The following is a 55,490-nucleotide window of genomic DNA, read 5'->3' as shown; positions in this document are numbered from 1 at the left end:
CATCGATCCGGCCAAGCCGGCCGAAATTCAAAAAATGCCGTTCAACGAGTTGAAGCCGGCAGAGCGCGTGTCGCTGGCGACGGAGAACTACACCGAGCTTTTCCAGCGCTTCAACTTCCCGCTCTACTTCTGGAACTCGGTCTTCATCACGGTAACGTCCACCGTCATCATGCTGATCGTCAATTCCATGGCGGCCTTTGCCCTGTCGAAATATCAGTTCAAGGGCAGGGGTGCCGTTCTCGCCATGGTCGTCGGCACTTTGATGATCCCGCAGACGGTCGTCCTCGTGCCGCTCTTTCTCATCACCAGCCAGCTTGGCATGATCAACAGTCTCTGGGGCGTGATCATTCCCGGTGCCGCCACGCCGACCGGCGTGTTCCTGCTGCGCCAATATATGCTGACGATCCCCGATGAGATCCTCGACGCGGCACGCATGGATAAGGCCAGCGAGTGGAAGATCTACTGGCGCATCATCTTGCCGCTCTCTGCACCGGCACTTGCGGTGCTTGCGATTCTCGCGGTCATGTGGCGCTGGAACGACTTCCTCTGGCCGCTGATCGTGCTGACCCGCAACGACAATTTCACCCTGCAACTGGCACTGAATTCCTTCCAGGGAGAGATGTCGACGGAGTGGAGCAACCTGCTCGCCATGACCGTGCTGACGCTCGCGCCCATCGCGCTGGTCTTCATGTTCCTACAAAAATACATCGCCACCGGCATTGCATCGACGGGCGGCAAATAATCCTTCGGGAGGAGACAAGACAATGGCAAGTATTGAGCTTCGTCAGGTCAAAAAGACATATGGCGCCCTCGATGTGATCAAGGGTATCGATCTCGATATCAAGCACGGCGAATTCTGCGTATTCGTCGGACCGTCCGGCTGTGGCAAGTCAACGCTTCTGCGCATGATTTCAGGCCTGGAAGCCCTGACCGATGGCGATATCGTCATCGGTGGCGATGTTGTCAACACGGTGCCAGCCGCCGACCGCGGTCTTGCCATGGTGTTCCAGTCCTACGCGCTTTACCCGCATATGACGGTGCGCGAGAACCTCTCCTTCGGCCTTGAAAACATCGGCACGCCGAAGAAGGCGATCGCCGAAAAGATCGCTCAGGTTTCCAAGATGCTACAGATCGATCAGCTTCTGGAGCGCCGCCCCAAGGATCTGTCGGGCGGCCAGCGCCAGCGCGTTGCCATCGGTCGTGCCGTCGTGCGTGAACCGCGCGTCTTCCTTTTCGATGAGCCGCTTTCCAACCTCGACGCGGAGCTGCGCGTCGATATGCGCGGCGAAATCTCCGCTCTGCACAAGCGTCTTGGCAATACGATGATCTACGTCACCCACGACCAGGTGGAAGCCATGACCATGGCCGACAAGATCGCCGTGCTTCGCGCTGGCAAGCTGGAGCAGTTCGGCGTCCCGCTCGATCTTTACAATCGGCCTGCCAATCTCTTCGTCGCAGGCTTCATCGGGTCGCCAAAGATGAACTTCTTCGCTGGCGAGGTGATCTCCGGACCGACACCTCTGCTGAAGATCGCCACGGGAGAACTGATCCCGCTGCCGCAGACCGGTTTTTCCTATGTGCCCGGCCAGAAGGTCACGCTCGGCATTCGCCCCAACCATGTGAAGCACGGCAGTGAGGGACCGCTCACCATGTCGGTGCGCACAGCCGAACAGCTCGGTGGAGAATCCTATCTCTACGGCAATATGGGCGATGGTACGCCCGTGACGCTGCATCTGTCCGGGCAAACCTCCACTGCAGCCGGTGAGGTGATCCGCATGGCCGCGCCGCTCGAGCACGTTCACCTTTTCGATACGACGAGCGGCTTGACGCTCAAGCAGGACGTTTGACATGACCGAGAAGAAGCTTCGCTCCGCCCGCTGGTTTGCCCCCGACGACCTGCGCAGTTTCGGCCACCGCTCGCGCATGATGCAGCTTGGCTATTCCGAAGAGGATTTTGCCGGCAAGCCGGTGATCGGCATCCTCAATACGTGGTCGGAGCTCAACACCTGTCACTCGCATTTTCCCGAACGAGTGAAGGACGTGAAGCGTGGCGTTCTTCAGGCTGGCGGCTTCCCCGTCGAGATGCCATCCCTCTCCGTCGATGAGAGCTTTACCAAGCCGACCTCCATGCTTTACCGCAACATGCTGGCGATGGAGACGGAAGAGATGATCCGTTCTCATCCGCTCGATGGCGTCGTGCTGATGGGCGGCTGTGACAAGACCACACCCGGTCTCGTCATGGGTGCGATCTCCGCTGGCGTTCCGATGATCTATTTGCCCGCTGGCCCGATGCTGAGCGGCAACTATGCCGGCAAGACACTCGGTTCCGGCTCTGACGCCTGGAAATACTGGGACGAACGCCGCGCAGGCAATGTCACCGATGAAGAGTGGAGCGGCGTCCAGGGCGGCATCGCGCGCTCCGCCGGCGTCTGCATGACCATGGGCACGGCCTCCACCATGACCGCGATCACCGATGCGCTTGGTCTGACGCTGCCGGGTGCATCTTCGATCCCTGCCGTGGACTCAGCTCATCTGCGCATGTCGGCGGCCTGCGGCCGTCGCATCGTGGAAATGGTGGCCGAGGATCTGACCCCAAACAAGATTTTGAGTGCGGCAGCCTTCCGCAATGCGGCGATCGTTGCCATGGCAACCGGCTGCTCCACCAACGCCGTCGTGCATCTGATCGCCATGGCTAGGCGCGCCGGCGTGCCGATGACGCTGGACGAATTGGATGCGCTCGGCCGCGTCACCCCGCTGATCGCCAATGTCCGTCCCTCGGGCAAAGACTATCTGATGGAGGACTTCTACTTTGCCGGTGGTCTGCGCGCTCTGATGAAGCAGATCGAAAGCCGCCTTGATTGTTCAGCCTTGACGGTGACCGGTCGCAGCATGGGTGAAAACCTGGAAGGCGCCAAGGTCTATAACGACGATGTCATTCGCTCGCTCGACAATCCCGTCTATGCAGAGGGTTCGCTTGCCGTCCTTCGTGGCAATCTCTGCCCGGATGGTGCCGTGATCAAGCCTGCGGCCAGCGATCCCAAGTTCCATGTCCATGAAGGTCCAGCGCTCGTCTTCGATAGCTATCCCGAAATGAAGGCGGCGATCGACGATGAAAATCTTGACGTCACCCCTGATCATGTTCTGGTGCTGCGCAATGCAGGACCACTGGGTGGCCCGGGCTTTCCGGAGTGGGGCATGTTGCCCATCCCCAAAGCGCTGATCAAGAAGGGCCACCGCGACATGGTGCGCATTTCCGACGCCCGCATGTCCGGCACGTCCTATGGCGCCTGCGTGCTGCATGTTGCGCCGGAAAGCTTTGTTGGCGGCCCGCTCGCGCTTCTGAAGACAGGTGATATCGTCCGCCTCGATCTGCCCGCACGTCGCCTCGATATGCTGGTCAGCGAAGAGGAGATCGAAAGCCGCCGTGCCGCCTGGCAGCCGCCAGCGCCGCGTTATGAGCGTGGCTACGGCTATCTCTTCTCCAAGCATGTGACCCAGGCGGATGAGGGTTGCGACTTCGACTTCCTCCAGACGGATTTCGGCCACAGCGCTGGCGAGCCGGACATCTACTAAAGGATTGGGTCGATGATGAAGCGTTTGCTGATCACAGGTGCCGGCGGCCAGCTTGGCAGAATGCTGCGCGGGCGTCTCGGCCAGGTTGCCGAAATCGTCCGCCTTTCGGATGTGGCGGAGATTGCCGCACCCGCCGGACCGCACGAGGAAGTGGTGCGTTGCGCGCTGGAGGATGCTGAGGCCGTCCACGATCTGGTGAAGGATTGCGATGGCATCGTTCATCTAGGCGGCATTTCGGTCGAGAAGGCATACGACCCGATCGAGGACGCCAATCTGCGCGGAGTCTACAATCTCTATGAAGCGGCGCGGGCGAACGGGAAGCCACGCATTCTCTTCGCTTCGACCAATCACACGATCGGCTACTATCCGCAAGGCGCTCAGCTCACTGCAGACATGCCCTTCCTGCCGGACGGGCTTTACGGCGTGTCGAAGATTTTCGGCGAGGCGATTGCGAGCCTCTATCATTCCAAGTTCGGCCAGGAGACGGCGATCGTCCGGATCGGTTCCTGCACCGAAAAGCCGATGGATTGGCGCATGCTCTCCACCTGGCTCAGCCATGACGATTTCGTCTCGCTGATCGAGGCCGTTTTCCTCGTGCCAAAGCTTGGCTGCCCGGTGATCTGGGGTGTGTCTGACAATGATGATGCCTGGTGGGACAATTCACATGTCGATTTTCTCGGCTGGCAGCGGCGTGACAATGCCGCGCGGTTCCGCGAGGAGATCGAACGGACCGTGCCGCGCCCCGATCCGGAAGCGGCCATCGCGAAATATCAGGGTGGCGTCTTCATCGACGAGCCCATTCACAAGGCGTGAAAAGCCTTCATCCGTCACGACGAGGAGAACACTATGAACAGCGAAACCCGCGAAAAATTATCGACGATTTCCGTCGCGACACTGGCAACGGCGCTTTACAAGCGCGGCCTGCGCAACCAGGTCATCCAGGGTGTGCGCCCGCTTGGTTACAAGGGCAAGAACATGGTGGGCCCGGCCTTCACACTGCGCTACATGCCGGCCCGTGAAGACCGCAATCAGCTCGTCGAATTCCGCAACCCTGCCCATCCGCAGCGCGTGGCGATCGAGACCTGCCCTCCAGGCCATGTGCTGGTCATGGATAGCCGCAAGGATGCAAGTGCTGCCTCTGCCGGCGATATTCTCGTCACCCGTTTGATGGTGCGCGGCGGTGCCGGTATCGTCTCCGACGGCGGCTTTCGCGATGCGGCAACCATTGCCGAGCTGGATATCCCGGCCTACCACACCCGCCCGTCCAGCCCGACGAACCTCACCAAGCATGAAGCAATCGAGATCAACGGCCCGATCGGCTGCGGCGACGCGCCGGTCTTCCCTGGCGACATCATCGTTGGCGATGCGGATTGCGTTATCGTCATCCCCGCCGGTATTGCCGATGAAATTGCGACCGAAGCCGTAGAAATGACCGCTTACGAGGACTTTGTCGTGGAACGGGTCAAGGCAGGCGAAACGATTATCGGCCTCTATCCCTGCACGAAGGACGAGCACCAGACCGCTTTTGCAGCATGGCGCAAGGAAAACGGTCGTTGACCTTCGGGCAAGGCCCTACAGCGTCGGCCCGAAAATCGAAGCCGATTTTCGGAAAGCACGGCGCTCTAAGCGAGATCATTCATAAAGAAAATGGCCGGGTTCGTCCCGGCCATTTGTCCATCGGCTAAACTCGTCGACGACCGCTATTAGTCGTAGAAGGAATCCACGAACTTGTGGCGACCGAGCAGAAACGCATCGGCGACGTGGGTCAGCGGTGCGAGATCGACGTCGGATGACTTGGCCTTGATGATCTCGGCAAAGCGCTCGTACAGGGCAGGGTATTCGCGCTCCGGCTCTGCAAATGTCAGTTCGCCATTGATCGAAAGCTTCGCGGCGCCTTCGGACAGAACCATCTGACCGGCTTCCGTTTCTGCGACGATATCCCAGCTCTGCTTGCCCGTCTGACGCCAGTCGAACTCGGCATGCACCGGCATCTTCGTCACGTCGGAGAAGTGGATATCGGCGGCAATCGGTGCGTCACGATTTTCCGGGAATTCCAGTGTCGCCTTGGTGATGAACAGCGCGCGCGGCAGGATATGGGTGATGATCGACAGCGCGTTGATGCCGGGGTCGAAGACACCGAGACCGCCAGCCTGCCAGATCCATTCCTGGTTCGGATGCCAGTGGCGCACATCTTCCTTCCAGATGACATGAACGCTGTTGATCTTGGTGGATGCCAGAAAGCTCTTTGCTGCTTCGACAGCCGGAGCGTAGCGCGAATGCCAGCTTGCAAACAGCGAAAGACCCTTTGAGTCCGCCAGGCGAACGAGATCCTGCACTTCCGAAAGGGTCGCACCGGGCGGCTTTTCAAGGAACACATGCTTACCAGCGTTGAGCGCGGTATAGGCAGCCTCGTAGCGATATTGCGGCGGCATGCAGAGCGACACGGCGGTCACGTCCGGCACGGCTCCGATCAGTTCCTCGATCGTGTGATAGCACGGGACGCCTTCGACGGTACCATGGCGGCTGGCCGTCGCGATAAGCTCGAAATCCGCATTGGCGGCAATGGCTGGAAGATGCTGGTCGCGAACGATTTTGCCGACGCCGACGATGGCAAGCTTGATGGCTGACATGCTTTTAAGACCCGTGTGATGCTCTAAAAATAATACTTTATGCCTTGTATCAGAAACGGGCGGGCGGGCAAGCCGTTGCTCGGTGCCGTCGCCGCAAAATCAGCTTGTGGATGCGACGAGCAGCGGCTTGCCGACCGGCTTCTTGTAGACAAGGTGCACCACCTTGTAGCCTTCGGCCTTCAACTGGGTCAGCAGAGCGGGTAGCATGGTTGCTGTTCGCTTGTGGATGTCATGCATCAGGATGATGCCGCTGCCACGATGTCGGAGGGCGGCAATCGTGCGGGACGCGACGACGGCAGGTGTATCGGAGAAATAATCCTTGGAATCGACCTGGACGTCCATGATGACGAGACCGCGCTCGGACACCATGTGCCGGAGGTTGCGATTGTCCGACAGGTAAGGGAAGCGGAAGAACATCGCATCCGTCTCCGTTGCCTTAGCGACGGCCTTTTCACCCTTCGCCACTTCCGCCAGCGCCCGGTCGAAGGTCAGGTTGCGCAGGTTCGGATGGCTGAAGGTGTGGCTGCCGATTGTATGCCCTTCCGCAACGACCTTCTTGGCGATGTCTGGATAGGTCTGTGCCATTTCGCCAACCATCAGGAAAGTGGCCTTCACGCCGAACTCGTCCAACGTTGCGAGAATCCGCTCTGTCTTGCCCGGCACCGGGCCATCGTCGAAACTCAGCACGACTTCCTTATTGGCAAGCGCGATGTCTTTCAGCGATGACACCTCGATGTCGCGACCGGCTAGGCCCATCGGATTGCGAGGACGCATCCATGCCGCTGGCGATAGCGCGATCGGATCATGTGCACCTGCCGCGGGATTGTCGGGCATGGTAGCGGCGAAGGAGCTTTTCAGCGACCCTTCGGCCTGCGGCTTACCTGCGCAACTGGAAAGGCACAGCGCAATGGCTGCGGACACGAAGAGTGGGGAGAAGCGCATGAAAAGCTCGGCAAATCAGGGGTGACGTTGTTGCCGAGCTTTCTATGATTATGGTTAACGGCGCGTTACTTCCCTTGCTGGAAAGTAACGTTTGATTTATCCAGCCATGGCTTCTTCATATTCGCTGGACAACAACAGCCACTGTTCTTCTGCCGCGGAAAGTTTGGCCGCCGCTTCACCGCGCTGCTTGACCTTTTCTGCTGCTTTGGCCGGCGCCTTTTCATACAGCGTCGGATCGGCAAGCTCCGTGTCGAGCGCTTGAATCTGTTTCTCAAGCTTTGCCGTCAAGGATTCGATTTCGTTGATCTTTTTCTTCAGCGGCGCAAGCTGCGCGCGCTTTTCGGCATTGGCTTTGCGCTGATCCGCCTTGGACGCCTGATCACTTGCGGTTTCGACCTTCTCATCCTTCTTCTTGCCGGAGGCGATGACGATGTCGCGATACTCTTCCATATCGCCTTCGAAGCTCGTCACCGTGCCGTTGTTGACCAGCCAGAGACGGTCTACGGTGGCTTCGATGAGATGCCTGTCGTGCGAAATCAGGATCACGGCACCATCGTAATCATTCAGGGCCTCGATCAGCGCGCGACGGCTGTCGATATCGAGATGGTTGGTCGGCTCGTCGAGGATCAGCAGGTTCGGCGCGTGGAAGGCCGCAAGCCCCATCAGCAGACGGGCTTTCTCACCACCCGACAAATCCTTGGCAGCGGTCGACATCTTTTCCGTCGCAAGGCCCATCTGCGCAACGCGTGAGCGCACCTGCGCTTCCGCCGCCTGCGGCATCAGCTTGCGCACATGCTCAACCGGCGTTTCGTTGGGCACCAGATCGTCCAGCTGGTGCTGGGCAAAGAAGCCGATCTTCAGGCCCGGCGCGATACGCAGATCTCCCGCCTGTGCTGGCAGGCGGCCGGAAATGAACTTGGCGAAGGTGGATTTGCCGTTACCGTTGGAGCCGAGCAGGGCGATACGGTCGTCATTGTCGATGCGCAAGTTCAGACCTTTGAGGATCGGCTTGCCCGGTTCGTAACCGACGACACCGCTCTGGATCGCGACAATCGGCGAGGCGGGCTGCTTTTCCGGCTCCGGAAAGGTGATGGGCTGAACGTGATCCTCGATAACGGCGGCAACCGTGCCCATCCGCTCCAGCGCCTTGATGCGGCTTTGCGCCTGCTTGGCCTTGGAGGCCTTGTAGCGGAAACGGTCAATATAGCTTTGCAGATGCTTGCGCGCGGCATCGCTCTTCACCTTCGCCTTCATCTGCAACTCGTCGGCTTCCGCCTTCTGCCGCTCGAAGGAATCATAGCCGCCGCGATAGAAGGTCAGCTTCTTCTGATCCAGATGGATGATCGAATTGACGGCATTGTTCAAAAGATCGCGGTCGTGGCTGATGATGATGACGGTGTGGGGATAGCGACGGATATAGTCTTCCAGCCACAGCGTGCCTTCAAGGTCGAGATAGTTGGTCGGTTCGTCGAGCAGCAGAAGATCGGGCTCGGCGAAGAGAACCGAGGCGAGTGCCACGCGCATGCGCCAGCCGCCGGAGAAGGAAGAGGCGGGGCGCAACTGCGCCTCCTGATCGAAACCGAGACCGGCAAGAATGGCCGATGCGCGCGCCTCTGCCGAATGGGCGTCGATATCGACAAGTCGCATCTGGATTTCCGCAATCCTGTTCGGATCCGTCGCCGTTTCGGATTCCTGCAGCAGCGCTGCGCGCTCCTTGTCGGCCGCAAGCACGATGGAGATCAGCGAATCTTCCGTCCCCGGTGCTTCCTGCGCCACCTGGCCGATGCGCGCATGCTTTGGAATGGTGACGCTGCCACTTTCAGAGCCGAGATCGCCGGTGATGACGCGAAACAGCGTCGATTTCCCAGCACCATTGCGCCCCACAAGACCGGCCTTCACGCCGTCCGGCAGCGAGACGCTGGCATTGTCGAGAAGCAGGCGGCCTGCAATACGGGCGGAAAGGTCGGTAATCGTGATCATGCCAGCCTTTTGGCCGAGTTTACTGGCGCTTGCAAGATGGGAGAGAGGCAAGCCCCGCGCCATCATGGCCTTCTAGACAGGGGAGGTTGCCATGCCGTCACGAAGAACCTATTCATGAGCCGAATTCTCCAGCCCATCTTGAACCTTGTCAGGCTCGTCCTGTCTCAGGCGATCGTGCTCGGTGGTTTCATTCTTGTGCAGCGCATGGGCTGGCGGCTGCCATTTGGGCTTTTCGAAATCCTGCTGATACAGGGCCTTCTGTCGGCGCTGATCGGGCGGCTTCTTGGCCTCTGGTGGTTCTGGCTGCCGGTGCAAATCCTTCTGCCCTTCGCCGTCGTCTACAATGACGTCGTCCCGGCCTGGGCCTATGGCCTCGCTTTCATCGCCTGCGTGCTGGTCTTCTGGAATGGTGCGAAGGAACAGGTGCCGTTCTACATGACCAATCGCCAGACCTGGAGGGCGATCGGCGATCTTGTGGCGCGGGAAAATGCCCGCCGCGTTGCCGATCTGGGCAGTGGTGCCGGCGGCATCGTTACCTTCTTGGCGAAGCATCATCCCACCGTTCAGGTGGACGGTTATGAGACGGCACCGCTCCTGACATTGGTCTCCAAGCTCTGGGTAGCGTTCATCCGCCGTCCCAATGCGGCGATCCTCTATGAGAGCCTGTGGGATGCGGATCTTTCCCAATATGATGTGGCCTACTGCTTCCTGTCGCCCGTACCGATGCCCGGCCTTTACGAAAAGGCAAAGGCGGCGATGCGTCCGGGAACGATCCTGGTCTCCAACAGTTTCGAGGTCCCGGGTGTGGCGCCAGTCACGATCCTGGAGGTCGATGATGCTCGTCGCACGAGGCTTTTCCTCTACAGGTTCTGACCTTCGCTTCATGAGAACAACGTCTCTTCAAACTCCGTGATGGCTGGCATGAAGACTCGTGGTTTGATTTTCGCCGCATCAGCCTGTTCAATGGCGTCAGAAAAACAGGAGTGACCATGTCGATTACGCTTTACACGCTATGCGGCCGTGACATCAGCCGTCCGTTCTCGCCCCATTGCTGGAAAACCGTTTTGTCGCTGGCGCATAAGGGGCTGGATTTCGAAGAGCGTCCGCTCGCCTTCACCGCCATACCCGGCATCGAAAACGGTTTTTCGAAAACCGTGCCTGTCCTGCGTGACGGAGACAGACTGGTAAAGGACAGCTTCGAAATCGCGGTCTATCTCGATGAGGCCTATCCCGACCAGCCATCGCTGTTCAACGGGGAGGGCGGCAAGGCATTGTCTCGGTTCGTCGAAAGCTGGTCGCAGACGCAGCTCCATCCGGCCATCGTCAGGATCGCACTTCTCGATATTCACGACATGCTGGACGACCAGGACCAGGCCTATTTCCGCGAGAGCCGGACCAAAGCGCTGGGTGCCGCGCTGGAAGAGGTGATTGCCGAACGCGATGCGGAGATTGCCGCTTTTCCTGCTCGCCTTGAACCCATTCGCAAGATGCTCGGCCGCCAGCCGTTCCTTGGTGGTGAGAGCCCGCTCTTTTCCGACTACATCGTCTTCGGCGCGCTTCAGTGGTCGAGGGTCGCGAGCGGTGTTGACCTCTTCGCCGCCAAGGATCCCGTTCGCGACTGGTTCGAGCGCTGCCTCGATCTGCACGGCGCGAAGGGGCGCAGTGTGACAGCGGCGTGAAATGTCGCGCGGCGCATGCCAATTGCGGAGAGCCCCCTTGTTTTCGGGCGTTTGGGCGGGTAAACACCGCCCACTTTCTTTCTATGACAAGGAACCGCAATAATGGCGATTGAACGCACATTCTCGATGATCAAGCCGGACGCAACCAAGCGTAACCTCACTGGCGCCATCACCAAGGTTTTTGAAGAAAACGGCCTGCGCGTTATCGCATCCAAGCGCGTCTGGATGAGCAAGCGCGAAGCAGAAGGCTTCTACGCTGTTCACAAGGAACGTCCTTTCTTCGGCGAACTGGTTGAAGGCATGACCTCCGGCCCGACCATCGTTCAGGTTCTGGAAGGCGAAAACGCCATCCTCAAGAACCGCGAAATCATGGGCGCAACCAACCCTGCGCAGGCTGCCGAAGGCACCATCCGCAAGACCTTCGCTCTCTCCATCGGCGAGAACTCGGTCCACGGTTCGGATGCTCCGGAAACCGCTGCCCAGGAAATCGCTTACTGGTTCGCTGAAACCGAAATCGTCGGCTGATCCTATCGGCTGCAAAGCTGAGTGTTTCTGAAAACGGGGCCCGCAACGGCCCCGTTTTTTTGTTTTCGTTCTCTGCCGCAGATGCTGATCGGGCCAATTCTAGGGCACCGGGCAGTTTTGAACTGGCTTCATGTCCGTCGTGCCGTCACTGCGAAACACCTCTGGGTTTGGGGTATAGAGGGGACCGACCACAAGCGGCTTTGCCGGAAGCTGCGATTGATCCGTGTCGGATGTCACCTTGGTTTCAAGTGTCTGCATCACATGCCGATCGGGCGCTCTCAAGCGGATCGTTACCGTGTAGGGCCGGTCCTGCCTGACGCATTCCACCGGTGGGCTCTGAAGAACAATCTTCGAATTCTTGGGAAAAAGTCGTTCGGAGACCGTCAGTGCATCGCCGCCACGCGGGTTCTCGAACTCCGCCTCTATCACGCTTCCTTCTTCTATCGGTACCTGTGCTTGAAGCGTGACGAGATAGGTTGCCACCGCGACGCGGTAGTTGAAGACGAACATGCGCCCGGAAATTTTTGCGACATCCCTTTGCTCTTCACGCTGGCATCCTGCAAGCGCAAGCAGAATGAAGGATAGGGTCAACCATCTCATTCTGGGGTCTCCTTCTTGCGCTTGTAATGGCGGCTCGCCTTGCGCCGGTTGCCGCAGACCGCCATGTCGCACCAGATCCGGCTGCGGTTCTTGCTGCGGTCGAGAAACAGCCAGCCGCAATTGGTGCAGATGCGCATGCGACTGCGATCAGAGCCGTGAATCAAGTACAGTACGGAGTGGGCCGTTGCCGCGGCCAGTTCGTCCGCTTTCGCCGTCCTCAGCGCCGCGGCGCAGGCACTGAGAAGATCGGCAAGCAGCGCGTTGTCTTCCTCCCCTGTGGCAATCGCAGTGCGAAAGTAGCGATCTGTCGCCTCCCTCAGATCGATCAGCACATCTTCCGATTCCACAGGCGGCGGTCGTAAGGCAGTGGGCATGCCTTCTCTTTCGGCACACATCGCAACGGCCGCCTCGCAAAAGCTTTCGATTTGCTCGCTGCTGGCGAAACGGTCGATCGAGCGGTCGGCATCACCGCGTAGAATAACGGTGTTGGCGACATCCAGAGCGAGCGCTCCGCCGGAAAATCGATGCGGTGTCCAAGTGAAGGTCATGACATAATTATAACTGGTAAAATCAGTTTTACCAGTTAGATTGGCGGTGGGGAGGGCTGAGATGGCCTATTTTCTGCAGCAGATTCTGAACGCGGTTCCGATTGCAGCTCTCTAAGCCGCGCTGGCCTTCGGCTATGCCATCGCCTTTGCCATCACCAAGCGTGCCGATGTCACCTTTGGGGGAATTTTTGCTTTTGCCGGACTGACCTGTCTGCTCTTTGCCGATTTTGGCTGGAACCGGCTTTGGTTGACCCTTGCTGCCACATTGGCCTTCGGGGCGGTCGCTGGTCTCTTCGGCGGACTATGGGCAGGCTTTCTGATTGGCCGCGCGGTGATGCGACCTCTTGCCCGAGCCACGCCCAACGCGGTCACGGTGGCGTCGATCGGGTCGCTGATTGCGCTGATGGAGAGTGCAAGACTTGCAGCCGACACCCGTTCGCTCTGGTTACCTCCGCTCTTCAACGATCCAGTCCGGCTCTGGCAACAGGGCGATTTCTTCGTCACGACGACGCCGATGCAGATTTTGAACTCCGCCTGCTTTTGCGCTCTGATCGCGGCTGGCTGGCTGTTCCTTCGCTCGTCTCAGTTCGGCAGGCAGTGGAGGGCCGTTTCCGAAGATGCCTTCGCAGCGAAAATGATGGGAGTGAATGCGGGCAGGGTGTTTCTGCTTTCATACTGTGCCGCAGCGCTCGTTGCCTCGGTTTGCGGGGTGCTCGCCACCTTTTATTACGGCAATATGGATTTCGGCGCGGGTCTCACGTTCGGCTTGAAAGTCGTCTTGATCTCTGCTGCCGGCGGATATTCGAGCCCGCTGAAATCCGCAGCAGGCGCTGCCGCCATTGGTGTCGCGGAGACGTTCTGGTCAGCCTACGGAGCCGTCACGTGGCGCGATGCCGGTGTCCTCCTCATGCTGATCCTGTGGCTGATCGCGGCGCGCAGCGAACGTCCTGTATTGTGACAGGGATTATGGCCGAACATAAAAAAGGCCGGCGTCCATTTGGCGCCGGCCTTTTCGAAACCATCGGTATGTCTCGCGTCAGAAGGCGCTGTTGTTGCCGCCGAGGATGCTCTTGGCGATGCCGGCACCGGCAGGGCCACCCGAAAGCAGCTGCTGCAGGAAGGTGAGGTCCTTGCCGCCCGTCGGCGTGGTGCGCGAGATGCTGTCGAAGACCTTGCCGTCCTGAAGCGTGTAGTTCGCCTTCTGGGCGACAACGCCGTTCTTGTCGAAATAGATCGCAAGAATGTTCTGCTCGACGAGCTGCGGCTTCATGAAAGCTGCTCTGCGAACGCGCTTTTGCGAGATGTAGTAGAACACCTCATTGCCGAACGTTGCCGTCGTCGACGGCGTACCCATGGTCAGCAGCACCTGTTCGCGGCTCGAGCCGACGGGGATCAGCTGCAGCGACTGTTCGTCCAGCACATAGCCGTTATGGAAAACGTCCGTGGTGCTGGAGCAGGCCGTCAGCAGGCTCGAGGCAACAACAACGGCGATGGCGGCTTTGCTCAGAAACTTGGTCTTTCCGGCCGACTTCTGCTTGTTCACCTGCGTTTCCCCGACTGCGATCATGAATGGCACCTTCCGGCATTGCGTGTCGTACCGCTTCTGTACACACGATTATGTCAATCCGGGGACAGGAATTCCCCGTTTCACCATGGAATGCAACATGTTTCAGAAACCGGCACCGCCTCCTGGCGCCTATCCTTGACTGTTTCAGCACGATGATGAACGTGACTGACACGGCATTGCAATTCTCGGATGCTTCGGTAAACCAGCTTTGACAATCATGCAACAAGTGCGATGGGCGAGACACGATTTCGTCGGTCGATATTCGGATTTTTCGATGGTTTTTGGGCTTTTCAGAAAGAAAAACAACAATCGCGCCATCGTTGATCGCCAATATTCTATATTGACGCAGGCCGCTCGCCAGCCGGGCTTCTATCTGCACATGGGCGTTCCGGACACGGTCATGGGCCGTTTTGAAATGCTGGCGGTTGTGATGATTCTGTATTTTCGCCGCACCAAAGGCGCATCGGTCAGCGGCCAGGAAATCGCCCAGGAGATCGTCGATGCCTTCTTCCAGGATCTCGACCATTCGATGCGGGAACTGGGGATCGGCGACCAGGGCGTGCCGAAGCGGATGAAGAAATTTGCAGGCATGTTTTATGGCAGGCTGGAATCCTATGCCGCTGCAATCGACAGTGCGGATGCCCATGCACTTGCGGCAGCGCTCCGTCGCAATATATATCCCCAGGCAGATGAGGCCGCGCCGGATATGCGCGCGCTTTCGAAATGGATGATGTCGGCGTCGGAGATGCTGTCTGCGCAGCCGGAAGACGCTGTGGCGACGGGAACTGTCACGCTGCCTTCACCGGATTTGTGAGGTTTTCAATGAAATCGCCCCATGCGGCCAATGATGACGCGCCCTTTTCCTATCCCGTCAAGGTAGGTCATATTTCTGCCAATCCGGTCAGGATTGGTCTCGAGGCAAGCCCGGAAGAGCTGAAGGCGCTGGCAAAATTCTGGGATGTCCTGTCAGTGGACTATCTCAAAAGCGAATTGCAGGTCACCCGTTGGAAAAGGGACGGCATCAGGATCAAGGGTCAGGTGCAGGCCGGTATCACGCAGGCTTGTGTGGTAACGCTTGAGCCCGTTCCGAGTGTGATCGATGAAAAGGTCGAGCAGATTTTCGTGCCGGAAGGTTCGAAACTCGCGCGCATGACGACGAATGATGACGGTGAGATCGTGCTCGATCCGGACGGTCCGGATATTCCCGATCAGTTTGTTGGTGACACGATCGATGTCGGCGTGGTCGTTGCGGAATTTGCCGCTCTGGCGATTGATCCCTATCCACGAAAAGACGGTATCGATTTCGACGGATACGGCGAGAAGACGCCGATGGAAGACAAAAAACCTTCGCCCTTCGCGGTGTTGAAAGATTGGAAAAAAGACTGAATGCCTTCGTAAGAAGCGAACAATTCAGTTGTAAGGCTGGGCGGAAACGGTATTTTCGCCCGAAAATTACCGCGCGGCGGTCAGAAGGATCAGGGACGAGTGATCAGAATAGCAATTGACGTCATGGGTGGGGACCACGGCCCTGATGTTGTCATACCCGGTGCTGCAAAGGCACTCGAGCGGCACAACGACGTGACATTCCTGCTCTATGGGCAGAAGAGCAAGTGCGATCCTATTCTGGCGCAATATCCTCGTCTGATGGAGAAGTCCGAGTTCTTTGACTGCGAAGTCTCGGTTGCCATGGATGAAAAGCCTAGCCAGGCGCTTCGTCGCGGTCGTTACGTCTCCAGCATGTGGCGCGCCATTGAAGCGGTCAAGGTGGGCGAGGCGGATGTGGCCGTTTCTGCTGGCAACACCGGTGCGCTGATGGCCATGGCGAAATTCTGTTTGCGCACCATGGCGCGGATCGAACGTCCCGCGATTGCCGGCATCTGGCCCACGCTGCGTGGCGAGAGCATCGTTCTCGATATTGGCGCGACCATTGGTGCGGACTCACAGCAGCTTCTGGATTTTGCCCTGATGGGCGGTGCCATGGCGCGTGCGCTGTTCGATGTCGATCGCCCGACGGTCGGCCTTCTCAATGTCGGTGTTGAAGAGGTCAAGGGACAGGAAGAGGTCCGCGAAGCCGGTCGCCTCATTCGTGAAGCCGATCTCGCCACCATCGACTACCGCGGTTTCGTCGAAGGCGACGATATCGGCAGGGGTACGGTCGATGTCGTCGTCACTGAAGGCTTCACTGGCAATATTGCGCTGAAGGCCGCAGAAGGCACCGCACGCCAGATCACCACTTTGCTGCGCGAAGCCATTTCCCGCAGCTTCATCGCGAAGATCGGCTATCTTCTGGCCAAGAGTGCATTCGATGTGCTGCGGGAGAAGATGGATCCGCGCAAGGTCAATGGCGGCGTGTTCCTGGGACTGAATGGTATCGTCATCAAGAGCCACGGCGGCACGGATGCGCTCGGCTTCGCCTCCGCCATCGATGTCGGCTACGACATGGTTCATAATGGCCTGACCGCCAAGATCGAAAATGATTTGAAAGCATACCACGCAAGAAGACTTCCGCCTCCGGCGCCTGAAGCTCTCGTGGTTGATGAGGAATAACCAATGATCCGCTCTATTGTACGTGGCTTCGGAGCGGCGCTGCCGAAGCGGGTTGTGACGAACCAGGAAATCGAAGGTATCGTCGAGACCTCGGACGAATGGATCGTTCAGCGCACCGGCATCAAGCAGCGCTACATTGCAGGCGAGGGTGAGACATCGGCTTCGCTCGGCGAGGCTGCAGCCCGCGCGGCATTGCAAAATGGCGGGTTGAAGCCCGAAGACATCGATCTCATCATTGTTGCCACATCCACACCCGACAACACGTTTCCCGCGACAGCGGTAAACATCCAGAACCGCCTCGGCATCACTGGCGGCTTTGCCTTTGACGTTCAGGCTGTTTGCTCCGGCTTCGTCTACGCGATGGCGACGGCCGATCTCTATATTCGTGGCGGCATGGCAAAGCGCGTGCTGGTCATTGGTGCGGAAACCTTCTCGCGCATTCTCGACTGGAAGGATCGCACCACCTGCGTTCTTTTCGGCGATGGCGCCGGTGCCGTCATCCTGGAAGCAGGCGAGGGCGAAGGCAAGACCTCCGACCGGGGAGTGCTGACCTCCCATCTGCGTTCGGATGGCGCGCACAAGGAAAAGCTTTACGTCGATGGCGGACCATCGACGACTGGCACTGTTGGTCATCTGCGCATGGAAGGCCGCGAAGTCTTTAAACACGCCGTCGGCATGATCACGGATGTGATCGAGGCAGCCTTTGAGGCCACCGGCACCACGGCAGAGGATCTGGATTGGCTCGTTCCACACCAGGCCAACCGCCGCATCATCGATGGCTCGGCGAAGAAGCTTGGCATTTCGCTGGAGAAGGTTGTCGTCACCGTCGATCTGCACGGGAACACCTCTGCGGCCTCCATTCCGCTGGCGCTCGCAACCGCTGCTGCCGACGGGCGCATCAAGCAGGGCGACCTCGTTATGCTGGAAGCGATGGGCGGCGGCTTTACCTGGGGCTCGGTGCTTCTGCGCTGGTAACGTTTCGGTGACGATCGACCGCATCGGCCCGAAAGTCGAAATCGATTTTCGGAAAAGCACGATGTGTCGATTCAAAAAGGTAAAGGCGTCCCTTGTTCGTCCAGTAGGACGCACGGCGCTTTAACGTAAACCCTTGCCATCATTGCCGTAAATCCCTAAACGATTCTGGAAACATTCCTTGACCGTTGCCGTCAACGGCAATAGTCTCAGGCGGTTTCCAGAACACAACAGAGATAAGCGCGGGGAAAAATGGCCGGTAAAACTGTGACACGTGCGGATTTGGCCGAGTCTGTGTTTCGCAAGGTGGGTTTGTCCCGAACTGAATCCGCCGAGCTGGTCGAAACCGTCATTGACGAGATCTGTAATGCCATCACCCGTGGCGAGGTGGTGAAGCTCTCCTCCTTCGCAACCTTCCAGATCCGTGAAAAGAACGAGCGTATCGGTCGAAATCCGAAGACCGGCGAAGAAGTGCCGATTTCGCCGCGTCGCGTCATGACCTTCAAGGCCTCCAACGTTCTGAAACAGCGCATCCTCAAGGCCCACGCATCGCGCAAGGCGAAGCAGAAGACCCAGAAGCCCGGCTCATAAAGCGGCTTCTTTCGACGCTATCCACGCCCATTCTGATACCTCACTGCTTTTCTTCCTGTGAACATACTTGAATTTCAACCGTCAAGCCGTTGAAATAAAGACGATTCGCATCATACCTTGTCGTGTGTTTTGCAAACCTGTCATTTCGTCGGGTGGGAGTTAAGCGTGGATAAGAGTCCAGACGCCTTTAGAACGATCAGTGAAGTTGCGGACGATCTCGATCTGCCGCAGCATGTGCTGCGTTTCTGGGAAACCCGCTTTCCCCAGATCAAGCCGATGAAGCGCGGCGGCGGGCGACGCTACTATCGCCCGGACGATGTCGATCTCCTGAAGGGCATCCGGCATCTGCTTTACGATCATGGATACACGATCAAGGGCGTGCAAAAACTCCTCAAGACCAATGGCAACCGCTTCGTCGCCGCGATCGCGTCTGGCGACATGGCGACCATGGAAGCCATCATGGCTGCCAGCGGAGAGAAGCAGACCGCGGAGCCGCGCGTCGTGCAGACGGACGAAGACGAAGTCGTGGGGCGTCCCAAGGCGAGGCCCAGCGGCCGCTTCTTCGGCTTCGGCGGTGGGTCATCCGACGACACGCCGGAAATTTCCATCGGCAAATCCAGCATCAGCAAGGATGATCGCGCCCTGCTGCAGGAGGCGCTCTTCGACCTTCTGGAGTGCAAACGCCTGCTCGACCAAGTGCGTTAAACGGCCAGCGGACGCATGGAGAGCAGTGCTCTCCGTAACAACCGCTGCCACAGACGTCTCAGTTTTGGCTTGTGAGAGAGTTGTGGATAACGCCGCGGCTTATGATCACAGATCGAATTTATCTCAAATGCCAACCTTTCGGAAACTCCTTCAGCGGATAATGCCCGCCTGAAAAGGAGTTGTTCTGTGAGCAAGAGAAAACCTTCAAGCCGCCGCGCCTCATCCAAGTCCAAGGGTGGAAGCGTCTGGTCCTGGTTGATCCTGTTTGGCGTGGCCGTCGGCGGGATTCAGGCCTATGAGCATCGCGACACCCTGTTGCCCAAGATGAAGAACGTCGTTGCCTCGACGTCCAAGAGCAGCGCACCCGCAACCCGCGAAACTGCTTCTGCCAAGCCTCAGTCCGCGCAGAAGCCGACGCAAACCGTTGCCCTGCCAACGTCTGGTGCACCCGTTCCACCACGCTCGATCGCCATGGTGGGTTCGCCGGCAGGTGCCGGTCAATTGCCTCCCGCAACATTGCCTTCGCCAAAGCCGCAGGTGGAAAATGTTTCGCTCGGCGCAAAGCCCGGCACCTTCGCCTTTTGCGGACGCTCCGGCCTCAACAACTGCGTCATGGATGGCAGCACCTTCTGGATGAAGGGCGTGAAGATGAAGCTTGCCGGCATCGAGGTGCCGCAGACAGATCAGGCCCGCTGCATGGAAGAGCGCGCCCGCGGCTTCACCGCCAAGGTGCGACTGCGTGATATGCTCAATTCCGGTAGCTTCCAGGTGGCGGCTGGCGGGCAGGGTGCCGAAGTAAAGGCCGTGTCCAGGTCAGGCACGTCCTTTGCCGACCAGCTGATTCGCGAAGGGCTTGCACGTCGCGCTGGTTCCCCAAGCCCATCATGGTGCGGTTAATTCAATTCCCCATAGACATGCAGTTGACCGGATGCGGTGACGCTGTGTAGATGGAAATGCAAGCGGGCGTGATGGAATGGTAGACATACCGGACTTAAAATCCGGAGCGAAAGCGTGCGGGTTCGAGTCCCGCCGCCCGTACCAAATCTTCAGCTTCTCCAGAACAGCGGCATCAGCAACACGAGCACGGTCAGGATTTCCAGACGGCCGAGCAGCATCATCAGCGACAGCAGATAGAGTGCGGGATCGCTGATGGTGGAGAAGTTGCCGGCCGGGCCGATGATCGGACCGACCCCTGGGCCGACATTGGCAAGCGATGTGGCCACACCAGATGTCGCGGTCAGGAAGTCGTAGCCCATCGCGCTCATCGCCAGGCTACCGGCGATCCACAGAGCGATGAAACAGCTGAGAAACAGGAAGACGTTGCGAATGGTTTCGGCATCGACGACCTGCACGCCGTAACGCACGGGATAGACGGCATCCGGATAAATCAGCTTCCGCAGACCGGTCTTCACCACATTATAGACGATGACAAAGCGGTAGGCTTTGATACCGCCAGCCGTTGAGCCGGAGCAGCCGCCCATGAAGGTGGCGAAGAAGGCGACGACCACGACAAACGGACCCCAGAGCGTATAGTCGTCGCTGGCAAAACCGCCGGTCGACAGGATCGACGTCATGTTGAAGAAGGAATGGCTGAGCGCAATGTGAAGCGACACGCCACTGTGGATGTGATGATAGATGCCGACTGCCAGCGAAATCGCGCAGAGATAGCCGATGAACACGCGGATCTGCGGGTCATAGAGAATATCCATCCTGCCGCGCACGGCGAGCAGGATCATGACCGAAAAGGGCAGGCTGCCGAGGATCAGGAAGAAAGTCGCGATCCACAGCAGCGCGACATTGTCGCCGAAATAGCCGAAGGATGCGTCATGGGTGGAGAAACCGCCCGTCGCCACCGCCGACATGGCGTGATTGACCGCATCGAAATGGGTCATGCCGGCAAAATCGAAGGCGATGGTACAGGCAATCGTCATCACGACATAGATGGCAACGAAGGCGCGGGTGAAGCTCGCCAGTCGTGCGAAAGGCCTGTCGCTGGCCGTGTCTGAGGATTCCATCCGAAAGAAGGTCATGCCGCCCACGCGCAGCAGTGGCAGGATGAAGAGACCGAGCGCCACGATACCGATACCGCCGAGCCAGCAAAGAAGCGAGCGCCAGATCAAAATTCCCTGTGGTGCCTTGTCGAGACCGGAGATGACCGTTGAGCCTGTGGTCGTGATCGCAGAGATGGATTCGAACAGGGCCTGCGCAAAGGAGAGGTTGAGTTCCGAGAGATAGAGCGGCACGGCACCGACGAGCGAGAAGACCAGCCATAAGACATTCACAAGCAGGAAGCCGAAGCGCTTGTTGAAGGTCGGCATCGGTCCGCGTGTGGCAAGCGCACAGGCAAGAGCAAGCCCGCCGCACATGAAGCCGGAAGCGGCAAAAACGATCCAGTCGTTATTTCCGTAGTAAAGGTCCGTCATGGCCGGCACGACCATGGAGGTTGCCATGTAGAGGCCGAAGATCGAAGTAATATAGACGACGGCGCGCAGGAGATTGGCGTTCAAAAAAATCAACCCTTGATCGAGTAACGCGTACCGAAGTGGCGCAAAGAGTCTTTGTGTCGGGCTTGTTCCTATGGCATAGCGGGTGCCATCTGGAATTTCAATGGATTGAAAATCGTGGACAAACTGCTTGTAGAAGCCGCACGGCGAGAAGTTCGGGAAATCTTTCCCGAGACGCCGTTGCAGTTGAATGAACATCTCAGCCGTCGGTACGGAGCCGAGATTTGGCTGAAGCGTGAAGACCTCACGCCTGTTCGTTCCTACAAGATTAGAGGCGCGTTCAATTTCCTGCGCAAGGCCGTTGCCGGTGCCGGCAAAGAGAAGATCTTTGTCTGTGCGTCAGCCGGCAATCATGCCCAGGGTTTTGCTTTCGCCTGCCGCCATTTCGGCGTCAAGGGTGTGGTCTTCATGCCTGTCACCACACCGCAGCAGAAGATCGACAAGACGCGCATTTTCGGTGCCGAGTTCATCACCATCAAGCTGATCGGCGATATTTTCGACCAGTGCTATGCGGCAGCACGTGCGTATGTCGAAGAAAATGACGGCTACATGGTGCCGCCCTTCGACCATCAGGATATCATTGAAGGTCAGGCAACCGTTGCCGCTGAAGTGATGGACCAGCTTCCCGATGGCGCAAAGCCCGATCTGGTGGTCATGCCGGTCGGCGGTGGCGGACTAGCTGCGGGTCTCACCGGATATTTTGCCGGTACGGTCGCGCGAAACAACTTTGTCTTCTGCGAACCGGAAGGTGCGCCAAGCCTGAAGAAGAGCATCGAAGCGGGCGAAGCCGTCACGCTGAACAAGGTCGACAACTTCGTCGATGGAGCAGCTGTTGCCCGCATCGGCGACCTCAACTTCCAGGCGCTCAAAGATTTCCCATCCGAACAGGTCGAACTGATCCCGGAAAACGCCATCTGCGTCACCATCATCGACATGCTCAATCTCGAGGGCGTGGTGCTTGAGCCAGCGGGCGCGTTGTCGATCGCTGCACTGGAAAAGCTCGGTCGCGAGCGGCTGGAGGGCAAGCGGGTGATCTGCGTCGTCTCCGGCGGCAATTTCGACTTCGAGCGTCTCCCGGATGTCAAAGAACGCGCCATGCGCTTCACCGGGGTGAAGAAGTACTTCATCCTGCGTCTTCCGCAGCGTCCCGGCGCGCTTCGCGACTTCCTCAATATGCTCGGTCCGGATGATGACGTTGCGCGCTTCGAGTATCTGAAGAAATCGGCCCGCAACTTCGGCTCGATCCTCATCGGCATCGAAACTACGTCTCGCGACAATTTTACCACTCTGTTCGAGCGTTTCGAGGCGGCAGGGCTTGGCTATGAGGATATAACCGAGAACGAAATCCTCGCGAACCTCATTATCTGATCGAATGCATCATTACGCCGGGCGCGATACAAGCGCTCGGCGCAACGACAACAGGAAGGGTAAAGCATGGCCTCGTTCTTCTCGAAACTCTTTTCCGGCTTCGGCTCCGGCCAGTCGGATGCGCCAAAGAAGGCGGAGACGTCCGAACCGCGTCAGCATGGCGAATACACCATCTACGCCACGCCGATGAAGGAAGGTGCGCAGTACCGCTTGGCAGGCCGCATCGAAAAGACTGTCGGAGACGAGGTGCTTGTGCATGAATTCGTTCGCGCCGACGTGTTCACCAGCATGGATGATGCAGTGGAATGCACGGTGCGCAAGGGCAAGCTGATCATTGACCAGAACGGTCCGAACCTGTTTGCCGACAAAAAATAACGGCCGCGACAAGCGCGACCGTTGGTATCGTTCGAAAAGAAGCGGCCGGAGCGGCCGCTTTTTTATGCGGCCTTCGCCAGTTCTTCGACCTTGGCATTGGCTGCAGCAATGGCCTTTTCGGCAGCTTCCGGACCGAATGCCAGACCTTCAATACGGATGACTTCGACATCCGTCATGCCCATGAAGCCGAGAACCGTCTTCAGGTAGGGCACGGCGTGCTCAAGCGAAGCGGCAGGGCCTTCGGAATATACGCCGGCAGCGGACAGAACGATGTAGACCTTCTTGCCGGTCGCAAGGCCGATCGGGCCGGATTCGGTGTATTTGAAGGTCATGCCGGCGCGCGCGATATTGTCGATCCAGGACTTCAGACCCGAATAGATCGAGAAGTTGATGAGGCCGGTGCCGATGATGACGGTGTCGGCTTCCATCAATTCAGCCACGCGCTTGTCGGAGTAATCGGCAGCGGAGGCCTCTTCTGGCGTGCGCTGTTCGGCGGGCTTGCGAATGGCAGAGGTTGTGACAGAATCGAGATGCGGGATCGGGTTCTGGCCGAGATCGAGATGGGTGATCTGGCCGTTCGACTGTGCGTTGATCTTCTCGGCAAGCTCGGTTGCGAACTTGTTGGATAGCGATTCATTGCCACGCGGGCTGGAAGTGACGAGCAGAATCTTCGACATTTTGGTGCCTCTTGGTCAGTCTTGGGAGGATGGCGCGAGGCGGGGCCCCGCTTGGTTGACTGGGTTATCGGCCAGTTTTGCCATCTAGAAAACTGTGATAATCTGAAATCTATCTATCGATAAAATGGATGGGACATGGACGCCAACCCGACACTTGACCAGTTGCAGGTCTTCTTGACCGTTGCCGAAACGGGAAGCTTTTCAGCCGCTTCGCGCGTGCTTAACCGCGCGCAATCGGTGGTCAGCTACACCATTGCCAATCTCGAGGCGCAGCTTGAGGTCAGCCTTTTCGAGCGCAGCGGCCGCCAGTCGAAACTGACCGACGAGGGCCGCGCCATGCTGGAGGATGCGCGCAGAATCGTTGCCGGATTGCAGGAAATGCGATCACGCGCCAAAGGGCTGAAGCAGGGCCTGGAGGCGGAGGTCTCCCTCGTTCTCAGCACCATGGTTCCAGCCGAGGCCGTGGTTGAGGTCCTTCGTGAATTCCGGGAGGAATTCCCGACCGTGTCGCTCACCCTCAATGTCGGTGAATTGGGCATGGTCATGGAGATGGTCAGAAGCCGTAAAGCGCTGATCGGCATTGGCGGGGCGGTCTCACAGCAGGATGATGGTCTGGTCCTGGAAAAGATCGGCCACTCCTTCATGGTACCCGTCGCGGCCGGTGACCACGCTCTGGCAAAATTGCACCGCCCGGTGACACTCGCCGATGTCCGTGAAGAGGTGCAGATGGTGGTGATGGACATGTCGGGGCTGACCAACGGCCGTGACTTCAATGTCCTGTCCTACAAGACGTGGCGGGTCAGCGACATCGCGACGAAATACCAGCTGATCAAGGGTGGTCTTGGTTGGGGTGGGCTGCCCGCATCGCTGGTCAGGACAGACATCATGAATGGCAGTCTCAAGGTGCTCGACCTCGACGCCTACGAACTCGGCGAATATCCGCTGTATTCCCTGCGAAAGGCCGATACGCCTGCCGGTCCGGCAAGCCAATGGCTGATCAATGGCTTTGAAAAGCGCCTGTCGAAATGCCCGGACAATAAGAGCTTCCTGAACATCGTCCGCCCCGTGCCCTTGAAAGACGCCGCCGAGTAGAGGCTTCTCCTTGCTCAGCAGAAAATCGAAGCTCAACAGCGTTGAGAAGTGGCGGCGACAAAACTGCCGCCGCCACGACCATTAGCCGAGCATCAGACGGAACTTGGCAAAGCCTTCGGCGCCATCGCCATCGTCCTCGATCTTGGCACCCTTCACCTCCTTGGCATATTGACGACCCTTCGGGCCTGTCTCGAAAATGGCTGTCGTATCCGCCACCTTTGCGAAAGACCAGTTGTCGTCAGCCGATGGATTGATCGTGCCTTGATTCATGATGTAGCGCACGATCACATCGCGGTTGGTATCGGGGGCGACGAAGATGATCTTGTCGCTGCCGATCGCCGGGAACTTGCCGCCGCCGCTGGCGCGGTAATTGTTCGTGGCAACAACGAATTTCTGTTCCGGGTCAATCGGCTTGCCTTGGAACTGCAGATTGACGATGCGGCTGCTGTCCGGATTGACCGCCTTGCCATCCTTGTCGAACTTCGCAGGCTTCGACACATCGATCTGGTAGGTGACACCATCAATCACGTCGAAATTGTAGGACGGGAAGTCGCTGCTCAGCAGGGGAGCGTCCTTGGAACCGGCCTTGACGGTGTTGAACATGCCAGCCGACATTTCCAGCCAGTCCTTCACCTGCGCGCCGTTGATGAGAACGGCCTGCACCGTGTTTGGATAGAGATAAAGGTCGGCGACATTCTTGATCGCAATGTCACCGGCAGGGACATCCGTATAGTAGTCCGCTCCGCCACGACCACCCGACTTGAAGGGCGCGGCTGCGGAAAGTACCGGAAGGTCCTTGTACTGGCCTTCCTTCAGCATATCCTTGATGTACCAGGTCTGTGCATTGGAGACGATCTGCACGGACGGATCGTCCGCCACCAGCGCGAAATAGGAATAGAGGGGCGCAGAGCTCTTGCCGACGGGACGGCGCACATAGGCGAGTGCTCCCTCGTGATCGGTCTTGACCGCCTCGATCACCTCGGGCTTGTCCTTCACATCGGCCACGATCTTGCGGTTGTCATCGCGGTGGTAGATGGGGCGGGCCTCGGAGGTGAAGTCGACGATCTTCCAGCTCTTGCCGTCCTTTTCGAGCAGGAGATCGATGAGGCCCATATGCGAGCCCCAGAAGCCCGCCATGACTGCGGGCTTGCCCATCAGCGTGCCCTTGACGGGATCGGCGCCCTCGATGCCATCCCATGTCTTCGGGCCGGGGAAGACCAGATGCTGGTGACCGGTAAAGACCGCGTCGATGCCTTGAACGCCTGCGAGATAAAGCGACGCATTTTCCATACGCTCGCTCTGGCCTTTGCCCTCGATACCGGAGTGGGAGAGGGCAATGACGATATCGGCGCCCTGTTCCTTCATCACCGGCACCCAGGCCTTTGCAGCATCGACGATGTCGCGCGTCTGCGCCTTGCCTTCAAGGTTCTTCGCGTCCCACATCATGATCTGCGGCGGTACAAAGCCGATGATGCCGACCTTGATCGGGCTTGTCGTGCCGGACCCATCGCGGATCTGCTTTTCCAGGATCACATAGGGCTTGAAGAAGAGCTCGTCCTGCTTCGGATCGGACGCCAGTTGACCCTTGGTCAGGTTGGCGCAGACATAGGGGAATTTTGCGCCGCCCAGCGTGTTGAACATGAAATCGAGGCCGTAATTGAACTCGTGATTGCCAAGTGTGCCGCAATCATAACCGAGCACGTTCATGGCATTGATGACCGGGTGCTTGTCGCCCGCTTTCATGCCGCGCTCATAGGCGATGTAATCGCCAAGCGGGTTGCCCTGAAGAAAGTCGCCATTATCGACCAGCATGGAGTTGCCGGCTTCGGCACGCACGGCATCGATTAGCGATGCCGTCCTTGCCAGACCCAGCGTGTCGTTCGGCTTGTCGGCATAGTAGTCGTAAGGGAAGACGTGGACGTGGATATCGGTGGTTTCCATGATGCGCAGATGCGCCTGGTTGCCCGCAGCACGCGCCGCAAAAGGATGCAGCATGACGAAGGCGGACGAAGCCGCAATGCCGCTGAGAAGCGAACGGCGCGTGATAGGGTGAAGGCCGATAAGGGAAGACATGGAAACTCCTGATCTCAAAATACGATGACCTGTCTCAACCGCGACAAGGTAAAACGAATTGCTGAGGAGTCTACCAGCAAAATGACGCGTGTATGACGCAACCCATCCCGACGGTCGCATGAGCGAAATTTAATGTATCCCACACCGGCCTCGTCCCGCCTCACGCTCTGTCGATGCGGCACTGGAAGCAATTGTTGCGTGCCGAGCGTACATGCACATAGGCGATGTCCGGCCTTTCAAGCAGTTCCTGCGCGCGCGACACAATCTCAGCCGTGGGGGTGACCGCACCCGTGCCGTAAACGATGCGGTCGCCCGCATCGTAGCCCCGGACAATGTAGTCCGAACTGTTCAGCATTGGAGGTGGTACCTGTGCGGAATCATAAGACCCGCAGTCTTCCGCATGAATGAAAATCGGCCCGGTCTCGGCGTAAGGCTGCACATGACGAAAGGGCCGGTAGGAGATTAGCAGGGCCGACTCGCCACTCTTGATCAGACCGAGACAGGCGCGGCAGGGCAGATCTGCTGAGGCGATCATTCGTTCAGGCACTTGGCCGTTCGAATCTGGTTCTCCACGCCTGATGGCATCGACATGGTCTTTAGGCAGTGCGGTGAATAGGATGGCGGTCATAGTGGCTCCTTGCGATCTCGTTCAGTTGCTTCTTTGTCGCTATGGCTGCCAAACAAATCTCTATCCACCCGTTTCTTGCCGGTAAGCGAAACCAACCCATTGCGTGGACCGTTCTGTTTAGCGATCTATGCTGCGTCCTCGTTCTGGAAAGTTGACGTCAATGCTGCGAAGGTTTCGAGCCGTTCTTTCGGTCGCTTTTTTAGTGTCCGCCTTGCCGTCTGCGCATGCGCAGGTTGCGCCCGCACTTGACGATCTTTCCGACGAGCAGTTGCAGCAGACGGTCAATTTCGTCATCGGCAATGCCGTATTCGGCGTCTATCACGAAGCCGCCAAGATGCTGATCTCCGATTTCAGCCTTCCCGATGCGGACGACGGTCGCAATACCGCAGACCAGCTTGCCGGCACGATCATGCTGGAAGCCAACCAGGAGTGGCTGGATACGGCCATCGTCAATGCCACCGATAGCTGGTATCTCGCGCGTAGCTCAGGAGAGCTTCCCGAGCATAATGCGCCGCTCTATAGCGTTCTTGTCCCGAATGTCGCCCGCGACCGTCAGATGGCCTGCCTCATGGTCGGCAAGGACAACGAGGGCTACGGCGATCTTGCAGAATTGATGGGGCTGCCAAAGGATGAGTGGAAGGCCTGCGAAGTGGCTTATCCGCAGACCGTGGCGCGCTGGAGCGACTTACTCAAATCCCATGTGAAGACGCCGGGCACGACGAAATTCGACATACGATATGAGCCCGCGCGCGATCCGTTTCTGGATATCTATGCGACGATGGTGAAGGAATCTAAGGTTCTCGATCTCATCGCCCGCGAATTTAGTGCTTATGAGCTCAAGGGCACGGTAAAGCTAACGGCCAGAAGCTGCGGCCGACCGGATGCTTACTGGTCCGAGGAACGCCGCGAGATCACCTATTGCTATGAGCTCGCAAGATTTCACGGCGAGCTGATCGCGGCCCATCTTCTCGCAACCAATGGCGACCGCGGAGACGCGCCCGCGAAAGAAATCCCGACCGCCGTCAATCTCGGCCAAGAGCTTTAAGAGCTGAGGCTCGATCGCCTACAGCGAAGGCGAAGTAATGCCACGCTGAATGAGCCCGCCTCATCCGATCCAGGAGAGGCGGACGCCAACTTGGCAGCTTAGCCGCGGCGCGAAATTTCGAGATATTCGCTGTCGGTCAGCGGCTCCACCCAGGCTTCATAGGTGCTGACGGGGGAAAAGCCCATCATCTGGTAGAGCTGCAAGGCGCGCGGGTGGTCCAGAGTATTGGTGGAAACGGTGACCTTCTTGGGGTTATCTTGCCAGATCGAGTAAAGCGCCTGAAGCAGGAACCATTTTCCGACACCAGCGCCGATCGCCTCTTCCATCAGACCGAAGTAGGATAGTTCGGTGACGTCGTCATTGCCTCTGTTGAACTCGAAGAAGCCAGCAGGCGAACCGTTGAGGTAGAGCACTGTTACGCAGTTCTTTGGGTCGCGCAGCACGGCGGTAAGCTCGGCATCGCTCATGCGCATGCGCTTTTGCCAATGCCAGCGCTTGCCGACGCGCCAGTAGAGATAGCGATAAAAATGCAGCGGGATGTCATGCGTTCGCATGATCGCCGTCTGGATATTGACCGGCACCGCCAGGCTGACCTTTGGCGCCGATGTCATTTCAAGCTGGGTGACATGGGCTTTGAGGGGACCGTGTGGCTCCGTCTGCAGAGGCTCTGCCGGGCCAGTCACGATAGGCGTGTCCTCTTTCGATCCCCACTCCGACCATGAGCCGTCATAAAGCGAATTGTCCGAATGACCGAGCGACTCTAGCGCCAGCGTCACGACGGCGGCCGTCACGCCGGAACCGCAACTGGTGACGACCGGCTTGGAAAGATCGATGCCGGCCTCTGCAATCATCTTGCGGATGGTTGGCAGATCCTTGAAGTGGCCGTTCTCCGAAAAGGCAGTGGCAGGCAGGCTGCGAGCACCAGGCATATGGCCGGAACGCATGCCGGCGCGCGGCTCGGCCTCGTCTCCGGTGAAGCGGCCAGCACCTCTGGCGTCGGCAACCTGCTTTTCGCCCGTCTCGACGACAGCGCGCATATCGGAGAACGAGGTCACACGGTTGGCTTTGAACTCGGCGTGAAACTCTGCCTGCTCGATCTGCGGAGCTTCCGTCTCAAGCGGTTTGCCGGCAGCCTTCCAGCCATCGAGGCCGCCATCCAGCACATAAACCGTTTCGGCACCCATGACGCGCAGCATCCACCAGACGCGCGGCGCGGAGAAGAAGCCGGGGCCATCATAGACCACGATCGTATCGGTGTCGGTAATCCCAAGCTTGCCGACTTCCTCGGCAAAAAAATCCGGGGAGGGCAGGGAGTGCGGAAGGCCCGTCTCATGATCGGCAATTGCGTCCTGATCGAAGAAGACGGCGCCTGGAATGTGGCCGCTGGCATATTCCTGCTTTCCGTCGCGTTTATGTGCCGGCAGATACCAGGACGCATCGACGATGCGGAAGTGCGGTGTTCCAAGCTGCTGCTCGACCCAATCCGCCGAAACGACGAAACGGCTTTTATCGGTGCTCACGATGTTTCTCCCAGAAATCAGGCGGCGTCGGCGGGTTTGCCGAAGCGAATGCGGAAACGGCGGTTTTCCTTGCCTTTCTTTTCGATCTTGGCGATGTAAATCTCGCCGACTTCCTGCGTTTCCGACACATGAGTGCCGCCGCAGGGCTGACTGTCAACCGAAGAATTCTCGCCGATGCAGACGAGGCTGACACGGCCAAGCCCGACGGGTGGCCGGACATGCTTGGACTTGACGATGCCAGGATTGGCCGCCAGCTCCTCGTCGGTGATCCATTGCAGGTAGATGGGGTGATTCTGCTCGACGAGTTCCATCAGCTTGGCGGTGATCGCATCCTTGTCGATCGTCTCCGACATATCGAAATCGACCCGCGATTCATCCTCGCCAACGGCAGCACCGGTGATCGGCCAGGAGCAGACCACCGATAGGAGATGACAGGCGGTGTGCATCCGCATCAGCTTGTAGCGTCGCTGCCAGTCGATATGAAGGGTCAGCTTTTCGCCGATGTCCGGGGAGGGCTGACCGTCCAGGGGCACGTGAATGATGACGCTCTTGTCCGCGCCATGGCGCGTTACGCCGAGTTCGATCTTCGCGCCATCGGCCCGTTCGAGAAAGCCCGTATCGCCGGGCTGGCCGCCTGACGTGGCATAGAAGCAGGTCTGATCCAGCTCTACGCCACCATCTTCATGCACTGCCGTGACCACCGCTTCGCAAGTTGAAAGATAAAAATCATCACGAAACAGGGCATTCACAGGCATATTGCATTGACCTCAGACGGTTTCGTACGGAACCGAAATCTCTTTCTTCTCCGTCAACCAGGCCGGAAGGGGAAGCCCCTTGGAGCGCAGGAAGTCGGGGTTGAAGAGCTTGGACTGGTAACGGTTACCGTAGTCACAAAGTATCGTGACGATTGTATGCCCGGGTCCGAGGTCGCGGGCAAGCCGAATTGCGCCGGCAATGTTGATGCCTGAAGAGCCGCCAAGGCACAGACCGTCCTTGGTGATCAGTTCGAAGATGATCGGAAGCGCCTCGGCGTCCGAGATTCGATAGGCAAAATCCGGTGTAAAGCCTTCGAGATTGGCCGTTATGCGACCTTGGCCGATGCCCTCGGTAATCGAGGATCCTTCCGACTTCAGGACGCCGTTCTTGTAGAATTCGTAAAGCGCTGCCCCTTCCGGATCGGCAAGGCCGATCTTGATATCGGGGTTGAAATCGCGAAGACCGTCCGCGACGCCGGCTAGCGTCCCGCCGGAACCGACGGCGCAGATGAAACCGTCCACCTTGCCATCCGTCTGGTCCCAGATTTCCGGTGCGGTTGTTTCGATATGCGCCTGACGGTTGGCGATATTGTCGAACTGGTTTGCCCAGATTGCTCCGTTCGGATCGGTTGCGGCAAGCTGCTTTGCCAGACGACCGGAGACCTTCACATAGTTGTTAGGGTTGGAGTAGGGGGCGGCCGGCACTTCGACAAGCTGTGCGCCAAGAAGCTTCAGCGCGTCCTTTTTCTCCTGGCTCTGCGTCTCCGGGATAACGATCACCGTCTTGTAGCCGAGCGCGTTGGCAACCAGCGCAAGCCCGATGCCGGTGTTGCCGGCCGTACCTTCCACAATCGTGCCGCCGGGACGTAAGAGCCCGCGTCGTTCCGCATCTCGAATGATGAACAGCGCGGCACGATCCTTGACCGACTGGCCTGGATTCATGAACTCGGCCTTGCCCAGAATTTCGCAGCCCGTGGCCTCGGATGCTGCCTTGAGGCGGATGAGCGGGGTGTTCCCAATTGCGGTCAGCACGGAAGAATGGATGGTCATGATCAGGCCTTCTGTCCAGTCAGCGATTCAAAGCCGTTATGTCGTTATCTAACGGCCTTGTGACAAGAAATTATCTTCTGGCGAAGAGGGTTCCAGCGCAAAATCTTGCTGATGCCCAGGTTATTCACTCTTCTTGATATGGGAGTAGGCCTCAAGCGCACGCTGGCGTGCCTCATTATGATCGACGACGGGCTTTGGATAGGTCTTGCCCAATTCGATCCCGGCCTTGTCCAGCACATGCTTAGGCGCATCGAACGGCTTGTGAATGTACTTGGCATCGAGCTTCGAAAGCTCCGGCACGAAAGTTTTGACATAGTCTCCGTCGGGATCGAACTTCTCGCCCTGAATGATAGGATTGAAGATGCGGAAGAACGGCGAGGCGTCGGCACCCGATCCGGCCACCCACTGCCAGTTGCCAGCATTCGAGGCAGGGTCGGCATCCACAAGCGTATCACGAAACCACTTCTCTCCTTTACGCCAGTCGATCAGCAGATGCTTGATCATGAAGGACGCCGTGATCATCCGCACGCGATTGTGCATGACGCCGTGCTTCCACAACTGCCGCATGCCAGCATCGACGATCGGGTAGCCGGTCATGCCCTTCTTCCAGGCGTTGAACTTTGCCGTGTCCGTTTTCCATTCGAACGCATCGAAACTGTCGTTCCAGTTCTTCTCGTCGAGTTTGGGGAAGTGGAAGAGAAGATGGTAGCAGAACTCGCGCCAGACGATCTCCTTGCGAAACCGGCTGATGTCGTTCGAGGCGATGTGGGAGGAAAGGCCTTTGGTGGCGTGCCAGAGCTGGGCAGGCGTGATCTCCCCGTGGGTTAGGTGCGGAGAGAGCATCGAGGTTGCAGGCTGTGCTGGGAAGTCACGACCCTTCTCATAGCCCTTGAGCGCGCTATCGATGAAATCGTCCAGCCGCTCTTTGGCTCCCGCTTCGCCCGGCGTCCAGACGTCCGAGAAATCCTTTGCCCAATCCGGTTTTGTCGGCAGGAGCTTCCAACTGTCCAGCTTTTCCGACGTCGGCCAACTGGAAGGCGCTGATATCTGGCGCGGCTTGCCCGTGGGCTCTGGCGGCTCGTCTCCACCTTCGATGGCGCGCCAGAAAGGCGTGTAGACGCGGTAGGGTCCGCCACTCTTGGTCTTCACCTTGGATGGTTCGTGCAGGAGATGGCCCGAGAAACTCTCGACCTCGTATCCATCATCGCGAAGCTGCTTCTTGAGGTGGCTGTCGATCTCCACACCATCGGGGTCGTAACGACGGTTCCAGAACACAGCACCAGCGCCCACGTCACCAATAAGTGACTTGAGGATTTTGCTGGGGTCTCCACTGCGCAGGATGAGGCGACTTTCAAGCTTTTCCAACTGGTCGGAAAGGGCTTTCAGCGAGTGATGAAGCCACCACTCCTGCGCGCCACCCAAAGGGCCGTTTGAGCCCTGTCGATCCTCGCGTATATAGAGAGGAATGATCGCTCCGCCATGCTCCCGCGCGGCTGCAAGGGCGCGATTGTCAGAAAGGCGCAAGTCCTTGCGAAACCAAAGGATTATGGGGCTGTCCTGCGTCGTCATCGGCTTTCCTTCTGCTTTCATTTTTAACGCGCGTAAGGGGGTTTTGCTCCCCTGCAACGAGGGTAATACGGTGGTGCGATACCTATGGTTTTTGAAGGGTAAATTTTGTTGGGTTTAAATCAAAACAGGTGGAACCATATGCCGGACGTGACGTTGGAGGCACGTGAATTGAGAATGGAAGACCCACCAATGATGCTGAATGAAGTAAAATGGGATGCGCCTGTTGTGATCTCTCTTGAGAACGGCGCGCCTCGCACCTTCAACGGCGTTTATGAAGCCTTTGATTTTCTCCAACACGAGTGGCCCAGCCGCCATGGCAAGGCGTATGAGCAGGCGTTGCGCCTTTGCAGGGCGTCGCTTCTGGGAAGCGTTTCCGGCGAGATCGCACGGACCGCTTTCGTTGAGGCGAGCCGGGATGCAAACCGCCTCGTGGAGATGCCTAAGCTCGCATCGTAAGCGACCCGTTCGATCTTCAGATTAAGAAGACCTTTTCAGCCACCCGCCGCGTTCCCGCCGGGTGGCTTTTTGCTGCGCTCTATCACTTGGATGTCGGGGTGAGGCAGCCGTTTACCGACACATCTTCGCCTAAAAATCTTTGATAAAGCCTCGACTTAACCTCAAAAAAATGGTTGCTGAAACGTTAACCCCGACGCTCGTTTGGCCGAATGGGACTGAAATGGGGCAGGCCGGTGACGCGCAAAATCCGCTACTCAACCTTCTCTACTGCCATGGGGTTTTGCGCCTTCGCATGGCATGAAGGCGGCATCTGCCGTTTCCAGTTGCCCTTTGATTTGGAAGATGATGCGAGGGCCCATCTATCACGCCGTCTGCCCAATGCCGAACATTCCGACCCGAGTGCGGAAGCAAGGCCTCTATTGGAAAAGGTGAGAGCCTATTTCAAAGGTCAACCGGTCGAATTTCTGAATATCCAACTTGATGTCGGCCCTCAAAGTGATTTCTTTTCAACGGTTTATGGAATCGTGCGGGCTATGCCGTGGGGAACATCGAAAACCTATGGTGAAATCGCGAAGGAATTGAATGCTCCCCCGCAAGCTGCTCAGATCGTTGGGCAGGCGATGGCAAAAAATCCGCTGCCGCTTCTTATCCCATGCCATCGGGTTCTTGCCGCTGGCGGTAAGCCGGGTGGCTTTTCGGCTGAGGGCGGCGTGAAGACGAAGCTGCAAATGCTGGCGTTGGAAGGTCTTTTCAACATTCAGCCAAAACCCGAACAGGCTTCACTATTTTGATAACTCCAAGGGCGATTTTGGGGCATAACATACCCATAATCGCCCATGTCTCGTCAAATTCTGGCTAGATTCGGAGCATAGACGGCTCATCAGCAGTCGTCGTGAGCGAGACGTTTCGCTCCTAAGACTGCCCTACTTTGAATGTGCGCAAGGACACTTCGGCGCGGGCTGGAGCCAAGTTGTCCTGTGCTTTTAAAGGGCAAGAGAGTGAGAGTATCTGCGTTTCTTTTGGCTGTGGGGCTGTGTGCCGCGGTCATAACGCCCGCCTCGGCGGGCATGTTGAACCAAGCCGAGCAATATGCCGGTCTTCATGAAGGCAAGAACAACAAGACGCTGAAAGCAATTTTGGGCGTCAACCCTCGTAAAACTCCGTGGTGCGGCCACTTTCTCAGCGTTGTTGCCGAGAAATCGGGACGTACCCCACCAAAATCCTCCGGTTTCGCCAAATCCTGGAAATCCTTCGGTTACGCTGTTCCGGTCGGTGCCGCCAAACCCGGTGACGTTGTGGTCGTCAGAAGCGGCAAGCGATATCACGCAGGCATCCTGAAGAGCATGAGTGGTGCCACTGCTCAAATCCTCGGCGGCAACCAGTCCGGCCGCGTACAGGTGTCCAACTTCAGCCGCAAGTCCATCGTCTCTGTTCGTAGGTAATCGCGCTTCAAGTTAAAGTACGCCCGGGTACACCCACGAAAGCGTGGCTGGCAGCATGGCGCTCACAAGAGAATCTATGGTGGGTTTAACGTCACCCTAGGTCCCTTTCCGCACGCGGTCTACGGCTGTTCACGTGTGCCTGGAGCGGCATCGCGCTGGTCGTCATCTTCCAGGTCCGTTGCAACGATAAAAGCGTCTTCGTGCTGGCGTGCCGCCTGCCGACGTGCTCTGAGGCTGGTCAGCTCATCGGGGTCCAACTCCTGCTGATGTTGCGTCAGATCGCCTTCCGTTTCGAAACGCGCGACATCTTCGTCTTTGATGTCGAGGTGATTCTTCTTGTCGATCGTCGATTTGTCGTCGGTCATGGTACGCTCCCATCGATATTGAATGATTGTCGGGAGGGAAACGGGCAGGGCGCCGCTTCGTTCCTTTTTGTGACCACTCCATCCCGTATGACAACACCGTCAAAGCATGGGCGCAGGAACCAAATAAGAGTGCCGATTGTTTTCCGATATCGAAAACGGGAGAAGCACCATGCAAGTCGATCGTGAATCCGAAATACGCAACAAGGCTTATGAGAAGTGGGAAAGCGAAGGTCGGCGCGATGGCGACCACGAGCGCCACTGGCAAGAGGCAGAATTGGAAATCGATGCGACACGCAACACATCTGTGTTGGGCGTGGAGGATGAAGACGCTACGGGTCAATCGCCTGCGGTCGTCTCTCTGAACCGCGAGCAGTCGCAAGACAATGGTAAGTCCGATGACGAGCTTGAAGAAGGTCTGGAAGACACCTTCCCAGCGAGCGACCCGGTCTCCGCCACATCCACAGCGGTTTCCGGCCGTGCTGGCAAGCGTTGAGATCCAGCAGGTTTCAACCAAAGCTGGATGTTCGAAGTGTTAAGGCGATCGCCACGGCGGTCGCCTTTTTCGTGTGCGATCAGACATCTCCCGGTGACTAAGGTGTCTAAAGCATGGTCCACGCAAAAGCGTGCCGCGGTTTTGCGATAGAGACATGCGATAGCTAGGGCCTAAGGCCTGAGGCGCTAATCTGAAAGATTGCGACACGCCTTAGTGGACGGCCGGCTCCTCGTCCCCAAGAAAGCTCCTGATGCCATCCCGTTCGCATGTTGCGAGAAACTCTTCCCAGGCGTCCTTGTCGGTGGCGAAGGGCTCGTCCCAGGTCGTCACGTCGTCCTCTTCGGAGATGACCTCCAGCTGCCAGTCCTGCTGCGTTCCGGCGGGCCGGAAGATATCCACGAGCACGGTGATGCCGTCATCCTCGAACTCTCCCGAAAATTCAGAGTGTTCCAACTTTTGTTTCTTGGACATATCAGCCTCCCGCTCCGGTCGGCGCATCGGGCGCCAGATGTTCTTTATATTGTACTGTCTCAGACTGGTCGGTATCGAATTCGCCGGGCGACTTCAGAAGACGTAGACCCGGACCGCCGGCTGCAGATGTCTGATTGTTGTCGATGAAGGAAATTCCGGCCTTCTCCAAAGCAGCACGAAGCCTGTCGCTCAATTCAGGATCAGATCCGCTTTGGCCGCTCTCAAAAGACGCCAGATCCGCTAGATCTACCCCTGCAGCTTCGCCAAGCTTTTCCGGGGACCAATCGAGCATTGCGCGCGCGGCTCTGCATTGCGAAGCGGTGATCGACATATCCGCAGTCTCCATTGCGATAGATGACCGAAGCGGCTGCCTTGATCCTTATTCGTCGTAACGAATATGCGATCTCGTCGCAACGATGTGTACACCCCAGACGTTGATGGTCGGAGATTTTTCAGCGGTATTTTTTGGAGAGATATCTTGCTTACAACGCGGTCGATTGTAAAAATGGCTCCCCGGGCCGGATTCGAACCGGCGACCTGTCGATTAACAGTCGAATGCTCTACCGCTGAGCTACCAGGGAACGTGCGCCGCTTGGCGTGGCGTGAGCGGGGTAATACAAACGCTTTGACGATTTGCCAAGCGCTTTTTTCAAAAAAAATGAATTCCTCTTGTTTTATCCACCGAAGGCCCCACGTTTCCGGGCATGACGATGTTGAAAAAAATTGTCCCAACCCTGTCGAGCTGAGGTGATCTGGCGTGAATTTCGGTATTCACCCCAAAACGGGGCGGCTTCACATGGGCAAATGGAGCGTGGCGATGCCGCGCTCGCGTATCGGACGCATCGTTATCGGCACGGTGCTCGTGATTTGCGGCCTTCTTGGCTTCTTGCCAGTTCTCGGCTTCTGGATGGTTCCGCTCGGACTTTTGGTGCTGTCTCAGGATTTGCGCTTCGTTAGGCGCAAGCGCCGTCAGTTGGCCATCTGGTGGGAATATCGCAAGCGCGCCCGTCAGGCGCGCCGCGAAGACGCTGAAGGCATCAAGCGCCCGTAAGCGAGTTGCTGAGGCCCTGGCCGGCCCACACCGCCGCATAGGCCAATGCTGCGAAGTAAATCGTCGTCAGCGCGAGAAACAGGTAGCCACCAAGCACGGTCGCTCCGTCACGCTGAATCATGCCCGCGGAGAACAACAGGATGGCGATCCCCGGCAGGGTGTTGGAGAAGGGAATGAAGCCGAGCGGCATCATCAGCAACAGGCCTGCCACCATGATGGCGATACCGTTCACCCGGTTCATGATTGCACCGGTCGTCAGGGAAAGCAGGCGTGGGCGAATATACTTATCCAGCCAGGACACGATATTGATGCCCTTTTGCAGCGCAGGCACAAGGCGCGCCGTCTCCATCTGCCGATCCAGAATGCGTTTGGGCAACCACGGCAGCCGGTTCAGAATGATGGCAAGGCTGATCATGATGATGGCTGCCCCAAACACCGTGCTGACGCCTGGAATGGAAACGGGGATGAGGAAGGGCAGGGAGGCGATGGCGCACATCAGAAGGAGGCCTTGTTCTCCGATGGCCTCCATCAATTCCCGCAAAGTGATCGTCTTTCCGCCAAGCTGATTGATCAGCTTTTGCAAAACGGAACTGAGATTTTCAGACGTATCTTTGAACGCGAAGTCCTGCGTCATGCTTTCTCCCGAAATCAATTGAACTCGGGGATTGATAGCATTCGCGCCCACAAGTGACTATCCGCAAATGCTCAAGGGATAGGCGGTCAGCGTCAGACTTACGGCAATGGACGACTTAATTCGTCAGTGAGAAACCCACTTGTTGTAAGCACCCAGCAGAAGAACAACCATCAAGATGCCGAGAATAAACGGGTTCAACGAAGTAAAGAAATTAACGTAGTCCATAACTGTCTCCTCCTCAGTATGTCCTCGCCCCTCCATTCTACGCCGAATCGGCGGAAACGCCAGAATAAAAGGAATTGATACTGCGCTGCAGCAAGGACCGCCGCAGATATCGATAAACGAGAGTATTTTGACATTTCGCGCCGCAGCAATTTTGTATATTGAGCATGATGATGCTGCGCTGCATCATTTGCCATTTGCGCATTTGATCGGTAAGGCAGGCACGAAAGCCGCTACGAAGTCGCAGCGGCGACAAGCGCAGGCCGTGGTTGGGCCGACCCAATGCAAAAATCGCTGGATTGAACGGAGAACAAAATGCTGAAGGGTCTTTATGCCTGGGCGATGAACCTTGCGGCACGCAAAACCGCCGTCTGGTGGCTGGCCGTCATTGCCTTTGTCGAGAGCTCCATCTTCTTTCTGCCCGCAGATGTCCTGTTTCTGCCCATGGTTCTGGCAAAGCCACGCAAGGCAATGTTCTATGCGACGGTCGCGACGGTCGCATCGGTTCTTGGCGGAATCGCCGGGTGGTATCTCGGCCATTACGCCTTCGAAAGCGTTGCTCGTCCGCTCTTGGAGTTCTACGGCAAGCTGGATGCGTTCGAGCATCTGAAGGCTTCGGTGGATTATGAAACGATCGTCCTCCTGTTGATCACCTCCGGACTTGCGCACCTCCCGCCGATCAAGGTGGTGACGATCCTGTCCGGTGCCGCAAATATCAGCCTTGGGCTTTTCATCGTGACGGCCATCGTGACGCGAGGTGCGCGATTCTTCATTCTGGCCGGTCTTCTGCAGCGTTACGGCGAAAGCATCCGGCACTTCATCGAGAAGCGCCTTGGCATGATCGCAGCACTCGTTGCCAGCGCCCTGATTGCCGTCTACGCCGTCTATATCTTCGTGCGGTGACATCGTCTGCGCCTGCGCGCTTGCAGGTCAGAAACGTTCATCTTGATGTCAGCCTCAGCATCTATCCCTTCCGTCAATAGCAGTTGGAAGATGGATAGAATGCGCAAAAAAATGATCACGCTTGGGAGCGCCTTGGCGGTCCTGCTGTTGAGCTTCTTCGCCTATCTCGGCTTCCTGCAGCTTTCCGGGAATTTTCATGAGGTGTTGGCCGGCGAACTCTATCGTTCGAACCAGCCCAGCGCCGAGCAACTGGCGCTTTATGTGAAGCAGCACAATATCAAGACCGTCATCAACCTGCGCGGTAAGAATGATGGCTCGACCTGGTACAAGGACGAGGTTTCCGAGTCTAAAGCACTCGGCGTAAATCATGTCGATTTCGCCATGTCGGCGCGTGAGACGCTATCGATGGACAAGGCCGAAGCGCTTGTCGAAATCATGCGCACATCGCCAAAGCCGATCCTCATCCATTGTCGCTCCGGCTCCGACCGCACAGGCCTCGCCTCCGCGATCTATCTGGGCAAGATCGCAGGTGTCGATCCTGAAACCGCGGAAAAGCAATTGTCCATTCGCTATGGCCATCTGGGTGTGCCGGTCATTTCCGCGGCCTATCCTATGGATGAGAGCTGGGAGCGGATCGAAAATGGTTTGGCGCAAATGTAACCGCCACGACCAGTAGTGCTATCGCTGCGGTTGGCTCATCTCCATAAATTTCACGTCTCGCTTTTGCGCCTTTTTCAAGAGCGGGACTCATCCCATGTCCGGGAAGTTCGCCAAGTCAGAGCCTCCAAGTGGCGGGTCGATTCGTCGTTTACCCGTCTTTCGCTGAAGTACCTTCCTAAGCCAAGCGTGGTTGATTCCGCAAACAATCTGTCGCGGCAAGCTGGGTTAGCCTTGCAGGTTTGGCATCCAATCATAAAAATGTGAGACATGACGTGACGCAACGATCCTCGAATAGAGGTCTTGCCAAACAGGATGCGCCCATGACCAAGTCTCAGATACCCGCCTTACGCCCCACTGCCGCTTGCCTTGCTGTTGGGCTGATCCTTGTGATGAGCTCGGCGGCTGGTGCGGCCGTGACCGGCGATCGTCGCGCGGTATCGGAACCGACCTTGCCCACACAGCTCTGCGCCACGCTTTCACCGCAGCCAGCGGCGCAAAGTGCACAAGCGCAACAGGTGCTGGATACACAGCGGCTTCAGGCGGCAATTGATGCATGCCCCGCAGGTCAGGCCATCAAGCTGGTCGCCGGCAATGCTGGGGGCCGATTCGTCAGCGGCCCGCTGACAATCCGTTCCGGTGTCACCCTCTGGCTCGACCGGGGCGTAATATTGGCCGCAGTCGCTGATCCTCAAGCTTATGACCGCGGCAGCGGCACGTGCGGAACAATCGATACGAAAGGGGATGGCTGCCGCCCCTTCCTTCTGTTTGAGAAAGCGCAAGGCGCGGCTCTGGTCGGTGACGGCCTCATCGATGGTCAGGGTGGGGAGGTCATGGCTGGCGGCAAGGAGACCTGGTGGCAACTTGCCCGCAGAGCCCAAAGCCAAGGCGGCAAGCAGAACAATCCCCGGCTGATCCAGGTCGATGACGGCGCAGACATCGTTTTCTACCGCGTGACGCTGCGCAATGCGCCGAACTTCCATATTATACTGAACCGTGTGAAGGGCGCCACGCTTTGGGGTGTGCGCATCGATACGCCCGCAGATGCGCGCAACACGGATGGCATCGATCCTGCCGGTTCTCAGGATGTGACCATCGCTCACAGCTTCATCCGTGCCGGGGACGACAATATCGCTATCAAGGGCGGGAGCGCTCCGACCCGATACGTCTCGATTGTAAACAGTCACCTCTACTGGGGCCATGGCCTGTCGATTGGCAGCGAGACCGAATCGGGTGTGAGCAACGTCCTCGTCCAAAACGTTACCGTCGACGGGGCGACGTCGGGACTGCGTATCAAGAGCGATATCAGTCGGGGTGGGCTCGTCACTGGCATCCAATATGAGAATGTGTGCCTGCGCGGCAATCTGCGCCCGATCGACTTTGACACGCGTTACGACAAACAGGCTCACGGCTCGAAGATACCGGTTTACCGAGACATCCTGCTGCGCAGTGTAACAGGAGAGACAGGAACGCTGGTTCTCCGGGGCTATGATGCCACCCATCCGCTTGAAGTGACGTTCGACGGTGTGCGCTTTGATCCCAAAGCAAGCTGGCAGATCGACAACGCCACCCTATCTGTCGGTCCGGGTGGCCTCATACCCCCACCGCCTGTAAAGGTATCGCCTGCCTCTCAACCTTCCGCAACGTCTGACAAAGCATCGCCACCCGATTGCACCGCACGCTGGCTGGATTTCCCAGAAGTGAACTGACCGCCAGGCTCACCTTCGCAAACCCGATTTTCTGTTTTTGTTTGCGGACTTTATTTTTAGGGTTGCGTGCGACACGCCTTCTATATAAACGCGTCTCTTGTGTCGGAGCGTAGCGCAGCCCGGTAGCGCACTTGACTGGGGGTCAAGGGGTCGCAGGTTCAAGTCCTGTCGCTCCGACCATTTTTGAGGTTCTCCCCAAGCCTCGATTTTTCTGAGAAACACCTTGGGATCAGCCCTTTGACCATCTTCGCATGGAGATGGCGCGGCTCTTTATCTTCACCCATTAATCCACCCAATCGTTCATTTTTGAATTTTCTAATGGAACGCTCAAGCGGGGCGACGTGTTAGTCCATCGTAACAAATCGAGGCATCGCTGGGGATGCTTCGAAAGAGATGGAGAGAGAAATGAACAGCATTATCTATATTGTAGGTCTGGTTGTAGTCGTTGGCATGATCCTGTCCTTCGTGGGCTTGGCCTGACAGGACAGGCGTCTCTAATTTGTATGAGGCGCCGATGCGCGCGAGGTAGCGCAGCAAGATAGTGTGCTGCGCCCCTCCCGAAGACGATCAGTTTTCCTGCACGGACACGCCGTTTGGTCCGATATTCATTTCGATACCCTTAGGCTTCGACTCTTCGTGCCACACATAGATGCCAAGAGCGGCGACGAGTACGACCAGCGCGCCAATGATGAAGTAGAGATTGTTAGACCGCGTCATTCGGATTTCCCCTGAAAATGAAGATGTACGGCTGAACAACGCGGAAAATCCTGCCCGGTTCCACGGGGGAGGTGGTAATCGGCTACAGGTCCGTCAGTAAGCGTTTTCTGACTTCAACAGGCGGATCGGTGTCAGAAAAAGAATCTTGAGGTCGAGCCAAAGAGACCAGTTTTCAATGTAGTAGAGATCGAAAGCGGTGCGCTGCTTGATCTTGTCGCTATTGTCGATTTCCCCGCGCCAACCGTTGATCTGCGCCCAACCGGTAACGCCTGGCTTGACCTTGTGACGGGCGAAATAGTGTTCCACGACCTCGGTATATTTCAGGTCGCCCGTCTGGGCATGGACGGCGTGTGGCCGGGGACCGACGAGGGACAGATCCCCCGCCAACACATTGAAAAACTGAGGCAGTTCGTCCAGCGAGGACTTGCGTAGGAAACGTCCCACCGGCGTGACGCGCGGGTCATTCTTGGTCACTGCCTTGACAGCGCTTGGATCGCTCATTTCGGTATACATCGACCGGAACTTCCAGACGTTGATGGTCTCGTTATTGAAGCCGTGGCGCTTCTGCCTGAAGAACACTGGACCTTTCGACGTTGATTTGACCGCGATCGCGGCTCCGATCATCACAGGCCAGAGCAGGAGCAGAGCGATGACGCTGAAGAGAATGTCGAACATCCGTTTCGCCACGCCGTCCCAGTCCCGAATGGGCTTGTCCACAACGTCGAGCATCGGCACGCCGCCATCGCGGGAATAGGAGCGGGGTCTGAAACGCAGCTTGTTGGCATGGGCCGCAATGCGGATATCGACGGGCAGCACCCAAAGCGTTCGAAGAAGCTCCATGATGCGCGCTTCGGCGCTGATGGGCAGCGCGATGATCAGCATATCGAGTTTCGTCAGTCGCGCGAACTCGACCAGTTCTGCGAAGGTGCCGAGCTTCGGGTAACCTGCGACGATATCGGGCGAGCGGTTACCGGTGCGGTCGTCGAAAATACCGCAGATACGGATATCGTTATCGTGGCGTTCCAGAGAACGGATCAGATCTTTGGCTGCCTGACCCCCGCCGACGATGACGGCGCGGCGTTCCATGACCCCGTTGCGGCCCCAGTGCCGGATAGCGAGCCCCACGATCGATCGTTCCAGAAGAAGAAAGACTGATCCCGCGGCGACCCACCAGGCAAAGCCTGCCCAAGAGTAGCCATCCTCCCTCAACAACATGTACATTGCGCCGGCTGTCACGGCGCATGCGGTGACGTATGAACCGACGATGCGCGCGGCCATGGCTAGAGGGCGGCGCAGCGAGGGGAGCTGGTAGGTATCGGTCAGCTGAAGCAGAAGAGCGGTGAAACCTGCGTTGAAGAGGCAGGTGACCACAAGCGCCAGATGAACCCGCCAGCTGCCGGAGATTTCCATGCCATTGAGGACGAGCGCAATGATCGAAAGGCCGACGAACTCGAAGAGGCGCAGCTGACCGATCACCATATTCGGTGAGTGGCTGGTATCGCGAAGTTGATTGGCGACCTGCCGGGCGAGGGGATTGAGGGTCGGCTTATTGCCGTCGCCTGCCGCTTTCTGAGAGAGCTGCAACCGCACGACATCGAGATCGGAGCTTCGTCCGTCTCTTTCTTGATCGCCCATAGACTTATCCCGCCATCATTTTCAGATACAGATAAGCCATAGATACTAAAAGAAGCGTTGACGACTGCCATGCAAGGAATCGCTTCACACTTTTGATTTCACTGAAGCGCTGACAAGAAGTATCAGGCCGCTACAGCAGTAATGGGGGCGGGATACGCAATACCAGTTTACCCGCAACTATGGACAGAGGTCTAGGCTGCCGGATCGGCGCCTGCCGCTTCTGCCGCTGAACTTGAATTTCTGGCTTTAGCTTTGGTGAAGCCAGGGAGCGCTACAACGCAGTTTCCTCAAAAGAAACGCTCCCGCACATAGATGGTGTCGCCCCCCAGCACAGGTGCTGAGATCAGCACGCGCCCGGTGTTGACGTCTGCGTTGAGTTTCCGCGTCACATCAACGTCGCGCTGGTTTGCACGTGAGGTGAAGCCTCCCGCAATGGCAATGGCGTTCTGGATCGTCATGCCGGGGACGTAGGAATACTGCCCCGGTCTGCCCACTTCACCCATCACGAAGATCGGGCGATAGCGATCGACCTCGATGCTGACATCGGGATTGCGCAGATAGCCTTTGCGGAGCTGGGCGGCGAGCGCTGCTTCAACCTGCTTGGCCGTTCGGCCGCGTGCCGGAATTTGCCCGACGAGCGGGAAGGCGATGTAGCCCGCCTGGTCGACAGTGTAGGTGTTGGTGAGGCCGGCTTGATCGAAAACGGTAACGCGCAACCTGTCGCCGCTATCCAGACGATAGGGCTGTAGGGCAGCGGCATTGATGGCGGAGGGCGCGGGTTGATAGGCAGCGCAACCACCAAGCGTCATCGTCGCGGCGAGGGCAAAAGCTGATATCAAACGTGGGATGGCGAAATTCATTCGCAATCATGCTCCGGGGACATTTCTTGACCCCAGTTATCCGTTCGTCATGGTTAATTCCCGGTAAAGAAAACTTCTTTTGCAAGAATTTCCCTGGAGACCGTCTGAAGTTTCGCGTGGCGTCGACTGTTTAACGCTTGTGTTACTGCGACGCGGTTAGAAGGGTAGAACGGTGGCCGTGCGAGCAAAAGCTGCCGGCGATGAGGAAAATGAAGGCGCCATGACCGCGAACGATAATGCGACTGAACCACAGGATGATCTTGATCCCGCCTCTGCGGAAGCTGGGCTTCCGATAGCCTATGTTGCGGATCTGCTCGTCATGCCAGGCGCCAAGCCCGTTGCGGTTGTTGCGTCACCCAGTGGTGCGGATGGATCGACAGCGACCGTCATGCTGGCAAGAGCGATTGCCGAGCTGGCGCGATCTGTGGTGCTTGTGGACATGACCGCGACGGGGGCTCCTTCGCGGCTGATGGTGTCGGACGAATCGCTCCCGGGCATCATGGATCTCCTGACCGGTGATGCGGCCTTCGGCGAAACCATCCATCGTGACCGGCTCTCCACGGCGCATATCGTTCCGCAAGGCGTGGGCTCGGGACATCGCGTCAGCGGCGTACTCGAGCGGCTCGTGATGGTGCTCGGCGCATTGTCGGGGAGTTACGATACTGTGCTGCTCGAGTTCGGCGCAGCCAATCCTGCTGAAATCTCGCGCATCCTGAAATATGTCGATGCGGAAATCGTCCTTTCCGTTCCGGATGGTGATCCTGAGGTGCTTCGTGAGGCAGAGACGGCGTTCCGCGCGAGCGGACACAGCCAGATCATTCCGATGGTATCGGCAGCGAGGGCCTGACCAGGCCGCACCACTGACTGCCTGAAACGCGTCGTTTGCCACGCTTCCAGCGAAACGAATTATTTCTGCCGTTTCGGTCCGGCCATCCATTTGATGATCAGCATGGCCGGCAAGATCCACAGAAGACCGGACAGCACGAAATAGCCGAGGTGAACCCACCACGGCGAGTTTGCGAGCGTTGCCGAGGCGAAGGCCGTGGCAACAACCGCATAGGTCACGACCAGCAGAATGATGATGATAGTGCCGATGAATGATCTAAGGCGGGGATGCATGGCTGATGTCTCGTCCGTCACGTGTTCCTGGGATTCCTCTATAGCAGCGCCCATCAAAAACGGTATCGCTTTTCGCAAGCGGATCTGCCGCGACCCGATGCCGCAAAGGCTAACCCCTTGTTTTGCCCAGCCGCTTGAGGCAAACCAATGTTAGGAATTGTGGAGTGTCAAGAATGCGATCCGATACGCTGGCGACGGCGGATGCCTCTGTCGAAAAACGGGTGAAAACGGCTTTGCAGCAGCAGGAGAGCAACCGCAAGCTTCTGCGAATCTGGCTGCGCGTGGTGCTGTTTACGCTGTTCTGTCTCGTCCTCGTGGGCGGTGCAACACGCCTGACCGAATCGGGGCTGTCGATCACGGAATGGAAGCCGATCCACGGCGCCATCCCGCCCTTGACGGTTGCCGAATGGGAAGAAGAATTCCAACTCTACAAGCGCATTCCGCAATATCAGGAAATCAATCGCGGCATGTCGCTGGACGAGTTCAAGACCATCTTCTGGTGGGAATGGGCGCATCGTCTGCTGGCGCGGGCCATCGGGTTGATCTTTGCTCTGCCGCTGGCCTATTTCTGGCTGACGGGGCGCATCGAGAAACGCCTGCGCCTGCCATTGGTCGGTCTTCTGGCGCTTGGAGGTTTTCAGGGCTTCGTCGGCTGGTGGATGGTGTCGTCCGGCCTGGTCAACCGCACGGACGTGTCCCAGTACCGGCTCGCGACCCATCTGACGATCGCCTGCCTGATTTTTGCGGGCTGCATGTGGATATTGCGCGGTCTTTCCTACCATTCTCCAGAAGCATCGCATGAGCGCGAGGGCAGGCGCTTTGCGGCCCTCTTAGCGGTGCTCTGTCTCGTCCAGATCTATCTCGGCGCGCTCGTTGCCGGCCTCAATGCCGGTCTTTCCTATAACACCTGGCCGCTGATGGACGGTTCACTCATCCCGGGTGATCTCTTCATCCAGCAGCCCTGGTGGATCAATCTTTTCGAGAACCCGAAGACGGTGCAATTTGTCCACCGAATGGGCGCCTATACGCTGTTTGCCGCGACACTTTGGCACATGGTGAGCCTCTGCCGCAGATTGCCGAACACGCCACATGCGAGACGTTCCGTGCTGTTCTTCGTTCTGGTCTGTGTGCAGGCGTGCCTCGGCATCACCACGCTTCTCACCCATGTGGATATCCACGTGGCGCTCGCCCATCAGGGCATGGCGATGATCGTCCTTGGTTTCGCCATTGCCCACTGGCGCGGTTTTATCGGGGAATATCCTGCGCCGGTATCCGTCGAAGTCAGAGACTGAGATCGTTTAATAGGCCGCGTGCAACGGTGAGGAAGGCGAGACGCTCCAAAGCGTTCTCGCTTTCATCGAGGACGCTGCCATCATCCTCGAGGGACCAGCAGATCGATGCTCCCGCATGCGCAATGGCGTAGCGGAGGATTTTCTCTCGCGAGCAGTCCAGCGTTTCTGAAAAAATGTCACAGAGCCGTCTGATCCGTTGCGTATCAACGATGTCCGGCAGGGCGTTCAGCGGGTTGCCGAAGATGTTTGCGACATCATAGGCGGGATCCCCGACCAGTCCCTGAGGATCGATTGCCATCCAGCCGCGTGGGCCACCCGTGACGATGTTGTCGTGGTGCAGGTCTCCATGCAGTGGCCTTACCATCTGCTGATGAGCGAGCAATTCCCGAAGGATCTCGGCACAGTACTGCAGAGGCTCACGCAGGCGCTCATCGCTTTCCGTCTCGGCCCAGGCAAAGAGAGAGCGGAAATGCTGGTCCAACGTTGTGAGCCCACCCGGAGGTGCTCCGCCTGCCGCGTGAAGTCTCTGGAGAACGCCGCGGATGACTGCATTCGAGGCATCTTCCCCATGCTGAAGACGGTAGGCGCGAAGCGTCAGATCACCCGCATCTTCCAGCAGGCATTCTGTACCCTTTTTCTGCAGGAGGCGCACAGCACCTTGGCCCTGTCGCCACTCCAGGAAGGTCATACCGGGAAGCTCGCCCATTCCCCGCGGCTTCAATCGCTTCAAGATCGCTGAGGAGCCATCCGTCAAACCAACCCGGTGGACAATGCTGCTCGCTGTATCGGCAAGAAAAAAGGCGAAGGAAATGCTCCACCGCCTTTTGATCTCATCCGGAATGTCGGCCGTGACGACGCTCTCGCTCATGCAGACAGCATCAGCTCCATGTTTTGAACGGCCGCACCCGATGCGCCTTTGCCGAGATTATCGAGAACCGCGACGAGATTGATGTGCTCTGCATTGCCGAAGACGTGGAGCTTCATGATATCCTGGTTTGCGAGTTCTTCCGCATCGATACGCGCGATCAACCTGCTCTCTTCCAGAGGCACGACCTTGACGATGTCCTGTCCGGCATAATGCTGCGTGAGGGCGGCGTGAACCGTTTCCACAGTCGTGCCGTCCTTGAGGTTGGCGGCAAACAGCGGAACCTGAACGATCATGCCCTGCGGGAAGCGACCGACCGATGGTGAAAAGAGCGGTGCGCGATCCAGGAGCCCATGGCTCTTCATTTCCGGCACGTGCTTGTGCTTCAGGGTCAGGCCGTAGAGGAAGTTGTTGGCGCTGATCGCATCCTCGCGGCTCTGATCTTCCATCTGCGCAATCATCTGCTTGCCGCCGCCGGTATAACCGGAAACGGCGTTGACGCTTACGGGATAGCCGTCCGGCAGAATGCCTGCGGCACGCAAGGGACGGATGAGGGCGATGGCACCGGTGGGGTAGCAGCCGGGATTGGCGACGAAGCGGGCGGAGCGAACCTTTTCCGCCTGATCCTTGTCCATCTCGGCAAAGCCGTAGGCCCAGTCCGGGTGGATACGGAAAGCGGTAGAGGTATCGATGATCCGAACCTTGTTGTTGCCGGACACCATGGAAACAGCTTCCTTGGACGCATCATCCGGCAGGCAGAGGATCGAGATATCGGCGCTGTTCAGCATATCCTCGCGCATGGATGCATTGCGGCGCTCGGCTTCAGGAATCGACAGCAGCTCGATATCGCGGCGGTCGGCCAGGCGCGTGCGGATCTGCAAGCCTGTAGTGCCGTGTTCGCCATCGATGAAGATTTTCGCTGCCATGTCCGTAACCTTACATTTTCAATGTGTTGTGGGAGTTTTCAGACTCGATTTGTTAGCGCGTGGGATGCGGATCAGGTTGATCTTGCAAGCCGCTCGGCACGCAGCCCAAGCATATACATCGCAACCGTTGCCCCGGCAATGGCGGTGATATCCGCATGATCATAAGCCGGCGCCACCTCCACCACGTCGGAACCGCGAATGTCGAGTTGCCCAAGGCCGCGCAGGACCGAGAGGATTTTCGCGCTCGATGGCCCACCAGCCACGGGCGTGCCGGTGCCGGGCGCAAAGGCCGGGTCGAGGCAATCTATATCGAAGGTCAGATAGGTCGGTAGGCCACCCGTGTGCCTGACGATCAGTGAGGCAATGTCGGCGGCGCGCATATCCTCAAGCTCGTAGCCATAGAGGATCTTGATGCCGCAATCTTCGGGCGCATGCGTGCGGATACCGATCTGGATCGAACGATCCGGGTCAATCAACCCATCACGCGCGGCGCGCACAACGAAGGAGCCGTGATCGATGCGCTTGCCATCATCGAACCATGTATCCTGATGGGCGTCGAACTGCACCAGCGCCAAGGGACCATGCTTGGCCACATGCGCTTTCAGAAGCGGCCAGGTGATGAAGTGATCGCCACCCAGTGTCAGCAGATAGTCGCTATCGGCGATGATATTGCGCGCCTCCTGCTCGATTGTCTCGGGTGTCTGCCAATGATTGCCGTAGTCCAGCAGGCAGTCTCCATAGTCGATCGTCGGCATCGACTCGAAGAGATCACGTGCGAAGGGATATTGCGGATCGTTGTCGAAAATGGCTGAAGCGCGACGGATCGCCTGAGGTCCGAAACGAGCGCCGGGCCGGTTGGATGTGGCAGCATCGAAAGGAATGCCCCAGACCACGGTGGAAGCGCCCTCCAGGTTCTTGCTGTAGCGACGACGCATGAAGGACAGCACGCCTGCATGGGTCGGATCGCTGGCCCCCGAGGTGAGAGAAGGGGCCGTGAAGGCGTGATCGATCGTCTTTTTAGCCATTGCTCATCCTTCAGTGGAAATATCGAGAATATTCAATATCGCATTAAGCAGTTCGGGATAAGATTGCCTCGTGGTAAACACCTCGTAAACACCTAATCTGATAGTATATCCGACAGCTTCACCGTCGTGTTCGGGTCTTTTTGTCCCCGGCATTTCCAGCAAGTCAGGCGCAGTTCCGATCACCCTGGCGCTTCAGGGGTTCGGAACTGCGCCTGACTCTGTGATCGCCGCTTCTCGAAGGCTAGCTATACGCAACGTGACATGTGGTTTTTATGAACTATCGACCCGAAATTGACGGTTTGCGCGCCTTGGGATTGCTGGCCGTCATTTTTGCGCATGCGGGTTTCGCAGCCTTTGATGGCGGCTATATCGGTGTCGATATCTTCTTTGTCATCAGCGGTTATCTGATTACCAAGGTGATTCTGCGCGAATATGCGGAGGGGCGTTTTTCGATCGGCCGTTTTTACGCGCGCCGCGTACGCCGCATTCTTCCTGCACTATTCTTCGTCCTCCTCTGTACCATACCCTTTGCCTGGATGTGGCTGCTGCCGGACGCCTACGAGCAGTTTTCCAAGACCCTGATGGCGGCGACGCTTTCACTTTCCAACATCTACTTCCTGAGAAATACCGGATACTTCTCCCCCGAGACGGCGGAAGTCCCGCTGATCCACACATGGAGCCTCGGTCTTGAGGAGCAGTTCTATCTCCTTTTCCCGCTGCTCTTTCTGTTCCGGCTCAAGATCAGGATGATCTTCTCCATTGTGCTCGCCCTTGCCTTAAGCAGCCTGCTTTTGAGCGAAGCCGGCTCCCGCTTTTTTCCCGTCGCCAATTACTACCTGTTGCCGACCCGGGTCTGGGAGATTCTTCTCGGCTCGATCTGTGCATTTCAGGTCTTTGGTAAAGACCGGCGCACCAGCGATGTTCTGGCGGCAGCGGGCCTGTCCCTCGTCATTCTGTCGATCTTTCTGTTCGATCCTTCGCTCAATATTCCCTCGCTGGTGGCTCTGCTCCCCACGGGAGGCACAGCTCTGATTTTGCTGTTTGCCTCGCAGACCAGCGTCGTCGGACGTATCCTCGCCCTGTCTCCTTTGGTGTGGCTCGGCCGGATCAGTTTCAGTGCCTATCTCTGGCATCAACCCGTCTTTGCGTTCTGGCGCATTCGCAGCCCCGAACCGCCATCGACGATCGTCATGTGCGGATTGATAGGTCTTGTTTTGCTGCTCTCAGCCCTGAGCTGGTATTTCGTCGAACAGCCATTTCGCGGCCAACGGGTACGCTTTACCAAACTCGCATGTGCGGCCTGCGCCCTGGCTGTCGGGCTGGTGGGCTTCGGCGCCTGGGGCGATGTGAAAGAGGGTCTGCCCTCCAGGTTACCGAACAATGTCAGGGAATTCGTCGATCGCACCACCTGGAACGATAACTGTCTCTTCCAGAGAGAAGACGGCATTCCTGCTCTTCCCAGCATGGAATGCATGTTCAATATCGGCAGCGGCCGGACGATTGCCGTCTGGGGCGATTCCATCGGTGCGTCGATTTCTCCGGCCTTGCAGGAAGAGTTCAAGCGCCGCAACATCGGTATGGTGCAGCTGACCCATGGCTTCTGTGCGCCTATCCTTGGCGTTTCTGTCGCAAGAGATGAAGGCGCTGCCAATTGCGAAGAGTTCAACCGGCGCGCATTGGATTATCTGGCGGCCAGCAATGTCGAAACCGTTATCCTGTCAGCCTCGTGGGTCAGCTTCCTCACCGCGCCCTATATGCAGATCGACAGCGAGATATACGCCAATGGAGCGATCCCGCTGCAGGCGATTGCCGACAATCTTCGTGAGACTGTCCAGCGGCTGGAGGCGACCGGAAAACAGGTGGTGATCGTCTATCCGGCTCCGCGTTTCGACAAGCCTGTGGTGGACCTTATGGCCTCGCGTATGTTGCGGGGCGACCCTGCGCCAAGCTTCGAGTTTTCGAAAGCCGATTTCGAGGCAAACACCGGTCGTGGCTACCAGCTCCTGAACTCGGGTTTGCCTCAGGACGTGAGCAAGGTGCTGCCGGAGCAGCTCTTCTGTGATCCTACTTCAAAGGGTGGCTGTTACTTTGGCCTGGACGGTGTGGCCTATATCGCCGACAGAGGCCATTACACCAGAGCAGGGGCCGAACGGATTGCCGCCGCGGTCGCGGACGAATTGTTTGGTGCCGATGGCATAACCGGATCCATCCCGCTGCCGCTCAACTGACAGCCTGTGTCATCACCACTGAGAGATAACCACCAACAGAAAAAGGCGGAGCCGAGGCCCCGCCTTTTCGGTTTTTGCATTCCAGAAGCGATTAGCGCTTGGAGAACTGGAAGCTACGGCGAGCCTTGGCCTTACCGTACTTCTTACGTTCAACAACGCGGCTGTCGCGGGTCAGGAAGCCACCCTTCTTCAGAACGGGGCGCAGGCCCGGTTCGAAGTAGGTGAGAGCCTTGGAAACACCGTGACGAACGGCACCGGCCTGACCGGAGAGACCACCACCGGCAACAGTCGCGATGATGTCAAACTGACCTGCACGTGCTGCTGCAACGAGCGGCTGCTGCAGGATCATCTGCAGAACCGGACGTGCGAAGTAGGCAGTGAAGTCACGGCCGTTGATGATGATCTTGCCGGAACCAGCCTTGACCCATACGCGGGCTACGGCGTTCTTGCGCTTGCCGGTCGCGTAGGAGCGACCGAGAGTGTCAACCTTGCGGACGTGTACGGGAGCCGAAGCTTCCGATGCCGGGGCGAGGTCTTTCAGGGAGGAAAGATCGGCCATTATCAGGCGCTCCTTACGTTCTTCTTGTTCAGCGATGCAACGTCGAGAGCGACAGGCTGCTGTGCTTCGTGCGGGTGGTTCGAACCAGCGTAAACGCGAAGGTTCTTCATCTGGCGACGACCGAGCGGACCACGCGGGATCATGCGCTCGACAGCCTTTTCAACGACGCGCTCCGGGAAGCGACCCTCGATGATCTGGCGAGCCGTACGCTCCTTGATGCCACCCGGGTAACCGGTGTGCCAGTAGTACTTCTTGTCGGAATACTTCTTGCCGGTGAAGACAACCTTTTCCGCATTGATGATGATGACGTTGTCGCCATCATCGACGTGGGGGGTGTAGGTTGCCTTGTGCTTGCCGCGCAGGCGGGTAGCAACGAGGGTGGCGAGACGACCAACAACGAGGCCTTCGGCGTCGATGATGACCCACTTCTTCTCCACCTCAGCGGGCTTCTGAACGAAAGTAGACATTCTTTTCACTTTCTTTAGGACCCGTCATCCGGCTGTTGCCAGATTGGATGCGGGCGTTTCTTGTTGCTTGATTTGGCCGCATTTGCGCGTGCCGGAAGACATGTATTCCAGGAGAATTCAGTCTGGCGCGCTTATAAGCGGTGCGCCGCAAACCGTCAACAGGCGCAAAAACGCAACCTTCAAAAATAACGTATAAAAAACAGCATGTTAATGATGTGGTTTTATAATACCACACAAAATCATGGGGTTCTTAGCCTAAGCGCATGATGAGAACGCCCATCGCGATGATGCCGCCGGCGACGTAGCGCCAGATGCTGGCCTTCTCCTTGAGCAGGAAAACCGAGATCAGTATGGCGAACAGAATGGAGGTTTCGCGCAGGGCTGCGACCACCGCCACCGGCGCCTGCGTCATTGCCCACAATGCAAGGCCGTAGGACAAAATCGATCCGCCGCCACCGGCAAGACCGCGCCACCAGTTGCGCCTCACATGCTGCACGACCGGCAGATAACCACGTTGATAGAAGGCATAGGAGAAGAGCAGGACAGGCGGGAGCAGGGACATCCACAGCGTATAGGAAATGGCATTGCCCGAGGTCCGCGCACCAACACCGTCCACGAAGGTGTAGCCCGCAATGACCACTGCATTGGCGAGCGCCAGCAAAATGGCCTTTCGACCGCCACGGCGTGCCTCGAAGGCAAGGGTGAGGATGCCCGCCGAAATGACAGCAATGCCGGCGAAGGCAGCGGTGCTCAGCCTTTCATCGAGAAACAGGCTGCTGCTTGCTGCCACGATCAAAGGCGCAACGCCGCGCATGACGGGATAGACGAGGCCGATATCACCGACCGTATAGGCTGCGGCGACCAGCCGGAAGTAAGCGAACTGCAGGAAGGCGGACGCGACAAGAAAGGGGAGCGCGACGAGGCCGGGAAGAGGCAGGAACGGCAGGAAGGGAACACAACAGATGGCGGCACCCGCAGCGATCAACGACGCATCCAGCGCCTTGTCCGATCCGGATTTGACAAGGGCGTTCCACGAGGCATGCAGAAGGGCGCCGAAGAGGACAAGAAGCAGGACATCAAGGGACACGGGCGACTCATGAAGCGTCTGGATGGAAATCCGACCTTAGAGCATGTGGCGCGAAAGTGTTACGCGGTTTTGCGATGATGAGATGCGATAAAGCAAGGCGCTAACGCTTACAAAGCGAAGCGGAAAACAGCGATCGACGCCTATAATTCCTTGGCCTTCTACTCTGTAAAACGGGGTGAGGGAGGTCCGCTTCCGCACGATGTGGCGATAAGGTTGAACCTCTCGGTGGTCCACAACAGAGTTGATGACCACCGAGAGGTTTTCGCTCCGGGACGCACAAGGACGTTCTTAACCGTTGAAACGATGCATCATGCTTTCCGACGATCGATTTCGATTTCAAAGGCTTATGCCGTTGCAATAGACGGCGTCACGCGTCCACGACGTGACGCTCCACTTTGGCAAGAGCAGTTTCTAGCTCGGCTGCGGTCATTCGCACGCAATAGGCTGGTGTGCCGCGTTCAAAACGCCAGCCTTCGGCCAAACCACCTGCATCCACTGCCTCGAATCCGAACTGGTCATAGAGCGTTTTGGCGATCGTCTTTCCCTCTTCATTATCACCGGCGAGAGGCAGAGCCCGACGCTCGCCAGCCGCCGCGGGCAGGCCGTCCTTTTCCAGATCGTTCATGGTGATGGCGTTGAAGGCCTTGATGATCCGGGATTGCGGCAGATGCCGTGCAAGCAATTCGCTCGTTGTGATCTTGCCGTCGTCGAGTTCGACGATCTGCCCATCACGATCGGGATAATAATTGTCTGTGTCTATGACCACCTTGCCATTGAGAACTGCGACGGGCA

60 protein-coding genes and 3 tRNA genes (2 of these 63 running past the window's edge) are annotated in these 55,490 nt (G+C 57.8%); 33 read left to right on the top strand and 30 right to left on the bottom strand.

Annotated elements, in window-relative coordinates; genetic code table 11:
• The 5 genes in view from PVA19_RS18105 to PVA19_RS18085 are tightly spaced (at most 33 nt apart) and all read left to right on the top strand, a layout consistent with a single transcriptional unit that may run on beyond the window.
• Positions 1-742, top strand: the 3' portion of a protein-coding gene (locus PVA19_RS18105; protein ID WP_274103747.1) for a carbohydrate ABC transporter permease. The gene continues 302 nt to the left of window position 1, outside the view; the window shows 742 of its 1,044 coding nt (coding positions 303-1,044); its start codon lies off the left edge, out of view; it ends in the stop codon at positions 740-742.
• Positions 743-764: 22 nt separating this feature from the next.
• Positions 765-1,847, top strand: coding sequence for an ABC transporter ATP-binding protein (locus tag PVA19_RS18100; RefSeq protein ID WP_274103746.1), 1,083 nt, complete (start codon positions 765-767; stop codon positions 1,845-1,847).
• Position 1,848: 1 nt separating this feature from the next.
• A complete protein-coding gene (araD, locus tag PVA19_RS18095; RefSeq protein WP_274103745.1) occupies positions 1,849-3,573 on the top strand; it encodes an L-arabinonate dehydratase in 1,725 nt (574 codons plus the stop codon).
• Between the two features lie 12 nt (positions 3,574-3,585).
• The gene (locus PVA19_RS18090; protein ID WP_274103744.1) at positions 3,586-4,386 is read left to right on the top strand and encodes an NAD-dependent epimerase/dehydratase family protein; all 801 of its coding nucleotides are present in this window, start codon (positions 3,586-3,588) and stop codon (positions 4,384-4,386) included.
• 33 nt (positions 4,387-4,419) lie between these two features.
• Positions 4,420-5,130, top strand: a complete 711-nt coding sequence (locus PVA19_RS18085) for a ribonuclease activity regulator RraA (protein ID WP_062425600.1) — start codon at positions 4,420-4,422, stop codon at positions 5,128-5,130.
• Positions 5,131-5,276: 146 nt separating this feature from the next.
• Here the strand turns inward: PVA19_RS18085 and PVA19_RS18080 are convergent, their stop codons facing one another.
• The 3 genes from PVA19_RS18080 to PVA19_RS18070 all read right to left on the bottom strand — a co-directional run bounded on the left by PVA19_RS18080 (position 5,277) and on the right by PVA19_RS18070 (position 9,125).
• A complete protein-coding gene (locus PVA19_RS18080) occupies positions 5,277-6,203 on the bottom strand; it encodes a Gfo/Idh/MocA family protein (protein WP_274103743.1) in 927 nt (308 codons plus the stop codon).
• A gap of 99 nt (positions 6,204-6,302) precedes the next feature.
• Positions 6,303-7,145 carry a polysaccharide deacetylase family protein gene (locus tag PVA19_RS18075; protein WP_112359618.1) on the bottom strand — a complete coding sequence of 281 codons (843 nt, stop codon included), beginning with the start codon at positions 7,143-7,145 and terminating at the stop codon, positions 6,303-6,305.
• A gap of 96 nt (positions 7,146-7,241) precedes the next feature.
• Positions 7,242-9,125 (bottom strand): ABC-F family ATP-binding cassette domain-containing protein, encoded by a 1,884-nt coding sequence (locus PVA19_RS18070; protein ID WP_113225468.1) that lies wholly within the window; start codon positions 9,123-9,125, stop codon positions 7,242-7,244.
• 114 nt (positions 9,126-9,239) lie between these two features.
• Here PVA19_RS18070 and PVA19_RS18065 point away from each other — a divergent pair, with 114 nt between their 5' ends.
• The 3 genes from PVA19_RS18065 (at position 9,240) to ndk (ending at position 11,329) form a co-directional block, all read left to right on the top strand.
• Positions 9,240-9,998: a class I SAM-dependent methyltransferase gene (locus PVA19_RS18065; RefSeq protein ID WP_112359620.1), complete on the top strand. Its 759-nt coding sequence runs from the start codon at positions 9,240-9,242 to the stop codon at positions 9,996-9,998.
• Between the two features lie 116 nt (positions 9,999-10,114).
• Positions 10,115-10,804 (top strand): glutathione S-transferase family protein, encoded by a 690-nt coding sequence (locus PVA19_RS18060; protein ID WP_162686475.1) that lies wholly within the window; start codon positions 10,115-10,117, stop codon positions 10,802-10,804.
• A 102-nt stretch (positions 10,805-10,906) separates the two neighbouring features.
• Entirely contained in the window at positions 10,907-11,329 is a 423-nt protein-coding gene (ndk, locus tag PVA19_RS18055; RefSeq protein WP_062425595.1) for a nucleoside-diphosphate kinase, read from the top strand.
• 99 nt (positions 11,330-11,428) lie between these two features.
• Here the strand turns inward: ndk and PVA19_RS18050 are convergent, their stop codons facing one another.
• Both PVA19_RS18050 and PVA19_RS18045 read right to left on the bottom strand, forming a co-directional pair.
• A complete protein-coding gene (locus PVA19_RS18050; protein ID WP_274103742.1) occupies positions 11,429-11,929 on the bottom strand; it encodes a hypothetical protein in 501 nt (166 codons plus the stop codon).
• Complete coding sequence (locus tag PVA19_RS18045; RefSeq protein WP_113225419.1) at positions 11,926-12,477, bottom strand: CGNR zinc finger domain-containing protein; 552 nt, start codon at positions 12,475-12,477, stop codon at positions 11,926-11,928. The genes PVA19_RS18050 and PVA19_RS18045 overlap by 4 nt, the downstream gene beginning before the upstream one ends.
• Before the next feature lie 121 nt (positions 12,478-12,598).
• On the opposite strand from PVA19_RS18045, the gene PVA19_RS18040 reads away from it, so the two are divergent.
• Complete coding sequence (locus PVA19_RS18040) at positions 12,599-13,435, top strand: branched-chain amino acid ABC transporter permease (RefSeq protein ID WP_274103805.1); 837 nt, start codon at positions 12,599-12,601, stop codon at positions 13,433-13,435.
• A 78-nt stretch (positions 13,436-13,513) separates the two neighbouring features.
• Here PVA19_RS18040 and PVA19_RS18035 read toward each other — a convergent pair whose 3' ends face one another.
• Positions 13,514-14,044, bottom strand: coding sequence for an outer membrane protein assembly factor BamE (locus tag PVA19_RS18035; protein WP_062598204.1), 531 nt, complete (start codon positions 14,042-14,044; stop codon positions 13,514-13,516).
• 274 nt (positions 14,045-14,318) lie between these two features.
• Here PVA19_RS18035 and PVA19_RS18030 point away from each other — a divergent pair, with 274 nt between their 5' ends.
• The 8 genes from PVA19_RS18030 (at position 14,319) to PVA19_RS17995 (ending at position 19,900) form a co-directional block, all read left to right on the top strand.
• Entirely contained in the window at positions 14,319-14,858 is a 540-nt protein-coding gene (locus tag PVA19_RS18030; RefSeq protein WP_274103741.1) for a ubiquinol-cytochrome C chaperone family protein, read from the top strand.
• 8 nt (positions 14,859-14,866) lie between these two features.
• Complete coding sequence (locus tag PVA19_RS18025; RefSeq protein ID WP_062425589.1) at positions 14,867-15,430, top strand: YceD family protein; 564 nt, start codon at positions 14,867-14,869, stop codon at positions 15,428-15,430.
• Positions 15,431-15,529: 99 nt separating this feature from the next.
• Positions 15,530-16,591, top strand: coding sequence for a phosphate acyltransferase PlsX (gene plsX, locus PVA19_RS18020; RefSeq protein WP_274103740.1), 1,062 nt, complete (start codon positions 15,530-15,532; stop codon positions 16,589-16,591).
• Positions 16,592-16,594: 3 nt separating this feature from the next.
• Positions 16,595-17,566 carry a beta-ketoacyl-ACP synthase III gene (locus PVA19_RS18015; RefSeq protein WP_274103739.1) on the top strand — a complete coding sequence of 324 codons (972 nt, stop codon included), beginning with the start codon at positions 16,595-16,597 and terminating at the stop codon, positions 17,564-17,566.
• Positions 17,567-17,815: 249 nt separating this feature from the next.
• Complete coding sequence (locus PVA19_RS18010) at positions 17,816-18,154, top strand: integration host factor subunit alpha (protein ID WP_062425586.1); 339 nt, start codon at positions 17,816-17,818, stop codon at positions 18,152-18,154.
• A 165-nt stretch (positions 18,155-18,319) separates the two neighbouring features.
• Complete coding sequence (locus PVA19_RS18005) at positions 18,320-18,859, top strand: MerR family transcriptional regulator (protein WP_274103738.1); 540 nt, start codon at positions 18,320-18,322, stop codon at positions 18,857-18,859.
• A 186-nt stretch (positions 18,860-19,045) separates the two neighbouring features.
• Positions 19,046-19,756, top strand: a complete 711-nt coding sequence (locus PVA19_RS18000; protein WP_274103737.1) for a nuclease — start codon at positions 19,046-19,048, stop codon at positions 19,754-19,756.
• A gap of 62 nt (positions 19,757-19,818) precedes the next feature.
• A tRNA-Leu gene (locus PVA19_RS17995) sits at positions 19,819-19,900 on the top strand.
• A 5-nt stretch (positions 19,901-19,905) separates the two neighbouring features.
• Here the strand turns inward: PVA19_RS17995 and PVA19_RS17990 are convergent.
• On the bottom strand, positions 19,906-21,366 hold the full coding sequence (locus tag PVA19_RS17990) for a TrkH family potassium uptake protein (protein ID WP_162686476.1): 1,461 nt from the start codon (positions 21,364-21,366) through the stop codon (positions 19,906-19,908).
• Positions 21,367-21,480: 114 nt separating this feature from the next.
• Between PVA19_RS17990 and ilvA the strand changes: the two genes are divergently transcribed.
• Together ilvA and PVA19_RS17980 are read left to right on the top strand one after the other, a co-directional pair.
• A complete protein-coding gene (ilvA, locus tag PVA19_RS17985) occupies positions 21,481-22,731 on the top strand; it encodes a threonine ammonia-lyase (protein WP_062425583.1) in 1,251 nt (416 codons plus the stop codon).
• Between the two features lie 66 nt (positions 22,732-22,797).
• Entirely contained in the window at positions 22,798-23,106 is a 309-nt protein-coding gene (locus PVA19_RS17980; RefSeq protein WP_274103736.1) for an HlyU family transcriptional regulator, read from the top strand.
• A gap of 62 nt (positions 23,107-23,168) precedes the next feature.
• On the opposite strand, the gene PVA19_RS17975 is transcribed toward PVA19_RS17980, so the two are convergent.
• Positions 23,169-23,783: an FMN-dependent NADH-azoreductase gene (locus tag PVA19_RS17975; protein ID WP_274103735.1), complete on the bottom strand. Its 615-nt coding sequence runs from the start codon at positions 23,781-23,783 to the stop codon at positions 23,169-23,171.
• Between the two features lie 135 nt (positions 23,784-23,918).
• On the opposite strand from PVA19_RS17975, the gene PVA19_RS17970 reads away from it, so the two are divergent.
• On the top strand, positions 23,919-24,875 hold the full coding sequence (locus tag PVA19_RS17970; RefSeq protein WP_130977394.1) for a LysR family transcriptional regulator: 957 nt from the start codon (positions 23,919-23,921) through the stop codon (positions 24,873-24,875).
• 81 nt (positions 24,876-24,956) lie between these two features.
• On the opposite strand, the gene PVA19_RS17965 is transcribed toward PVA19_RS17970, so the two are convergent.
• Together PVA19_RS17965 and PVA19_RS17960 are read right to left on the bottom strand one after the other, a co-directional pair.
• Positions 24,957-26,948: a bifunctional 2',3'-cyclic-nucleotide 2'-phosphodiesterase/3'-nucleotidase gene (locus PVA19_RS17965; protein ID WP_274103734.1), complete on the bottom strand. Its 1,992-nt coding sequence runs from the start codon at positions 26,946-26,948 to the stop codon at positions 24,957-24,959.
• A gap of 160 nt (positions 26,949-27,108) precedes the next feature.
• On the bottom strand, positions 27,109-27,576 hold the full coding sequence (locus PVA19_RS17960) for a DUF1203 domain-containing protein (RefSeq protein ID WP_274103733.1): 468 nt from the start codon (positions 27,574-27,576) through the stop codon (positions 27,109-27,111).
• Between the two features lie 202 nt (positions 27,577-27,778).
• Here PVA19_RS17960 and PVA19_RS17955 point away from each other — a divergent pair, with 202 nt between their 5' ends.
• Entirely contained in the window at positions 27,779-28,621 is an 843-nt protein-coding gene (locus PVA19_RS17955; protein ID WP_274103732.1) for a DUF4344 domain-containing metallopeptidase, read from the top strand.
• 98 nt (positions 28,622-28,719) lie between these two features.
• Here PVA19_RS17955 and sseA read toward each other — a convergent pair whose 3' ends face one another.
• The 4 genes from sseA to PVA19_RS17935 all read right to left on the bottom strand — a co-directional run bounded on the left by sseA (position 28,720) and on the right by PVA19_RS17935 (position 33,515).
• On the bottom strand, positions 28,720-30,141 hold the full coding sequence (gene sseA, locus PVA19_RS17950) for a 3-mercaptopyruvate sulfurtransferase (protein WP_274103731.1): 1,422 nt from the start codon (positions 30,139-30,141) through the stop codon (positions 28,720-28,722).
• 17 nt (positions 30,142-30,158) lie between these two features.
• Positions 30,159-30,896, bottom strand: coding sequence for an alanyl-tRNA editing protein (locus PVA19_RS17945; protein WP_274103730.1), 738 nt, complete (start codon positions 30,894-30,896; stop codon positions 30,159-30,161).
• A 12-nt stretch (positions 30,897-30,908) separates the two neighbouring features.
• On the bottom strand, positions 30,909-31,946 hold the full coding sequence (locus PVA19_RS17940; RefSeq protein WP_062437857.1) for a cysteine synthase A: 1,038 nt from the start codon (positions 31,944-31,946) through the stop codon (positions 30,909-30,911).
• Between the two features lie 120 nt (positions 31,947-32,066).
• On the bottom strand, positions 32,067-33,515 hold the full coding sequence (locus PVA19_RS17935) for a cryptochrome/photolyase family protein (protein ID WP_113272300.1): 1,449 nt from the start codon (positions 33,513-33,515) through the stop codon (positions 32,067-32,069).
• A 189-nt stretch (positions 33,516-33,704) separates the two neighbouring features.
• Between PVA19_RS17935 and PVA19_RS17930 the strand changes: the two genes are divergently transcribed.
• The 3 genes from PVA19_RS17930 to PVA19_RS17920 all read left to right on the top strand — a co-directional run bounded on the left by PVA19_RS17930 (position 33,705) and on the right by PVA19_RS17920 (position 35,413).
• Complete coding sequence (locus PVA19_RS17930) at positions 33,705-33,971, top strand: DUF982 domain-containing protein (RefSeq protein WP_062425573.1); 267 nt, start codon at positions 33,705-33,707, stop codon at positions 33,969-33,971.
• Positions 33,972-34,204: 233 nt separating this feature from the next.
• The gene (locus tag PVA19_RS17925; protein ID WP_440598619.1) at positions 34,205-34,762 is read left to right on the top strand and encodes a methylated-DNA--[protein]-cysteine S-methyltransferase; all 558 of its coding nucleotides are present in this window, start codon (positions 34,205-34,207) and stop codon (positions 34,760-34,762) included.
• Between the two features lie 207 nt (positions 34,763-34,969).
• Positions 34,970-35,413, top strand: coding sequence for a TIGR02594 family protein (locus PVA19_RS17920; protein ID WP_111847849.1), 444 nt, complete (start codon positions 34,970-34,972; stop codon positions 35,411-35,413).
• A gap of 119 nt (positions 35,414-35,532) precedes the next feature.
• Here the strand turns inward: PVA19_RS17920 and PVA19_RS17915 are convergent, their stop codons facing one another.
• The gene (locus PVA19_RS17915; protein ID WP_062425570.1) at positions 35,533-35,778 is read right to left on the bottom strand and encodes a hypothetical protein; all 246 of its coding nucleotides are present in this window, start codon (positions 35,776-35,778) and stop codon (positions 35,533-35,535) included.
• 169 nt (positions 35,779-35,947) lie between these two features.
• Between PVA19_RS17915 and PVA19_RS17910 the strand changes: the two genes are divergently transcribed.
• Positions 35,948-36,271, top strand: coding sequence for a DUF2934 domain-containing protein (locus PVA19_RS17910; protein WP_274103729.1), 324 nt, complete (start codon positions 35,948-35,950; stop codon positions 36,269-36,271).
• Positions 36,272-36,481: 210 nt separating this feature from the next.
• On the opposite strand, the gene PVA19_RS17905 is transcribed toward PVA19_RS17910, so the two are convergent.
• The 3 genes from PVA19_RS17905 to PVA19_RS17895 all read right to left on the bottom strand — a co-directional run bounded on the left by PVA19_RS17905 (position 36,482) and on the right by PVA19_RS17895 (position 37,323).
• On the bottom strand, positions 36,482-36,742 hold the full coding sequence (locus PVA19_RS17905; RefSeq protein ID WP_062425568.1) for a hypothetical protein: 261 nt from the start codon (positions 36,740-36,742) through the stop codon (positions 36,482-36,484).
• Position 36,743: 1 nt separating this feature from the next.
• The gene (locus PVA19_RS17900; RefSeq protein ID WP_274103728.1) at positions 36,744-37,073 is read right to left on the bottom strand and encodes a helix-turn-helix domain-containing protein; all 330 of its coding nucleotides are present in this window, start codon (positions 37,071-37,073) and stop codon (positions 36,744-36,746) included.
• A 175-nt stretch (positions 37,074-37,248) separates the two neighbouring features.
• Positions 37,249-37,323: transfer RNA gene (locus PVA19_RS17895), tRNA-Asn, on the bottom strand.
• Between the two features lie 176 nt (positions 37,324-37,499).
• Here PVA19_RS17895 and PVA19_RS17890 point away from each other — a divergent pair.
• Positions 37,500-37,793 carry a PGPGW domain-containing protein gene (locus PVA19_RS17890; RefSeq protein WP_112359640.1) on the top strand — a complete coding sequence of 98 codons (294 nt, stop codon included), beginning with the start codon at positions 37,500-37,502 and terminating at the stop codon, positions 37,791-37,793.
• On the opposite strand, the gene PVA19_RS17885 is transcribed toward PVA19_RS17890, so the two are convergent.
• Entirely contained in the window at positions 37,780-38,427 is a 648-nt protein-coding gene (locus PVA19_RS17885) for an exopolysaccharide biosynthesis protein (protein WP_062598189.1), read from the bottom strand. The two genes, PVA19_RS17890 and PVA19_RS17885, sit on opposite strands and share 14 nt — an antisense overlap.
• A gap of 537 nt (positions 38,428-38,964) precedes the next feature.
• Here PVA19_RS17885 and PVA19_RS17880 point away from each other — a divergent pair.
• From PVA19_RS17880 to PVA19_RS17865, 4 genes are all read left to right on the top strand, one after another.
• Positions 38,965-39,552 (top strand): YqaA family protein, encoded by a 588-nt coding sequence (locus PVA19_RS17880; RefSeq protein ID WP_112518984.1) that lies wholly within the window; start codon positions 38,965-38,967, stop codon positions 39,550-39,552.
• A gap of 132 nt (positions 39,553-39,684) precedes the next feature.
• Positions 39,685-40,212 carry a dual specificity protein phosphatase family protein gene (locus PVA19_RS17875; protein ID WP_062598340.1) on the top strand — a complete coding sequence of 176 codons (528 nt, stop codon included), beginning with the start codon at positions 39,685-39,687 and terminating at the stop codon, positions 40,210-40,212.
• A gap of 320 nt (positions 40,213-40,532) precedes the next feature.
• Positions 40,533-41,918, top strand: coding sequence for a glycoside hydrolase family 28 protein (locus PVA19_RS17870; protein ID WP_274103727.1), 1,386 nt, complete (start codon positions 40,533-40,535; stop codon positions 41,916-41,918).
• A gap of 103 nt (positions 41,919-42,021) precedes the next feature.
• Positions 42,022-42,098 (top strand) — tRNA-Pro (locus PVA19_RS17865).
• A gap of 387 nt (positions 42,099-42,485) precedes the next feature.
• Here the strand turns inward: PVA19_RS17865 and PVA19_RS17860 are convergent.
• The 3 genes from PVA19_RS17860 to PVA19_RS17850 all read right to left on the bottom strand — a co-directional run bounded on the left by PVA19_RS17860 (position 42,486) and on the right by PVA19_RS17850 (position 45,130).
• Complete coding sequence (locus PVA19_RS17860) at positions 42,486-42,635, bottom strand: hypothetical protein (RefSeq protein WP_111847855.1); 150 nt, start codon at positions 42,633-42,635, stop codon at positions 42,486-42,488.
• A gap of 93 nt (positions 42,636-42,728) precedes the next feature.
• Positions 42,729-44,045, bottom strand: a complete 1,317-nt coding sequence (locus PVA19_RS17855; RefSeq protein WP_376784943.1) for an undecaprenyl-phosphate glucose phosphotransferase — start codon at positions 44,043-44,045, stop codon at positions 42,729-42,731.
• Positions 44,046-44,557: 512 nt separating this feature from the next.
• A complete protein-coding gene (locus tag PVA19_RS17850; protein ID WP_062437808.1) occupies positions 44,558-45,130 on the bottom strand; it encodes a polysaccharide biosynthesis/export family protein in 573 nt (190 codons plus the stop codon).
• 220 nt (positions 45,131-45,350) lie between these two features.
• On the opposite strand from PVA19_RS17850, the gene PVA19_RS17845 reads away from it, so the two are divergent.
• A complete protein-coding gene (locus PVA19_RS17845) occupies positions 45,351-45,977 on the top strand; it encodes a tyrosine-protein kinase family protein (protein WP_274103725.1) in 627 nt (208 codons plus the stop codon).
• Positions 45,978-46,036: 59 nt separating this feature from the next.
• Here the strand turns inward: PVA19_RS17845 and PVA19_RS17840 are convergent, their stop codons facing one another.
• The gene (locus tag PVA19_RS17840; RefSeq protein WP_062426135.1) at positions 46,037-46,249 is read right to left on the bottom strand and encodes a DUF2842 domain-containing protein; all 213 of its coding nucleotides are present in this window, start codon (positions 46,247-46,249) and stop codon (positions 46,037-46,039) included.
• Between the two features lie 173 nt (positions 46,250-46,422).
• Between PVA19_RS17840 and PVA19_RS17835 the strand changes: the two genes are divergently transcribed.
• Positions 46,423-47,541, top strand: coding sequence for a COX15/CtaA family protein (locus PVA19_RS17835; protein WP_116494094.1), 1,119 nt, complete (start codon positions 46,423-46,425; stop codon positions 47,539-47,541).
• Here PVA19_RS17835 and PVA19_RS17830 read toward each other — a convergent pair.
• The 3 genes from PVA19_RS17830 to speB form a co-directional block, all read right to left on the bottom strand.
• Positions 47,531-48,409 carry an aminoglycoside phosphotransferase family protein gene (locus PVA19_RS17830; protein ID WP_274103724.1) on the bottom strand — a complete coding sequence of 293 codons (879 nt, stop codon included), beginning with the start codon at positions 48,407-48,409 and terminating at the stop codon, positions 47,531-47,533. The genes PVA19_RS17835 and PVA19_RS17830 overlap by 11 nt on opposite strands.
• Positions 48,406-49,332 (bottom strand): N-acetyl-gamma-glutamyl-phosphate reductase, encoded by a 927-nt coding sequence (gene argC / locus PVA19_RS17825; protein WP_274103723.1) that lies wholly within the window; start codon positions 49,330-49,332, stop codon positions 48,406-48,408. The genes PVA19_RS17830 and argC overlap by 4 nt, the downstream gene beginning before the upstream one ends.
• A 71-nt stretch (positions 49,333-49,403) precedes the next feature.
• Entirely contained in the window at positions 49,404-50,357 is a 954-nt protein-coding gene (gene speB, locus PVA19_RS17820) for an agmatinase (protein WP_274103722.1), read from the bottom strand.
• Between the two features lie 272 nt (positions 50,358-50,629).
• On the opposite strand from speB, the gene PVA19_RS17815 reads away from it, so the two are divergent.
• Positions 50,630-52,585, top strand: coding sequence for an acyltransferase family protein (locus tag PVA19_RS17815; RefSeq protein ID WP_274103721.1), 1,956 nt, complete (start codon positions 50,630-50,632; stop codon positions 52,583-52,585).
• A 91-nt stretch (positions 52,586-52,676) separates the two neighbouring features.
• Here PVA19_RS17815 and rpsI read toward each other — a convergent pair whose 3' ends face one another.
• The 4 genes from rpsI to PVA19_RS17795 all read right to left on the bottom strand — a co-directional run.
• Entirely contained in the window at positions 52,677-53,144 is a 468-nt protein-coding gene (gene rpsI, locus PVA19_RS17810; RefSeq protein WP_045018729.1) for a 30S ribosomal protein S9, read from the bottom strand.
• 2 nt (positions 53,145-53,146) lie between these two features.
• On the bottom strand, positions 53,147-53,611 hold the full coding sequence (rplM, locus tag PVA19_RS17805; RefSeq protein ID WP_062425555.1) for a 50S ribosomal protein L13: 465 nt from the start codon (positions 53,609-53,611) through the stop codon (positions 53,147-53,149).
• 250 nt (positions 53,612-53,861) lie between these two features.
• Entirely contained in the window at positions 53,862-54,698 is an 837-nt protein-coding gene (locus PVA19_RS17800; RefSeq protein WP_062425554.1) for a DMT family transporter, read from the bottom strand.
• Positions 54,699-55,065: 367 nt separating this feature from the next.
• On the bottom strand, positions 55,066-55,490 hold the 3' portion of the coding sequence (locus tag PVA19_RS17795) for an NADPH-dependent F420 reductase (RefSeq protein WP_274103803.1). 253 nt of this gene lie beyond the right edge of the window; the window shows 425 of its 678 coding nt (coding positions 254-678); the start codon falls outside the window, past its right edge — the gene reads right to left on this strand; it ends in the stop codon at positions 55,066-55,068.

Source organism: Agrobacterium sp. CNPSo 3708 (assembly GCF_028674915.1).
GTDB lineage: Bacteria > Pseudomonadota > Alphaproteobacteria > Rhizobiales > Rhizobiaceae > Agrobacterium > Agrobacterium cavarae.
Note: the sequence above shows the minus strand (reverse complement) of the source record. Positions and strands in the feature narration are given on the sequence as shown.

Coding starts and splice junctions, on each gene's coding strand:
- PVA19_RS17840 (WP_062426135.1), bottom strand. CDS start 46,249: ATGCATCCCCGCCTTAGATCATTCATCGGCACTATCATCATCATTCTG.
- PVA19_RS17815 (WP_274103721.1), top strand. CDS start 50,630: ATGAACTATCGACCCGAAATTGACGGTTTGCGCGCCTTGGGATTGCTG.
- PVA19_RS17885 (WP_062598189.1), bottom strand. CDS start 38,427: ATGACGCAGGACTTCGCGTTCAAAGATACGTCTGAAAATCTCAGTTCC.
- PVA19_RS17830 (WP_274103724.1), bottom strand. CDS start 48,409: ATGAGCGAGAGCGTCGTCACGGCCGACATTCCGGATGAGATCAAAAGG.
- PVA19_RS17880 (WP_112518984.1), top strand. CDS start 38,965: ATGCTGAAGGGTCTTTATGCCTGGGCGATGAACCTTGCGGCACGCAAA.
- PVA19_RS18085 (WP_062425600.1), top strand. CDS start 4,420: ATGAACAGCGAAACCCGCGAAAAATTATCGACGATTTCCGTCGCGACA.
- PVA19_RS18025 (WP_062425589.1), top strand. CDS start 14,867: ATGAAATCGCCCCATGCGGCCAATGATGACGCGCCCTTTTCCTATCCC.
- PVA19_RS18045 (WP_113225419.1), bottom strand. CDS start 12,477: ATGACCTTCACTTGGACACCGCATCGATTTTCCGGCGGAGCGCTCGCT.
- PVA19_RS17905 (WP_062425568.1), bottom strand. CDS start 36,742: ATGTCCAAGAAACAAAAGTTGGAACACTCTGAATTTTCGGGAGAGTTC.
- PVA19_RS17935 (WP_113272300.1), bottom strand. CDS start 33,515: ATGACGACGCAGGACAGCCCCATAATCCTTTGGTTTCGCAAGGACTTG.
- PVA19_RS17850 (WP_062437808.1), bottom strand. CDS start 45,130: ATGAATTTCGCCATCCCACGTTTGATATCAGCTTTTGCCCTCGCCGCG.
- PVA19_RS18065 (WP_112359620.1), top strand. CDS start 9,240: ATGAGCCGAATTCTCCAGCCCATCTTGAACCTTGTCAGGCTCGTCCTG.
- rpsI (WP_045018729.1), bottom strand. CDS start 53,144: ATGGCCGATCTTTCCTCCCTGAAAGACCTCGCCCCGGCATCGGAAGCT.
- PVA19_RS17940 (WP_062437857.1), bottom strand. CDS start 31,946: ATGACCATCCATTCTTCCGTGCTGACCGCAATTGGGAACACCCCGCTC.
- araD (WP_274103745.1), top strand. CDS start 1,849: ATGACCGAGAAGAAGCTTCGCTCCGCCCGCTGGTTTGCCCCCGACGAC.
- ndk (WP_062425595.1), top strand. CDS start 10,907: ATGGCGATTGAACGCACATTCTCGATGATCAAGCCGGACGCAACCAAG.
- PVA19_RS17855 (WP_376784943.1), bottom strand. CDS start 44,045: ATGGAAATCTCCGGCAGCTGGCGGGTTCATCTGGCGCTTGTGGTCACC.
- PVA19_RS17915 (WP_062425570.1), bottom strand. CDS start 35,778: ATGACCGACGACAAATCGACGATCGACAAGAAGAATCACCTCGACATC.
- PVA19_RS18070 (WP_113225468.1), bottom strand. CDS start 9,125: ATGATCACGATTACCGACCTTTCCGCCCGTATTGCAGGCCGCCTGCTT.
- PVA19_RS17860 (WP_111847855.1), bottom strand. CDS start 42,635: ATGACGCGGTCTAACAATCTCTACTTCATCATTGGCGCGCTGGTCGTA.
- PVA19_RS18010 (WP_062425586.1), top strand. CDS start 17,816: ATGGCCGGTAAAACTGTGACACGTGCGGATTTGGCCGAGTCTGTGTTT.
- PVA19_RS18015 (WP_274103739.1), top strand. CDS start 16,595: ATGATCCGCTCTATTGTACGTGGCTTCGGAGCGGCGCTGCCGAAGCGG.
- PVA19_RS17945 (WP_274103730.1), bottom strand. CDS start 30,896: ATGCCTGTGAATGCCCTGTTTCGTGATGATTTTTATCTTTCAACTTGC.
- PVA19_RS18060 (WP_162686475.1), top strand. CDS start 10,115: ATGTCGATTACGCTTTACACGCTATGCGGCCGTGACATCAGCCGTCCG.
- PVA19_RS17930 (WP_062425573.1), top strand. CDS start 33,705: ATGATGCTGAATGAAGTAAAATGGGATGCGCCTGTTGTGATCTCTCTT.
- PVA19_RS18050 (WP_274103742.1), bottom strand. CDS start 11,929: ATGAGATGGTTGACCCTATCCTTCATTCTGCTTGCGCTTGCAGGATGC.
- PVA19_RS18035 (WP_062598204.1), bottom strand. CDS start 14,044: ATGATCGCAGTCGGGGAAACGCAGGTGAACAAGCAGAAGTCGGCCGGA.
- PVA19_RS17835 (WP_116494094.1), top strand. CDS start 46,423: ATGCGATCCGATACGCTGGCGACGGCGGATGCCTCTGTCGAAAAACGG.
- PVA19_RS18100 (WP_274103746.1), top strand. CDS start 765: ATGGCAAGTATTGAGCTTCGTCAGGTCAAAAAGACATATGGCGCCCTC.
- rplM (WP_062425555.1), bottom strand. CDS start 53,611: ATGTCTACTTTCGTTCAGAAGCCCGCTGAGGTGGAGAAGAAGTGGGTC.
- PVA19_RS18075 (WP_112359618.1), bottom strand. CDS start 7,145: ATGCGCTTCTCCCCACTCTTCGTGTCCGCAGCCATTGCGCTGTGCCTT.
- PVA19_RS17970 (WP_130977394.1), top strand. CDS start 23,919: ATGGACGCCAACCCGACACTTGACCAGTTGCAGGTCTTCTTGACCGTT.
- PVA19_RS18080 (WP_274103743.1), bottom strand. CDS start 6,203: ATGTCAGCCATCAAGCTTGCCATCGTCGGCGTCGGCAAAATCGTTCGC.
- PVA19_RS17910 (WP_274103729.1), top strand. CDS start 35,948: ATGCAAGTCGATCGTGAATCCGAAATACGCAACAAGGCTTATGAGAAG.
- PVA19_RS18030 (WP_274103741.1), top strand. CDS start 14,319: ATGGTTTTTGGGCTTTTCAGAAAGAAAAACAACAATCGCGCCATCGTT.
- PVA19_RS17845 (WP_274103725.1), top strand. CDS start 45,351: ATGACCGCGAACGATAATGCGACTGAACCACAGGATGATCTTGATCCC.
- PVA19_RS17870 (WP_274103727.1), top strand. CDS start 40,533: ATGACCAAGTCTCAGATACCCGCCTTACGCCCCACTGCCGCTTGCCTT.
- PVA19_RS17960 (WP_274103733.1), bottom strand. CDS start 27,576: ATGACCGCCATCCTATTCACCGCACTGCCTAAAGACCATGTCGATGCC.
- PVA19_RS17965 (WP_274103734.1), bottom strand. CDS start 26,948: ATGTCTTCCCTTATCGGCCTTCACCCTATCACGCGCCGTTCGCTTCTC.
- PVA19_RS18090 (WP_274103744.1), top strand. CDS start 3,586: ATGATGAAGCGTTTGCTGATCACAGGTGCCGGCGGCCAGCTTGGCAGA.
- speB (WP_274103722.1), bottom strand. CDS start 50,357: ATGGCTAAAAAGACGATCGATCACGCCTTCACGGCCCCTTCTCTCACC.
- PVA19_RS17975 (WP_274103735.1), bottom strand. CDS start 23,783: ATGTCGAAGATTCTGCTCGTCACTTCCAGCCCGCGTGGCAATGAATCG.
- PVA19_RS17980 (WP_274103736.1), top strand. CDS start 22,798: ATGGCCTCGTTCTTCTCGAAACTCTTTTCCGGCTTCGGCTCCGGCCAG.
- PVA19_RS17900 (WP_274103728.1), bottom strand. CDS start 37,073: ATGTCGATCACCGCTTCGCAATGCAGAGCCGCGCGCGCAATGCTCGAT.
- argC (WP_274103723.1), bottom strand. CDS start 49,332: ATGGCAGCGAAAATCTTCATCGATGGCGAACACGGCACTACAGGCTTG.